At 53.8% G+C, this 57671-nt stretch carries 49 protein-coding genes and 1 pseudogene (1 of these 50 running past the window's edge); 28 read left to right on the plus strand and 22 right to left on the minus strand.

Going from position 1 to position 57671, the window contains the following annotated elements; all coding sequences use genetic code 11:
* Nucleotides 1–52 precede the first annotated feature (52 nt).
* Entirely contained in the window at nt 53–964 is a 912-nt protein-coding gene (locus ROR01S_RS22495; RefSeq protein ID WP_015584488.1) for a LysR family transcriptional regulator, read from the minus strand.
* A 99-nt stretch (nt 965–1063) separates the two neighbouring features.
* Here ROR01S_RS22495 and ROR01S_RS22500 point away from each other — a divergent pair, with 99 nt between their 5' ends.
* The 3 genes from ROR01S_RS22500 to ROR01S_RS22510 all read left to right on the plus strand — a co-directional run bounded on the left by ROR01S_RS22500 (nt 1064) and on the right by ROR01S_RS22510 (nt 3513).
* The gene (locus ROR01S_RS22500; RefSeq protein WP_064359893.1) at nt 1064–2173 is read left to right on the plus strand and encodes an alkene reductase; all 1110 of its coding nucleotides are present in this window, start codon (nt 1064–1066) and stop codon (nt 2171–2173) included.
* A gap of 4 nt (nt 2174–2177) precedes the next feature.
* A complete protein-coding gene (locus ROR01S_RS22505) occupies nt 2178–2897 on the plus strand; it encodes an SDR family oxidoreductase (protein ID WP_048757098.1) in 720 nt (239 codons plus the stop codon).
* Between the two features lie 76 nt (nt 2898–2973).
* Nucleotides 2974–3513 (plus strand): ester cyclase, encoded by a 540-nt coding sequence (locus ROR01S_RS22510; RefSeq protein WP_015584485.1) that lies wholly within the window; start codon nt 2974–2976, stop codon nt 3511–3513.
* 356 nt (nt 3514–3869) lie between these two features.
* On the opposite strand, the pseudogene ROR01S_RS27715 reads toward ROR01S_RS22510, so the two are convergent.
* A pseudogene (locus ROR01S_RS27715) lies at nt 3870–3962 on the minus strand (hypothetical protein); the annotation flags it as partial.
* A gap of 501 nt (nt 3963–4463) precedes the next feature.
* On the opposite strand from ROR01S_RS27715, the gene ROR01S_RS22515 reads away from it, so the two are divergent.
* Both ROR01S_RS22515 and ROR01S_RS22520 read left to right on the plus strand, forming a co-directional pair.
* Nucleotides 4464–4688, plus strand: a complete 225-nt coding sequence (locus tag ROR01S_RS22515) for a hypothetical protein (protein WP_064359894.1) — start codon at nt 4464–4466, stop codon at nt 4686–4688.
* Between the two features lies 1 nt (nt 4689).
* Nucleotides 4690–9801, plus strand: coding sequence for a hypothetical protein (locus ROR01S_RS22520; RefSeq protein ID WP_064359895.1), 5112 nt, complete (start codon nt 4690–4692; stop codon nt 9799–9801).
* Nucleotides 9802–10389: 588 nt separating this feature from the next.
* On the opposite strand, the gene ROR01S_RS26575 is transcribed toward ROR01S_RS22520, so the two are convergent.
* The 3 genes from ROR01S_RS26575 to ROR01S_RS22530 all read right to left on the minus strand — a co-directional run bounded on the left by ROR01S_RS26575 (nt 10390) and on the right by ROR01S_RS22530 (nt 11846).
* Nucleotides 10390–10590: a dihydrofolate reductase family protein gene (locus tag ROR01S_RS26575; protein WP_227540851.1), complete on the minus strand. Its 201-nt coding sequence runs from the start codon at nt 10588–10590 to the stop codon at nt 10390–10392.
* A gap of 164 nt (nt 10591–10754) precedes the next feature.
* The gene (locus tag ROR01S_RS22525; RefSeq protein ID WP_015584483.1) at nt 10755–11390 is read right to left on the minus strand and encodes a DUF421 domain-containing protein; all 636 of its coding nucleotides are present in this window, start codon (nt 11388–11390) and stop codon (nt 10755–10757) included.
* Nucleotides 11391–11399: 9 nt separating this feature from the next.
* Nucleotides 11400–11846 carry a DUF3290 domain-containing protein gene (locus ROR01S_RS22530; protein ID WP_015584482.1) on the minus strand — a complete coding sequence of 149 codons (447 nt, stop codon included), beginning with the start codon at nt 11844–11846 and terminating at the stop codon, nt 11400–11402.
* Between the two features lie 477 nt (nt 11847–12323).
* Here ROR01S_RS22530 and ROR01S_RS22535 point away from each other — a divergent pair, with 477 nt between their 5' ends.
* Entirely contained in the window at nt 12324–12701 is a 378-nt protein-coding gene (locus tag ROR01S_RS22535) for a RidA family protein (RefSeq protein ID WP_048756131.1), read from the plus strand.
* Nucleotides 12702–12707: 6 nt separating this feature from the next.
* Here ROR01S_RS22535 and ROR01S_RS22540 read toward each other — a convergent pair whose 3' ends face one another.
* On the minus strand, nt 12708–13628 hold the full coding sequence (locus tag ROR01S_RS22540) for an AraC family transcriptional regulator (RefSeq protein WP_064359896.1): 921 nt from the start codon (nt 13626–13628) through the stop codon (nt 12708–12710).
* Nucleotides 13629–13734: 106 nt separating this feature from the next.
* Between ROR01S_RS22540 and ROR01S_RS22545 the strand changes: the two genes are divergently transcribed.
* Nucleotides 13735–14580, plus strand: a complete 846-nt coding sequence (locus ROR01S_RS22545) for an oxidoreductase (protein WP_054828862.1) — start codon at nt 13735–13737, stop codon at nt 14578–14580.
* 369 nt (nt 14581–14949) lie between these two features.
* Here ROR01S_RS22545 and ROR01S_RS22550 read toward each other — a convergent pair whose 3' ends face one another.
* From ROR01S_RS22550 to ROR01S_RS22565, 4 genes are all read right to left on the minus strand, one after another.
* Nucleotides 14950–15696: an SDR family NAD(P)-dependent oxidoreductase gene (locus ROR01S_RS22550; RefSeq protein ID WP_004861200.1), complete on the minus strand. Its 747-nt coding sequence runs from the start codon at nt 15694–15696 to the stop codon at nt 14950–14952.
* 70 nt (nt 15697–15766) lie between these two features.
* Nucleotides 15767–16456 (minus strand): helix-turn-helix transcriptional regulator, encoded by a 690-nt coding sequence (locus ROR01S_RS22555; RefSeq protein WP_064359897.1) that lies wholly within the window; start codon nt 16454–16456, stop codon nt 15767–15769.
* 406 nt (nt 16457–16862) lie between these two features.
* Nucleotides 16863–17945, minus strand: a complete 1083-nt coding sequence (locus ROR01S_RS22560) for an oxidoreductase (protein ID WP_064359898.1) — start codon at nt 17943–17945, stop codon at nt 16863–16865.
* Nucleotides 17946–17958: 13 nt separating this feature from the next.
* A complete protein-coding gene (locus ROR01S_RS22565) occupies nt 17959–18705 on the minus strand; it encodes a DeoR/GlpR family DNA-binding transcription regulator (RefSeq protein ID WP_004861208.1) in 747 nt (248 codons plus the stop codon).
* Between the two features lie 612 nt (nt 18706–19317).
* Between ROR01S_RS22565 and zntB the strand changes: the two genes are divergently transcribed.
* The 3 genes from zntB to dbpA all read left to right on the plus strand — a co-directional run bounded on the left by zntB (nt 19318) and on the right by dbpA (nt 22154).
* Complete coding sequence (zntB, locus tag ROR01S_RS22570; protein WP_004861213.1) at nt 19318–20301, plus strand: zinc transporter ZntB; 984 nt, start codon at nt 19318–19320, stop codon at nt 20299–20301.
* 279 nt (nt 20302–20580) lie between these two features.
* Nucleotides 20581–20766, plus strand: a complete 186-nt coding sequence (ynaL, locus tag ROR01S_RS27665; RefSeq protein WP_071824622.1) for a proline-rich small protein YnaL — start codon at nt 20581–20583, stop codon at nt 20764–20766.
* A 14-nt stretch (nt 20767–20780) separates the two neighbouring features.
* Nucleotides 20781–22154: an ATP-dependent RNA helicase DbpA gene (dbpA, locus tag ROR01S_RS22575; protein WP_064359911.1), complete on the plus strand. Its 1374-nt coding sequence runs from the start codon at nt 20781–20783 to the stop codon at nt 22152–22154.
* A 44-nt stretch (nt 22155–22198) separates the two neighbouring features.
* On the opposite strand, the gene ttcA is transcribed toward dbpA, so the two are convergent.
* The 4 genes from ttcA to nifJ all read right to left on the minus strand — a co-directional run bounded on the left by ttcA (nt 22199) and on the right by nifJ (nt 28377).
* A complete protein-coding gene (gene ttcA / locus ROR01S_RS22580) occupies nt 22199–23134 on the minus strand; it encodes a tRNA 2-thiocytidine(32) synthetase TtcA (protein WP_004861225.1) in 936 nt (311 codons plus the stop codon).
* A gap of 194 nt (nt 23135–23328) precedes the next feature.
* The gene (gene uspF, locus ROR01S_RS22585) at nt 23329–23763 is read right to left on the minus strand and encodes a universal stress protein UspF (protein WP_004861228.1); all 435 of its coding nucleotides are present in this window, start codon (nt 23761–23763) and stop codon (nt 23329–23331) included.
* Between the two features lie 73 nt (nt 23764–23836).
* The gene (locus ROR01S_RS22590) at nt 23837–24055 is read right to left on the minus strand and encodes a KTSC domain-containing protein (RefSeq protein WP_004861230.1); all 219 of its coding nucleotides are present in this window, start codon (nt 24053–24055) and stop codon (nt 23837–23839) included.
* Between the two features lie 794 nt (nt 24056–24849).
* Complete coding sequence (gene nifJ / locus ROR01S_RS22595; RefSeq protein WP_064359899.1) at nt 24850–28377, minus strand: pyruvate:ferredoxin (flavodoxin) oxidoreductase; 3528 nt, start codon at nt 28375–28377, stop codon at nt 24850–24852.
* Nucleotides 28378–29766: 1389 nt separating this feature from the next.
* Here nifJ and ROR01S_RS22600 point away from each other — a divergent pair.
* Complete coding sequence (locus tag ROR01S_RS22600; protein WP_004861238.1) at nt 29767–30033, plus strand: putative hemolysin; 267 nt, start codon at nt 29767–29769, stop codon at nt 30031–30033.
* Here ROR01S_RS22600 and hslJ read toward each other — a convergent pair.
* The 3 genes from hslJ to ROR01S_RS22615 form a co-directional block, all read right to left on the minus strand.
* Nucleotides 30030–30452, minus strand: coding sequence for a heat shock protein HslJ (gene hslJ / locus ROR01S_RS22605; protein WP_004861241.1), 423 nt, complete (start codon nt 30450–30452; stop codon nt 30030–30032). The genes ROR01S_RS22600 and hslJ overlap by 4 nt on opposite strands.
* A 125-nt stretch (nt 30453–30577) precedes the next feature.
* Nucleotides 30578–31567 (minus strand): 2-hydroxyacid dehydrogenase, encoded by a 990-nt coding sequence (locus ROR01S_RS22610; RefSeq protein ID WP_004861243.1) that lies wholly within the window; start codon nt 31565–31567, stop codon nt 30578–30580.
* Between the two features lie 145 nt (nt 31568–31712).
* Nucleotides 31713–32213, minus strand: a complete 501-nt coding sequence (locus tag ROR01S_RS22615) for a DedA family protein (protein ID WP_015584476.1) — start codon at nt 32211–32213, stop codon at nt 31713–31715.
* A 415-nt stretch (nt 32214–32628) separates the two neighbouring features.
* Between ROR01S_RS22615 and ROR01S_RS22620 the strand changes: the two genes are divergently transcribed.
* From ROR01S_RS22620 to ROR01S_RS22630, 3 genes are read left to right on the plus strand one after another with little or no spacing between them, the layout of a single operon-like run.
* Complete coding sequence (locus ROR01S_RS22620) at nt 32629–35268, plus strand: YdbH family protein (RefSeq protein WP_032724707.1); 2640 nt, start codon at nt 32629–32631, stop codon at nt 35266–35268.
* On the plus strand, nt 35265–35450 hold the full coding sequence (locus ROR01S_RS22625) for a YnbE family lipoprotein (protein WP_004861256.1): 186 nt from the start codon (nt 35265–35267) through the stop codon (nt 35448–35450). The genes ROR01S_RS22620 and ROR01S_RS22625 overlap by 4 nt, the downstream gene beginning before the upstream one ends.
* Before the next feature lie 7 nt (nt 35451–35457).
* Entirely contained in the window at nt 35458–35781 is a 324-nt protein-coding gene (locus tag ROR01S_RS22630; protein WP_004861259.1) for a YdbL family probable chaperone protein, read from the plus strand.
* Between the two features lie 91 nt (nt 35782–35872).
* Here ROR01S_RS22630 and ROR01S_RS22635 read toward each other — a convergent pair whose 3' ends face one another.
* The 3 genes from ROR01S_RS22635 to feaR form a co-directional block, all read right to left on the minus strand.
* The gene (locus ROR01S_RS22635; RefSeq protein ID WP_004861262.1) at nt 35873–36307 is read right to left on the minus strand and encodes a PTS mannitol transporter subunit IIA; all 435 of its coding nucleotides are present in this window, start codon (nt 36305–36307) and stop codon (nt 35873–35875) included.
* Nucleotides 36297–37742, minus strand: coding sequence for a sugar porter family MFS transporter (locus ROR01S_RS22640; RefSeq protein ID WP_032717562.1), 1446 nt, complete (start codon nt 37740–37742; stop codon nt 36297–36299). The genes ROR01S_RS22635 and ROR01S_RS22640 overlap by 11 nt, the downstream gene beginning before the upstream one ends.
* 1034 nt (nt 37743–38776) lie before the next feature.
* Entirely contained in the window at nt 38777–39685 is a 909-nt protein-coding gene (feaR, locus tag ROR01S_RS22645) for a transcriptional regulator FeaR (RefSeq protein ID WP_004861269.1), read from the minus strand.
* Nucleotides 39686–39919: 234 nt separating this feature from the next.
* On the opposite strand from feaR, the gene ROR01S_RS22650 reads away from it, so the two are divergent.
* The 4 genes from ROR01S_RS22650 to ROR01S_RS22665 all read left to right on the plus strand — a co-directional run bounded on the left by ROR01S_RS22650 (nt 39920) and on the right by ROR01S_RS22665 (nt 45301).
* Complete coding sequence (locus ROR01S_RS22650; protein WP_004861276.1) at nt 39920–41419, plus strand: aldehyde dehydrogenase family protein; 1500 nt, start codon at nt 39920–39922, stop codon at nt 41417–41419.
* 324 nt (nt 41420–41743) lie between these two features.
* Complete coding sequence (locus ROR01S_RS22655) at nt 41744–43273, plus strand: T6SS phospholipase effector Tle1-like catalytic domain-containing protein (RefSeq protein ID WP_032717348.1); 1530 nt, start codon at nt 41744–41746, stop codon at nt 43271–43273.
* A gap of 122 nt (nt 43274–43395) precedes the next feature.
* Nucleotides 43396–44286, plus strand: coding sequence for an oxidoreductase (locus ROR01S_RS22660; RefSeq protein WP_064359912.1), 891 nt, complete (start codon nt 43396–43398; stop codon nt 44284–44286).
* Nucleotides 44287–44347: 61 nt separating this feature from the next.
* Nucleotides 44348–45301, plus strand: coding sequence for a zinc-dependent alcohol dehydrogenase family protein (locus ROR01S_RS22665; protein ID WP_064359900.1), 954 nt, complete (start codon nt 44348–44350; stop codon nt 45299–45301).
* Between the two features lie 48 nt (nt 45302–45349).
* On the opposite strand, the gene tynA is transcribed toward ROR01S_RS22665, so the two are convergent.
* On the minus strand, nt 45350–47617 hold the full coding sequence (tynA, locus tag ROR01S_RS22670) for a primary-amine oxidase (RefSeq protein ID WP_064359901.1): 2268 nt from the start codon (nt 47615–47617) through the stop codon (nt 45350–45352).
* A 325-nt stretch (nt 47618–47942) separates the two neighbouring features.
* Nucleotides 47943–49988 carry a phenylacetic acid degradation bifunctional protein PaaZ gene (paaZ, locus tag ROR01S_RS22675; RefSeq protein WP_064359902.1) on the minus strand — a complete coding sequence of 682 codons (2046 nt, stop codon included), beginning with the start codon at nt 49986–49988 and terminating at the stop codon, nt 47943–47945.
* A 286-nt stretch (nt 49989–50274) separates the two neighbouring features.
* On the opposite strand from paaZ, the gene paaA reads away from it, so the two are divergent.
* The 10 genes in view from paaA to pcaF are tightly spaced (at most 12 nt apart) and all read left to right on the plus strand, a layout consistent with a single transcriptional unit that may run on beyond the window.
* Nucleotides 50275–51204 carry a 1,2-phenylacetyl-CoA epoxidase subunit PaaA gene (gene paaA / locus ROR01S_RS22680; protein ID WP_064359903.1) on the plus strand — a complete coding sequence of 310 codons (930 nt, stop codon included), beginning with the start codon at nt 50275–50277 and terminating at the stop codon, nt 51202–51204.
* Nucleotides 51205–51215: 11 nt separating this feature from the next.
* Complete coding sequence (paaB, locus tag ROR01S_RS22685) at nt 51216–51503, plus strand: 1,2-phenylacetyl-CoA epoxidase subunit PaaB (RefSeq protein ID WP_004861295.1); 288 nt, start codon at nt 51216–51218, stop codon at nt 51501–51503.
* Nucleotides 51504–51510: 7 nt separating this feature from the next.
* Complete coding sequence (gene paaC / locus ROR01S_RS22690; RefSeq protein ID WP_032717349.1) at nt 51511–52266, plus strand: 1,2-phenylacetyl-CoA epoxidase subunit PaaC; 756 nt, start codon at nt 51511–51513, stop codon at nt 52264–52266.
* Between the two features lie 12 nt (nt 52267–52278).
* A complete protein-coding gene (gene paaD, locus ROR01S_RS22695; RefSeq protein WP_004861301.1) occupies nt 52279–52776 on the plus strand; it encodes a 1,2-phenylacetyl-CoA epoxidase subunit PaaD in 498 nt (165 codons plus the stop codon).
* Between the two features lie 7 nt (nt 52777–52783).
* On the plus strand, nt 52784–53854 hold the full coding sequence (paaE, locus tag ROR01S_RS22700) for a 1,2-phenylacetyl-CoA epoxidase subunit PaaE (protein WP_032717351.1): 1071 nt from the start codon (nt 52784–52786) through the stop codon (nt 53852–53854).
* Complete coding sequence (gene paaF / locus ROR01S_RS22705) at nt 53851–54618, plus strand: 2,3-dehydroadipyl-CoA hydratase PaaF (protein ID WP_004861307.1); 768 nt, start codon at nt 53851–53853, stop codon at nt 54616–54618. The genes paaE and paaF overlap by 4 nt, the downstream gene beginning before the upstream one ends.
* Before the next feature lie 2 nt (nt 54619–54620).
* Complete coding sequence (gene paaG / locus ROR01S_RS22710) at nt 54621–55409, plus strand: 2-(1,2-epoxy-1,2-dihydrophenyl)acetyl-CoA isomerase PaaG (protein WP_044350230.1); 789 nt, start codon at nt 54621–54623, stop codon at nt 55407–55409.
* Between the two features lie 3 nt (nt 55410–55412).
* A complete protein-coding gene (gene paaH, locus ROR01S_RS22715; RefSeq protein WP_015584466.1) occupies nt 55413–56855 on the plus strand; it encodes a 3-hydroxyacyl-CoA dehydrogenase PaaH in 1443 nt (480 codons plus the stop codon).
* The gene (gene paaI / locus ROR01S_RS22720; RefSeq protein WP_004861316.1) at nt 56845–57267 is read left to right on the plus strand and encodes a hydroxyphenylacetyl-CoA thioesterase PaaI; all 423 of its coding nucleotides are present in this window, start codon (nt 56845–56847) and stop codon (nt 57265–57267) included. Before paaH ends, paaI begins: the two co-directional genes overlap by 11 nt.
* Nucleotides 57267–57671 carry the 5' portion of a 3-oxoadipyl-CoA thiolase gene (gene pcaF / locus ROR01S_RS22725; protein ID WP_004861318.1) on the plus strand. It continues 801 nt past the right edge of the window, so only the first 405 of its 1206 coding nucleotides appear in the window; the start codon lies at nt 57267–57269; the stop codon falls past the right edge of the window. The genes paaI and pcaF overlap by 1 nt, the downstream gene beginning before the upstream one ends.

A 57671-nucleotide genomic window follows, 5' to 3' on the forward strand; every position in this document is an offset into this window, starting at 1 on the left:
GAGCCAGGTCACGTAACGGTGAGTGAAAAAACGGGGAACAGGTCATCGATTTCTATTCATTTTCCAGCCAGTCAATGAAGAACCGGGTGAAAGCGGTAACCGGTAGCGGCTGCAGCCGTCGCTGCGGATAGACAAATTGCAGCCCGACATTTTTTTTATCAAAGCGGCTAAACCCAATAAAACTTTCAGCAAACAGCAGTTGTAGCCTGCCTTGTTCCACATCTCGCTTGACATCCCACCATGATTTGCTGGCGATACCCGCATCAGCCAGCACCCACTGGCGGAGTAGCGCGCCATCGTCGCATACCATGGCTGGGGTAAAGCGTAATGTGCTCTGTTGACCGTCGTGCTCAAAACGCCATTCGTTCATGACCATTCCGCGCAGCTCCAGCGCCAGGCATCGGTGGTGGTGTAAATCCTCAATGGCGCCCGGAGTGCCTGCCGCCCGAAGATAGTTAGCCGAGGCGACCAGAACCCGATGATTCGGGCGGATATTTCTGACGACCAGGCTGCTGTCTGGCAGGTTTCCGAAACGAATGCTCATGTCCAGACGATTGGCGACCAGATCTTTGACACTTTCGCCCAGGTATACCGAGGTTTTCACTGCCGGATGCAGCCGGGAAAAATCGAGCAGCGCCGGGCTGAGATACTGTCGGCCAAAATCGGAGGGGGCCGAAATACGGATATTACCGCTGAGCACCCCTTCTTTTTGCGTAAGTAGCGACTCAGCATGGTTCATTTCATCCAGTACGCGCAGCGCAGCGTGGTAGAACTCCTCACCGGCACGCGTCATGGTAATGGCGCGAGTGGAGCGGTGGAACAGACGGGTCTGATAACGCTCTTCAATCGCCTTCAGCCTGGCGGTCATGGTGGCCGGCGAGAGTCCCATATGGCGACCGGCGGCTGAAAGCCCGCCGGCCTCCACCACGGCAACCAGCAGTGCCATATCTTCAAGCTTTCCCATTATTCAGTAATCCTGAAAAGACAATCATATTTTAATGCCATTATCAAAATATCGCTCACCCCGTAAAGTATTTTCAACAATTCATTACGGGGACAGAAAATGGAAAATCGTACGCTTTTTGATAGCTACTACCTGAAGGCGCTCAGCCTGAAAAACCGGATTGTGATGGCGCCAATGACCCGGGCACGGGCGTTACAGCCGGGAAACGTGCCCTCAGCACTTATGGCGGCGTACTACCAGCAGCGCGCCAGCGCGGGGTTGATCATTACAGAAGCCACGCAGATTTCACCTCAGGGGCAGGGATACTCCTGGACACCAGGTCTGCACTCCGCAGAACAGGTTGAAGGATGGCGGCTGAGCACAGAAGCCGTTCACCGTGCGGGGGGAATTATCTTTTCCCAGCTCTGGCATGTGGGGCGCATGTCATATGCGGGTTTCCAGGAAGATGGCAAACCTGTCGCGCCGTCTGCGCTCGCGCCCGATGCCCAGGTCTGGGTTGTTGATGAGCAGGGGGAAGGGCATATGGTCGATTGTCCGGAGCCGCGGGCACTTGAGCCTGCCGATATTCAGCAGATTATTGCTGATTACCGGCAGGCCGCACTAAATGCGATTAACGCCGGTTTTGATGGTATTGAGGTGCACGGTGGTAATGGTTATCTGATCGATCAGTTTCTTCGCCGGACATCGAACAAACGTACCGATGAGTATGGCGGTAGCCTGGCTAACCGGATCCGTTTTGCGCAGGAGGTGCTGGAGGCTATCAGCGACGCCATCGGCACTACGCGCACGGGCATACGCCTTTCCCCATTCATCACCCAGCGCGGAATGAACGACCCGCAGGTGATTGAAGCGATCCTCGCGCTGGCTGCATGGTGTGAAAAGAAAGGTATCGCTTATATCCATCTGGCAGAGGCTGACTGGGACGATGCCCCGCAGGTACCTGCTGAATTTCGTCAACGATTACGCGCCACCTTCAGCGGCACGCTTATTGTCGCCGGCAATTATACCCAGGACAAAGTGGACAAGCTCCTTAAGGCGGGGCTGGCCGACCTGTTTGCCTTTGGCCGCCCGTTCATTGCCAACCCTGACCTGCCGTACCGGCTCAGGAATAGCCTTCCATTAGCGACGGTAAGCAATCCCGCCACGCTTTTTGGCGGCAGCAGCGCAGGCTATACCGATTATCCGTTCTACACAATCGACGAGGCGTAAAGTGATGGCGAAAAAAACATTAATCATCGGCGGGAGTTCCGGCATTGGCTTTGCTGTGGCTGGCGCTCTGGCTGAACAGGGAGAAAGCCTGATCCTTGCCGGACGGGACGGAGAAAAGCTGGCGCGGGCCAGACAGTTACTGAGTCAGGAAAGTGCATCTGTGGATACTGTCGTCCTTGATATCAGCAAAGAGGCGGAGGTGATCCAGCTTAGCCAGACGCTCGGAGAGGTCGATAACATTATTGTGACGGCGGGATCGCATGCGCCCGGCGGGGCGCTCACTTCACTGGATCTGAACGAGGCCCGGCTGGCTTTCGACAGCAAATTCTGGGGCAGTATCCATGTCGCCAGGCATCTGAGTAAAAATATTAGTGCCCGCGGCACTCTGACGCTGACCAGCGGCTTTGTTTCCCGCCGCACTGTCGCGGGCGCTATCGTCAAAACCACCATGAACGCGGCCCTGGAGTCCGCCGTTAAGGTTCTGGCGAAGGAGCTTTCTCCGCTGCGGGTAAACGCGGTGAGCCCGGGGCTGACAGATACCGAGGCTTACGCCGGTATGGATCCTGCTGCCCGCGAAAAATGGCTTGCGTCTGCCGCTGAAACTCTACCGGCAAAAGCTTTCGGGCGGGCAGAGGATATCGCAAAAGGCTATCTGTTCGTGATGGACAATCCCTTTGTCACCGGATCCCTGCTGGATATCGAAGGCGGCGCGCTGATTAACTAATCCTCACATTTTACCCGCAAGCGGCTGAAATACGCCCGGGTTACCTGTTTCTTTGAGGCAACACAAAGGACCTTTTATGCAAAAGTTGACGATTTATCCTACCCGGCTGGCGGCGCTTATGCTGCTACCCGTGGCCAGCGCTGCCTTTTCTGCACCGCCTGCGCTGGTGAAACCCCATCAATTGATTGCGGAAAATAGCCGGTTATCCGCCCGCGAGGCCGCGCTTGAAACCGTCGCGAGACGTTACGCAACATTCTGGAATACAGGTGATGAAGCCCTGGCCCGTGAGGCGCTGGCCGATAATTTTGTCGATAAGACGCCGCCTGAGGGCCGCAAACAGGGACCGGAAGGCGCACTTCTGGCCTCCCGTGCCTTCCGTACCGCCGTCCCGGATCTGAGTTGCGAGATTGAGCAGATGATCGTTGCAGGCGATCGAGTCGTATCGCACCTTCATTTCCGCGGACATTTCACCGGAACCTTCGGCAAACTGAAAGGTAAGGGCCAGCAGGTTGATTTTATCGCGACGGATATCTATCAGGTCAGGAATAATAAAATCATCGCGAACTGGCATCTTGAAGATAACCTGACCCTGATGAAACAACTGGGTGGGTCATAAAATGACGGCTTAGGGAAGAGGGCGTATTGCCAGGCAGTATGCCGAGAGACGGGCATCAACATCAGCATTTATCCTCAAGCCTGTCTGGAGCGGCAGGCGAAAACGAAAAGGTGTGAGGTCGCGCGTAATCTACGAAGAGAAATGCCTCCGGGATTAGAGACAATCCGCGTTCAGCGCTCTTTCTTGTCCGCCTTTGGCATCTCTGTCCGCTGGTACCGCAGCGGGTGGCTATTTAATCAGGAGGGGGGTAACCACACGCTGGTTTTTTAAAAGGGTCTCAGCAGGCACGACTCGTTGCGCCATTTATGCAGAAAGAACGCGATTTCGTCAATTTGACGCCCGCTGCTATTGGCTTCTCAGGCTATCTCTTTTTGTGCATGTTCACTGGTTTCGTCGTGACTGACTAAGCGGGCAATCAGCAACCGGGAGTAGGCTGGCAGAAGTTCACGTTCTGCTTCCTCACTTAAACATCAGTCCAGGCAACAGGCCCAGATAATCTATCGAGTCTCGACTCTCCTCTGGTAAATAGCGTTCATGCCGCAGAGACGAATGATTCCTGAATAATGTGATTGCCCTGCTTCCGATGTCTTAGGTCACGAAGGTATAAGTTAGCCTCGTTCCTCGCTCACAGTGGACCTTCCGCTCAGTCAGTTCGTCCGCTTCGTGCCAGGAGCGGACCTTTTTAGACCGTCATTCAATCTTTCAGAGAGCTCAATTCTTCAGAGAGCCATTGTCTTAGAATGCTTATTTTAAATATCAGAACGGTAGACTAAATCGTATCCTCGCTAAGCCTTAAGTTTGTACTGTGGAAACGGAACAACAAACCTTCCTGCAGCCACATCATCCGCAATCCGAGATCAAAAGCGCTTATGACAACGCCAAACGAGCACTGTCGGGCGGATTGGTGAAAACCAAAGAGCAGATAAACAAAGAGGCCTGAAGAGCTTCAGGTGGAGGTAGATCGCCTCAAGGCCGAGCTAGAGGCCTACAAGCGAAAGGAAGAACAATGGCTACGCCGCTGGCAGCAAATCGCCTTTCATGTGCGGCTGAAAGGCATACAGATGGCTAGTGTGGATAAAACCTCTACAGAAAGGGCTGATCTGCCCTATAATACTGAAACCGCGCAGATACTCCCATCGTTTGATAAAGAAATTCCACCTTCAGGGAGATTATAAAATGAGTTTAGAAATAAAAAAACAAAGTAACCCGTTTTCTACTGGTGGTGGAGGAGTTAATTTCGAAACAAGAGTTCAAGCAGCTTTCGCACTATCCTTATTGACTAAATCCTGTGTTCCTTGTTTGAGTAACTATATGAGGGCTAAAGAGTTAAAGTTTCAGAACAAATATGATGGTGTAAACACTGATGATTTTGTATTGACTGCCACAGATAACTCAAATAATGAAAGTAAGATCTATGCTCAGATTAAGCATGAAATAACTATTAGCGGCTCATCAAACTCAGTATTTGCAGAAGTTATAAATAGTGCTTGGGCGGATTTTAAAAGTGTGGGCTTTAAGTCAGAAAGAGATTCTATCGCGTTAATAACAGGTAATTTAGCCAAAACTGACATAAATAATACTTTGCCGTTACTTGAATGGGCTAAGTTTTCATCGAATTCAAAGGATTTTATAAAGAAATCACAAACCCAAGGATTTACAAGTGAAGCAAAGCTCGAAAAGTTAGAAGTATTTAGAGATCAACTTACTTATGCGAATAATGGGGTAGCTATCTCAGAAGAAGAATTGTGGTCTTTCTTGAAATCGTTTCAGATATTACCTTTTGACTTAGATGCAGAACATTCCATCGTAGCAAACTTACTTTGTTCATTGATTCAGTGTTACTCAGACATATTACCTTCTCTAGTCTTAGCTAGACTTGTTTCCTGCGTTCAAAGTTTCAACCAGAATGCGGGGGTTTTAACTCAAGATAATATACCAGAAGACGTTAAAGGATTATTTAATAAATCAAGCTGCTTACATTTTGAGAATGACTTGATAAAGCTTTATGAGCGCAGCCAGCATATTTTTGAAGGTATTTCTACAAATATAAACGGACTCCATGTTGATAGATCAGAACAACTGGTAGCACTATCTAGTTGCTATAGAGATAGTGAGTTTTTATTTGTTACCGGTGCAAGAGGGGCTGGAAAGTCGGGCGTTGTTAAAGATTTTATCACAACAAAAAATATAGATGTTCCAGTCTTCTACTTAAGAGCTGAAGATTTAGATAAAAGTCACTTAAATGAAGTTTTCACTTCCATGGGAATTACATCTTCTTTGGGAGAAATTGAAAGTCATTTCTCATTGCTTCACGAAAAAGTACTCGTAATAGAGTCCCTAGAAAAAGTTTTAGAACTAAATTATCCAAATACTTTTGTTGAGTTATTGCAATACATTAGAAAACAGTCTGGTTGGACTATCATTGCAACTGGCCGGGACTATGCTTATCAACAACTGTCATTTAATTTCCTACAGCCTTGCTCTATAAATTTTAGCAGCGTGAATATTGAAGGGCTTGAAGATAATCAAGTCGAGCAAGTTTGCGAGCATATTCCAGAGCTAAAATCTTTAGTATCTAATAACTCATTAGCAGAACTACTAAGAATACCGTTTTTTATTGAGATTGCTGTAAGAGCAATAAAAAATGGGGCTCAATTTGGGGTTGGAGATACTGAAGAAGACTTTAGGGATATAGTGTGGCGGACTGTTGTTGCAAAAGAAGCTGATAGAAAGTCAGGGATGCCAGATAGAAGAAGAGAAACCTTTATTAAAATAGCAATAGAGAGAGCTAAAAAGATGCTTTTTGGTGTCAGAGCAAGCAGTTTTGACCCGGAAGTAATCGCAAAGTTGGAAGAAGACCATTTGATCTACAGAGATCAAAAATCATCTTGTGTAAGTCCTATGCATGATGTTTTAGAAGATTGGGCTTTAGAGGAGTTCATCGATAGAGAGCATTTTGATAATTCTCATAATGTTGCAAGCTTTTTGTTAAATATAGGAAATGAACCTGCGATAAGTAGGGCATTCAGGTTATGGCTATATAGGAAGCTAAAATTTGATGATACAACTAATGAATTCGTAGAAGGTTTATTATCTTCTGATGAGATAGATAGTTATTGGAAGGACGAGGCAATTTCTGCAATCATGCAGCATGACTCCCCTGGAATATTTCTTAATTCACTTAAGCACCAGCTTCTTAAAGATGATTGTGCTCTTTTGACACGGTTTTGTTTTATTCTCAGAATAACGTGTCAAAGACCAATATCTTTATACAACGGACTACTGATAAAAGATAAAAAATCGGGATTGCTAAAATCCCTTTTCCTAAAGCCATATGGAGAAGGTTGGGAAGCACTATTCAATTTTATTTATGAGGAAAAAGATAATTTGAGTAGCCCTGTGCGTACTCAAATTATTGAATTGATAGATGAATGGTCTGGTCTCATTAATATACATGATGAGTTGCCAAGAGCGTCTGAAAAGGTTGGTTTTTTAAGTTTATGGCTCCTTGAAAAGGTTAAAGACTCATATCGTGGTGAGGGGCAAAGAAAAAAAATATTAAATGTTTTATTAAAAGTTTCAACAGCCATTAAAGATGATTTTGATGAATTGATGAAACAGGACGTTTTCATCTCAAAGATAAAACCTAGACGATTAAGTTATGTTGATGAACTGAGTAGTTTGGCACTTATAGGCTTTAATGTTCCTATGTTGTGTAAGTTTTATCCTGACTTCGTAGTTAAACTTTCAATGCATGAGTGGCTGCTGGAAAAAGCCGAAGAGAATGATTATGGCTACGTGTCATATCGAATAGACGTAGAGGAATCATTTGGGCTAGATACAGAACGAGGTTTTTTCCCTGCGAGCGGTGCCAAAGGCCCTTTCAAATATCTTCTTCAATTCAAGCCAAGGCTAGGCTTAGATTTTATTATTAGATTGTGCAATTTGACAGCACAAAAATATTCAGAATCGGAATTTTCTAAACCTCAAGACAATGAAGAAGACACTATTTACGCCTTCGAAACAGTAGCTAAACAAGTCGATATAACTCTAAATGATGGCACAGTAGTTAAACAGTATTCATCTCCTCACCTCTGGAAGGGATATAGAGGACAGTCTACGTTGCCCTACTTATTACAGAGTGCTCTTATGGCGTTGGAGAACTGGTTAGTTGAGTACGTTGAAAATTGTGGTGAGAATAATGAAATAGATTGGGTTTTTGATTATGTTCTTCGCTCTAGTAATTCAGTAATGCCTACATCTGTTTTATCTTCTGTGGCCACAGGTTTCCCTAATAAAGTAGGTAAAGCCGCCTTTCCTTTACTTAAAAAAGCTGATTTATACCATTTAGACTTGATTCGAATGACTCAAGAAATGGGTGAAAATGAGATGCATTTCTTTGGTCTTAATAGGGATGCATTGTCGAAAATATACATGGAAGAGAGAAGAGAAGCAGCACTTAGACCATGGAGAAAAGAGTCATTAGAAACCTTATTAACAAGGCTTCAGTTCGTAAATGACCTAAGGGATGATGTTTTAAAAATTGTTGATGAACTGAAAAATGAAGCTATTGCAAGTAATGAAAAAAGCCTTCGGTATATGGTGCATAGAGTCGATACAAGGACTTGGGAAGTAATTGAAGACAAAAAAAATGACAGAGTATTGTTTCAAAGCTCATCAGAGCTTCCGGAAGATTTAAAGCTGGATCAACAAGAGTTTAATGAAAAGCATGCAATGGATAACACCGTAACTAGTTTAAACTTATGGGGTAGAAAACTATTCGATGAGCAATTACTAGAAGAAAAATACTTCTCTTCATATCAGGATGCGTTAATAGCTACTAAGGGGTTGCTCAGCGCCCTCCAAAAAGGTGAAGTTCACAACTTTGCCGATATGGCGGTTGGTACAATCACAACTGTTGCAGCGGTTTGTGTCCGTGATATCCTTTTAGAATTGAGCTATGAAGATAAAAAGTGGTGCTTAGGAATTATCCTGGAATCAATATTCATGCACGCAGACAATATGAATGGGACAGCTGCACATGATAAGACTGATTATTATGGCTCTGGAGCATGTGCATTTGTCTTACCTAAGTTATTTGATTTAGATCTAGATTCAGAACAAATAGAACAGTTGAAGTTTGCTTTAGCTACAGCATTAACGCATGAGAACCTGAACGTTAGTGCTTGTGCTGCAAAGGGAGTAAGAGAGTTTCTTTGGTCTAGAGACGCTGAATTAGCATCCCGTTGTATAGGTGGAATGGTTGAGTATGCCAGATTACGAAGGAAAGATAGTGATGTGCGTAGGTTTTATTATTTACAAGGTGCTGAATTGCAAGCCGCACTCGAAAAATGGAATGATCTTTTAACAACTTTTCGTAACGACTTGGTTGAGGGAAAGTTTAAGCTTTCAGTTAACGATATATCTTTGGAAAGCCACTGTTCGTGGTTTATTCATTTACCAATGCTAATGGTTCCTTACTGTACTAAGGATGAGATACAAATTCAGTTGGTCAATAGGTTAATGAGTTTTGTATTTGATACGGAGTATCAAAACCATCGTTCGAGTGGTGATGAAAAAATAAATCATGAAATTAAAAAGCAGATTCAAGACTGTCTCTCTGAACATGTTGTTTCCTCAAGAAACAATAACTTCATGCCCTTTAAAGATCTATTGGTATTAGGGTGTTCAAAAGCTCCCGGCTTCATTTATTCGTTAACACTCTCCTATCATGTCTCTGTAGAAAAAGAAGGTGATTATGATGCTATATGGGCACTTTGGTGCCTGTTAGCACCAGAAGCACACAAGATAGCTTTGAATGATGTTAATGACCATTATATCGGTTTACAGAATGACCTAAATCAGCTACTGCGTGGAATGATGTATGCGGATTGCCCATGGCAAGGACATGAGAATGAAGAGAAAGATATGAAGCAAGGTGCTAAATATTTGCTCGGTTTTGCAAAGCAATCTGCACATAATAGCCATGTATTTGAAGCCTTGTCTTCATTGATTTATAACTTCTACAACGTATTCTTCGAAGAAGGTATTCTTATTTTAGCTGAGCATTACAGTGCCAATCGATATATTATCGGGAAGCAAGTGAATACAGCATTCTATATAGAAATGGTGGTTGGAAGATTTTTGCAGATAGAAAATCGAGGAACTCTTAGTAGAAGAATGTACGATATATGTCTGCTTCTCTTAACAGGAATAGTAGAAACTAGCTCTGCTAGAGCTTATTATTTACGTGAAGAATTGATTCGTTCTCGAAAGATTTCAGCCTAGAGGGTAATAGTGACAACTTTTTGTACAATGGTGATGGCTCATCTGATTATAAAGAGGCGATTCCTCGATCTTTTATTAGTCTATGACTAGACCAAAAGTTCAGTATGCTCAGACTGATAACTTAATTGAGTTTTGATGGATTTGCACTGGAAAAGAGGCTAGTTCATCACATCAATGCCCAATGGTATCTCAATAACCACCAAACTGTGTCGAGATTAAGGTGATGAGCGAAATTCTGACCTTCGGTATGATGGTTGGCTAACCGGTCAAGTGGGGAATCCTTCAGAGCGCTGGTCTTCCTGGAAACAACGCCAGCTTAACTTTCACATGTGAAATTTAGCGAGTCACGGCTTAAAACCGTGATTTGGACCATCCGGCAGCTTGACAGCGAGCTTCCGCACCTCGCTCAAAGCAGACCTTCCGCTCAGTCAGTTCGTCCGCTTCATGCCAGGAGCGGATGTTGCGGCCCCTTAGGTGCTATTGTCAATCAGGGTAGACACATACCGCAAAACATCGATTGGCGACACTTTCGCAGAAATGCAGCCGCCCGGAGTTTTATTCCTGTTGCTGAACTATCGGAACCTGGCATTATTGATTTCGTTTCACCTCGTATTGCAGACACACTACGCCCGACGACAAAACGTTACTCTTCACCAGCATGAGTGAGGTTCTGTCTTTTATATTTTGGAACAAGGGAATGCCTTGCCCCAGCAGAATCGGATTGACGAATAGCCAATACTCATCAATAAGGTTTTCCGCCATTAGCGAGTGAGTGCGTGATCTGGGCATTGAAGTAGATGATGCGTTAGAGATCTCTGAGCCGATTGAAGACTAAGGTTGTCAGAGCTGCAACAGCAGCCCTGTGCCAGGATCGAACGTTGATTTCAGTGTTCTCAGACAGAGGCACACCTAAAATGGCTGCCTCTTGATAAATGGGCATTAATTTTTGGATGTTATTTTTCATATCCGTATAAATTAATCCTACCCGATAAGTACTCACCTAAATATACTTCACTAATTTTATTAAAGCCTTTCTTCGTAACTTCATGTTCTAACCATTCATTGTCTTTATTAAGGATTTCTAGCAGATCATGGTTGGCTAAACCGTCCACTATAATAGGGTAGCGTATATTTTCATCGCCACTTTGTATGATGGTTAATTGCCCATTTTGTTCGAGAACTACGCGTTTTAGTTGTTCTATTTCATAAATGCCATTTGCTCTTAATTTGAACATTAAATCATTTGCAGAAACACCATTCCGTAAACACTCCTTGACATTAATGCTGCCATTGTGTACTAAAGTAATAGGTTTTCCATCAATAATTCTTTTAACTAACCGATTGTTTTCTTTAAAAAACTTAAGAGAAAAGACCAAAAAAGTCCATATGATTAGGACCAGGACAAACTGGAGTACTGTTATAGATTCGTTGTAAATTACGCCTCCTATAATCCCCCCCAGCACATAGTTTTGAACCTGGTCCATTGCGGATGAGGGGGCCAGATTCCCTTTTCCCATAAGATTTATTTGAACAATTAAACACAGTATCCCCAGCCCCAACTTTATAATGATAGGTAAATAAATTATCATTTCTACACCTCAGTTTTTTATGATTTCTATTTCTGGGTTTACTAACGAAACCTCTACTAAATTGTATGTTTTTTGATCCGGACTTAAGTTGACGCGATAAAAAAGATCGTTAACTTTAACGATAATGCCATCAGAGAGTTGTACTGAACTGGAAAATATAGCATTCACATCCACATCTTTTTTTTGTGATAAGGACCTGACAAAATTAACCATTTGTGATGATTGGGAATGTATATTTTTACTATCAGTATAATCAGCATATTGCACACCGGAAATGAAGAGCAAAAATAAGAAGGCTATGATTGTTAAGTCACGATATTTAGTTTGCAAACGATGGCGCATGTACAGACTAAAAACAACGATCAGGATAAATAAAGTACTAAATATAACGATGTATTTTAAATAATCATTGATGCTAGACTGTGTTTGTAGATAATCTATGCTATAAAATCTCATATATGTATAATCCCTAACCCCTCAAGACCCCATTTTTATTATAGTAACACATAGCCATTATCCGTTCTGGTGTTACTTAACAGCTAATAATTATCAGTTATCAGCTGAGATTTGTCATTATCCTTTTAGTCAACTGCAGTGATCTGCTTACGATGACCCAAGGCACCTCGATGTAAGTAAACATTCAGAACTTCTGTTTTTCGCTCACAGCGGCCACTGACCGTTGGCGAAGAGTGCTTTGCACCACAAGAGGATATCTCGGACATTACGACACGTTAGGTTAGATATCTAAAAGTGCATGGTTCGCCTGGGTGGGATACTTACAATGAGGCTAAGTGAGGTTGAATTTTTCAAGACTAACTGAATGGCCAAAACTGAGCAAACGGAGTAAGCAGTGTTCGCTATGCTGATGAATATTGAGCCGTAACAAGACAATGATAAGATTGATTTCTGTCTGGTCCCATTAAGGAACCCATTATGAACAGGCTGATTCGCAAAAATTATCCTGAGTTAGGTGAGGTAAAGGCCCCCTACGTTCACTCCGTGAGACATGGCGATACGCTCTATATCTCGGGGCTTACCGCATTTGGCACACCCGCACAACAATCAGGCATCGTTGAACAGGCTGAGGAGATATTCAGTCAGATTTGTAAAATCGTCACCGCAGAGGGTGCTGATTTCTCGTCCCTCATTAAAGTCACTATTTTCATTACCTCTTTTGACGAGATCAACGCGCTGCGCGAGGTACTCTACCGCTATTACGGCGATCACTTGCCTGCCAGTTCGCTGGTGGAAGTCAGCCGTCTCTTTGCACCCGATCTCAAGATTGAAATTGAAACGCTATTTGCCCTCTGATTAAGCTTAATGCGATGAAATAAATACCGAGGCTTGCTGGGGTGGCGGAACGGCGAAATTACGCTGCATACGTTTTATCTCCTCCGCCGGTGGCAGGCCAAACAGGCGTTTGAACTCGCGATTAAACTGCGACGGGCTTTCATAGCCTACGGCGTAACTCGCGGCGCTGGCGGTGATCTGCTGGCGCACCATCAGCATGCGCGCCTGGTGCAGGCGGACCGATTTCACATACTGCATCGGCGGCATCCGGGTTATCGCTTTGAAATGGCTATGAAACGTCGGCACACTCATTCCTGCTTCCAGCGCCAGCTGCGTCAGCGTGAACGGCTCAGCGTAGAGAGCATGGATGCGCTGTAGCACTTTACCGATTTTGCCGAATTGCCCTTGCAAGGCCAGCGCGGCGCGCATTGCGTTGCCTTGCTCGCCTGTCAGAACACGGAAATAGAGCTCACGCACCCGCGCAGGGCCAAGGATCGCCGCCTCAAGCGGATTGTTCAGAACTTCTAGCAAACGCAGCACCGCTGTTTTTACCGCGTCATCCATCGGACTCGACATCATGCTTTGCGGCACGGCGGGGGGATGCGGGGCACCATGCTGTTCAATCTGTAACATCAGTTCAGCGGCAAGCTGAAAATTCAGATGCATATAAATCGCCAGCAACGGATGTTCTGCCGAGGCGTCGGTTTCCATCACAAACGGCACTGGCACCGAAACCGCCAGGTAGTGCTGCTCATCATATAAATAGGTCTGCTGGCCGAAATAGCCGCATTTGCTGCCCTGGCAGACAATCACGATCCCCGGATCGTACAGCACAGGTGTTCTGGCAAGCGGCCGGTCGGCACGCAAGATTCGCACATCAGGCAGCGCGGTCAGGTTGTACCCCTCCTGCGCGGCCAGTGTTTTCATCATGCTAATCATCCCGGACATCACGGCACCTCATAAAATCAGGCAATAAAAAGAGAAGATTCGGCCTAAAAATAGGACAGTACAGAGAATACCATGCAACCTTCACTGTTCATGGGAGTTCTTTTTTATGACATCGGTAAAAACGATTTTAATCACTGGCGTCAGCAGCGGCTTTGGTCGTGCGCTGGCGCAGGAAGCACTCACCGCAGGTCATCGGGTTATCGGGACCGTGCGTAATCACCACGCAAAGCAGGCTTTCGAGGCCCTTGATGCACAGCGGGCTTTCGGCCGCTTGCTGGATGTTACGGACGCCGGGCGTATTGCTGAGGTGGTAGCGGAGGTTGAATCGACCGTCGGTCCGGTTGATGTGCTGGTGAACAATGCCGGTTACGGCCATGAAGGCATCATGGAAGAAGCCTCGCTCGCAGAGATGCGCCACCAGTTTGAGGTGAATGTGTTTGGCGCAGTGGCAATGATGAAAGCCGTGCTAGCGGGCATGCGCCAGCGCCGTCGTGGCCATATTATTAATATCACCTCAATGGGCAGTTTTATTACTCTGCCCGGCATCAGCTATTACTGTGGCAGCAAATTTGCGCTGGAAGGCATATCAGAAACGTTAAGCAAAGAGCTTATCCCGTTCAATATACACGTGACCGCCGTGGCGCCAGGGTCGTTTCGCACCGACTGGGCCGGGCGTTCAATGGTACGCAGCGCGCGTAGCATCCCGGACTATGATGCTCTTTTCGAACCCATTCGGCAGGCGCGTATGGAAAAAAGCGGCAAGCAACCCGGCGATCCCGTGATGGCTGCCCGCGCCATACTGACAATCATTGAGAGCCAGAACCCACCCACGCATTTATTGTTGGGCAGCGATGCATTGAGTTTAGTGCGGCAAAAACTCGCTGCATTAGATAAGGAAATCGAGCAATGGGAAACACTAACACGTTCAACGGATAGCGACTTACCGGCTTAGACGGGAGTGCATTGGATAACCCATAATGGCCGCTTGCCCATACGGCCATTTTGTATCGGGCATCGTGCTGATGCCCTGCACATGAGTGATGTTGACTTTGCGGACGTGCGGTGAAGTCAACGTCTCCTCTAACTTAACGCCACCCTGGCGCCACTGGCCAGAGTGCTAAGTGCCAGGAGCGGACGTTGTTAATGGCATGATGTATGAACCCCTGGAGAGTCGAACATCTGTACTCCTGTTAATCCATACGGGAAATATTGTTATCAATAGCCCTACAGCGGAAGCGTTAACTGTATATTTGCACGCTCTCATTGAGCCTGCCACTTTGTTAAAGCAACTCTTACAGTTTAAAAGAATTTTCGCGGGATGTTACTCGGCTAAATAACCACCATCGATTGGATAAACGCCTCCGGTACAGAACGCTGATTTGTCTGAAAGCAAAAACAATATGAAGTCTGCTATTTCTTGCATTGTTGCCATCCTTTTCATAGGGTGGCTATTTGCGAAACTACGTACGATATTTTCAGGAAATTCAGTCATTCGTGGGGTTTGGACATAGCCCGGAGCGACTGCGTTGATTCGAATGTCCTGGCTTGCAAATTCTAACGCTGCGGTTTGGGTTAAACCGATTATACCGTGTTTAGCCACGGTGTAAGGTGCTAATCCAGGAATGCCAACCAGGCCATTTACTGCAGATAAATTAACGATAGAACCACCAAATTTCATCATCTCAGGTATTTCATATTTCAGACAGTAAAAAACGCCGCTCAAGGAGGTGGCAATAACCTTATCCCAGTTTTCAACCGTTTGCTCTGTTATGTTTTTACCATGTTCACCGGTTAAGCCTGCATTATTTACAGCGTAATCAAGTCTGCCGAACTGTTGGATAACCTGAGCGATCATTTTCTGTACTTGTTCCGGTTGTGAGACATCACAGCCGATCCCCAGCGCTTGTGGTCCCTGTGAAGTTAATCGTTTCGCTTTTTGTTTAGCCTGCGCTGAGGAACGGGATACAATAACGACCTTCGCGCCATATTTGTGTAATTGCTCTGCAACTGCCTCACCGATACCTGCAGTACTTCCTGTTATGACAGCAACTTTATTCTGGAAATTCATAATTCCCCCTATGAAGTAGAATGGAGTCTTTCATCGGGGTGAGTATACAAATTAGCTGTGACAGTTTTTGTCAGTACTCTTTCCCCTCGCAGATCCCTTCTTTGAATCTCCATTTTTTCAATAAAACCGTTCTGCTTTCACTATATGTAGAATCCAGTTGTACCAGCTCTTTAATTTTGTCAGTTCTAAAATGACGAAAATCATTTCTCATCTCACACCAGGCCACCAAAAGCCAGCATGACTCCATATATACCAATCCGATGGGCCATATGACTCGAGAAGAGTAAGTGTCTTTCTTGTCACAATACTTTATTTCGATTTTCTTTCGCTTTTTAATAGCATTGCGGATATCTTCAAAAAACAGTTCATTATTTTCTGAAGGACCGATCAGATAGGATTGACTTTCAATAAGATTTTTTAATTCACCAGGAATGACGGCGTGTATTTTGGCAAGGGCATTCCTTGCGGTATTCTTGAAATCATAATCCGTATTATGAGATACCCAATTTAACCCAAGCGTAATAGCATTGATTTCTTCATGAGAAAGGTTTAAGGGTGGCAAATGAAAGTCAGACTTAATGATATAACCAATTCCAGCACCGCCTTCAATGCACACGCCTTGATGTTGTAGCGTTTTTATATCTCTGTAAAGGGAGCGTACACTTACTCCTAATCTTATCGAGAGAGTGGATGCGGTGATCGGGTATCTTTGCGCCCTTAATATCTGTAGTAATTCGAGAAGCCTTTCTGTTCTGGTCATGCTGATCAATCCATCCTGATCCTGAGACGATATCTTAACGCATCTGTTGGATAAGCATCTTAGTACAAAGTAAGCGTACACGCTTAAGTTGAACTGTTCCCTTTGATTAATACAGCGCTATATTCGTCATTATTTTATTTAATAATATTAAGCGCTGCAGGCGAGGGCATAACTACCTGAAAAGGTACCGCTGGTTTCAGGGCGCGCCGTCAGCCGGAGCCAACCGATAAGAATGTAGCCGAAAACCATACCTGGCTGCGGGCGAGGATATCCGCCTGGTATCAACGTCGCTGAACGGCGGACAATCTGCGCGATCGGCTGAATGGGCTGGCACGGTGAGTACCGCGACCAGCCACGAGCGGCGGGGCATGACCTGTGGAAACCGCAGGTCATGGGAGCCCCCTGATTATTGCAATGCCGCCAGCTCATCCGCGGTCAGCGCAACGCTTTGCACCGTACCTGATTCCGCCGACTGTACCGCCGCTTCTAATACCGCCATTACCGCCAGCGCCTGCAGCGGATGGACCGGGTTCTCGATCTTTCCGGTTAACGCATCGCGCACGTTAATATAGTACTGGCGCTGGTCGCCCTGCGGAGTAGGGATCTCGCGCGACTGCGAGCTGGCATCAAACACCACGAGGCTGTCGTCGTCATGCCCCCAGCTTTCGCTGCCGGGAACCACCCCGGCCAGCAGCTGGCTTTCCTGGCAATCGGCTTTCTGTTTCACCACGCTGCCTTTATCTCCGTGGACGGTAAAGCGCGATACGCCACCGGCCACCAGCATGCTGCAGTGCAAAATCACCTTATGCTGCGCGTAGTTTAAGACCACATGCGCCCAGTCATTAATCTCCGCGCCCTGGCGCAGGGTGGCGATATTGGCCTGCACCGACTGCGGCAGGCCGAACAGCTGTAGCGCCTGATCGATCAGGTGCGGCCCCAAATCGAACCATAATCCGCTGCCGGGGACATTTTGTTCTCTCCAGCGCACGCGAACCTCCGGGCGGAAACGGTCAAAATGCGACTCAAAGTGCTTAACATTGCCGATAAGTCCTTGTTCGATAACCTGTTTAATGCCGAGGAAATCGCTGTCCCAGCGGCGGTTATGGAAGACCGAAAGCAGCAGCTGCTTCTCTTCCGCCAGCGCAATCAGCTCGCGGGCTTCCTGCATATCCAGCGTAAAGGGCTTATCCACTACCACATGTTTCCCGGCATTCAGCGCCAGTTTGGCTAACGGGGCGTGCGTGGCGTTGGGGGAGGCGATCACCACCAGGTCAATATCCGGGTGTTGAATGGCCTGTTCTGGCGAGCCGATGACGGTGACATCCGGCAGATCGCGCTTCACCTTCTCTTCATCGCCGGACGCAACGACCGCCAGCGTGAGGCCTTCCACCGACTGAATCAGCGGGGCGTGAAACGTTTTGCCGACGAACCCATAGCCGATCAGCGCAATATTAATGTTTTTACCTTCACGAGCGATGACTTTTTTCATTACCCTCTCCACGTTATTGAGCGTCAGCAATGTTGACCTGCAGCGCGCTAGTATCCCCGAGCTCTTCCCAGGGCTTGTCTAAAAATAACTGATGTATGTCTGTTAATTCGGCCACCAGATGCGGCTCGCAGTGGTTCAACTTCATATGATCGGCGACCAGCCAGTGCTCGGTGCTTGCCGCCAGCATGGCGCGTTTGATTTCAGCATCGGCCTCCTGGCTGGCGCTTAAACCGAGTTGCGCATGGATGGCGCAGGCGCCGAGGATGGCGATATCGGCACGATAGCGCGCCAGCAATGCCAGGGTGGCGCTGCCGGCAAACAGCCGCTGCTGCACATCCCATGTTCCCCCCAGCATGATCAGCTGGATATCCGGGCGGGTGCTGAAATGCGAGGCAATATCTAATGAGGTGGTGATAACCGTCATCGGGCCTTGAATCTGGGTCGCGACGGCCAGAACGGTACTGCCGGCATCTAAAAAGAGGGTCGAACCGGCGGGTATTTTGCTGGCGACCAGGCGGCCTAAACGCTGTTTAGTCTGCGGCAGCAGGGCATTTCGGCCCTGGCGATTCATTGCGGAAATGTCGAGCGCGATTGCGCCGCCGTGGTTCTTCTGCGCCAGCCCCTGCTTTTCAAGATCGGCCAGATCGCGGCGCAGGGTGTCTGCAGAAACCTGCAGCTTTTCAACCAGGTCACTGATACTGACTTGCCCGTTTTCACTAATAAGGTCGACCAGGTACTTTTGTCTGGCGGTTTTATGCATGGTGATGAAATCCTGCAAAATGCTGCAATAACTCGCATAATACAGCATTTCGCAGGAAAAGAAATCGTCCTTGCATCACCTTCTGGAGTGGAGCAGCGATGGGGTGAGGAAAGGGTGGCCGCCCGCTCTACGGAGGAGGTATCGGGCGGTATGGCGCAACGTTCTGCAGGCCCCCCAACCGCTCATCGTTACCGGTCAATATATCCGCGACGGCGCTTCATCAGGGCGTCGGGGCGGGGCGAGACTTTTTTGAGGGGCGGGTTTGCAAAACGGCAACTCCGGTCTACTCTTACTCCTGCTCATAACAATGAAGGAGATAAAAACATGTGTACCAATTTGCACGATAACGCTCGTCAGTACGCAGAAGAGAAAAAATGAACGGCTCCTGCTAGCCTGCCGTCCCGCCGGTATTCATTCTGGCGGTGGTTCATTCAGCGGGCTGGACATATTCTTATGAAACGCACTCATAACCCGCCGTCGGCGGGTTCTTTTTTTATGTTTCTCCTCGTCCGCTTTTCATCAGCGAATTCAGCACCCTGCTGACTTTACCCCTTGATTAACCGATGTGTCAGGCTAGACTAGCAAAAATAAGAACTGACTGACGGAGGTCTGGTGGACGCCATTAAGGGATCGGAATTGAACGTGCCGGATGCGGTTTTTGCCTGGCAATTCGACGGGCAGGGCGGCGTGAAGCCGCTGACTGACAGTGACGCTATCGATAAGGAGCATCCCTGTTGGTTGCATCTGAACTATACCCACGCCGATAGCGCCGAATGGCTGGCATCCACTCCGCTGTTACCCAACAGCGTCCGCGATGCCTTAGCCGGGGAAAGTACCCGTCCCCGGGTCACCCGGGTGGGGGACGGAACGTTAATTACGCTGCGCTGCATTAACGGCAGTACCGATGAGCGGCCTGACCAGCTGGTGGCGATGCGCCTGTATATGGACGAGCGCTTAATCGTCTCTACCCGCCAGCGTCGGGTGCTGGCGCTGGATGATGTGCTCGGCGATCTGCGCGAGGGAACCGGGCCGGTGGACTGCGGCGGCTGGCTGGTGGATATTTGCGATGCGCTGACCGATCACGCCAGCGAATTTATCGAGCAGCTGCATGACCGGATTATCGACCTCGAAGATAACCTGCTGGATCAGCAGGTGCCGCCGCGTGGTTTTCTGGCGCTGCTGCGCAAACAGCTGATCGTGATGCGCCGCTATATGTCTCCGCAGCGCGATGTCTACTCCCGCCTTGCCAGCGAGCGTCTGCCGTGGATGAATGACGATCACCGCCGCAGAATGCAGGATATCGCCGACCGGCTGGGGCGGGGCCTCGATGAGATTGACAGCTGTATTTCCCGGACGGCGATTATGAGCGATGAGATTGCTCAGATTATGCAGGAGGCGCTGTCGCGTCGTACCTATACCATGTCGCTGATGGCGATGGTGTTTCTGCCCAGCACCTTTTTGACCGGTCTGTTTGGCGTCAACCTGGGCGGGATCCCCGGCAATGAGTGGCATTTAGGCTTTTCTATCTTCTGCATAATGTTAGTCGTTCTCATTGGCGGTGTTACATGGTGGTTACATCGTAGTAAATGGCTGTAAATAATCGCTTTTTATCGCCGTCCATCGCGTGAAAATCCGGGAATGTTTGAGCGAAATCAATAAACCGTCTACCCATTCGGGGCAATATCTCTCTCGCAGGTGAATGCAACGTCAAGCGATGGGCGTTGCGCTCCATATTGTCTTACTTCCTTTTTTGAATTACTGCATAGCACAATTGATTCGTACGACGCCGACTTGATTAAGTCGGCTTTTTTTTGCTCTCTGGTTAGCAGCTTCTACGCTTAATGGGTATACCCGCTCATTCCCGGGAGAATCACCATGCGCTATCAGCCCCTGACATCGATCCCTGTCTCGCCAGAACCTAACGATCCCATACCGGTGCCCGATCCCCGGCCGCGCCCGCATCCGCTGCCCGACCCGCCGCCGGACGATGAGCCGATTAAATTGTCGCATCGCAGGCGCAGATCTGCGAGGATACGCGCCTGCCCTTTGTGTGCCTGTTAATTCGAGAAAAAATTGTGACCGCTTTTTCAACACTGAACGTTTTACCCGCTGCCCAGCTCGCCAATCTCAATGAGCTGGGTTATCTCACGATGACCCCTGTGCAGGCCGCCGCCTTGCCCGCGATTCTGGCGGGTAAAGATGTGCGCGTGCAGGCCAAAACCGGTAGCGGTAAAACAGCGGCATTTGGTCTGGGGCTGTTTCAACATGTTGATGCTACCCTGTTCCAGACACAATCTCTGGTACTGTGCCCGACCCGCGAACTGGCCGATCAGGTCGCGGGTGAGCTGCGTCGTCTGGCGCGCTTTTTACCGAATATTAAAATTTTGACCCTTTGCGGCGGGCAGCCTTTCGGCGCGCAGCGCGATTCGCTGCAGCATGCGCCGCATATCATCGTCGCCACACCGGGCCGTTTGTTAGATCACCTGCAAAAGGGCACCGTGTCGCTGGATGCGCTGCAGACGCTGGTGATGGATGAAGCCGATCGGATGCTGGATATGGGCTTCAGCGAGGCCATCGATGAGGTGATCCGCTTTGCCCCGGCCGAACGTCAGACGCTGCTGTTCTCCGCCACCTGGCCGGAAGCGATCGCGGCGATCAGCGGGCGGGTACAAAACCATCCGCTGACCATTGAGACCGATTCCGTCGACGCGCTGCCGGCAATCGAGCAGCAGTTTTTCGAAACCTCCCAGCGCGGAAAAATCCCGCTGCTGCAAACGCTGCTCAGCCAGCATCAGCCGGCCTCTTGCGTGGTGTTTTGCAACACCAAAAAAGATTGTCAGGCGGTTTGCGATTCGCTGAATGCCGCGGGGCAGAGCGCGCTGTCGCTGCACGGCGATCTTGAACAACGCGATCGCGATCAGACGCTGGTGCGATTTGCCAACGGGAGTTCTCGTGTGCTGGTCGCCACCGACGTTGCCGCGCGCGGCCTCGATATTAAATCGCTGGAGCTGGTGGTTAACTATGAGCTGGCCTGGGATCCGGAAGTTCACGTGCACCGTATCGGGCGTACCGCCCGCGCGGGTGAGAGCGGTCTGGCTATCAGCCTCTGCGCGCCGGAAGAGGCGCAGCGCGCCAATATCCTGGCAGAGATGCTGCAGCTGAAGCTGAACTGGGTGAGCGCGCCGACCAACGGCAATATCAAACCGCTTCACGCAGAGATGGCGACGCTGTGTATCGATGGCGGGAAGAAAGCGAAAATGCGCGCCGGCGATGTGCTCGGCGCGTTGACCGGCGATATGGGCTTTGACGGCGCCGACATCGGCAAGATTAACGTCCATCCTGCGCATGTCTATGTGGCCATTCGCCAGAGCGTGGCGCAGAAGGCCTATAAGCAGCTGCAGAACGGTAAGATTAAAGGCAAAAACTGCCGCGTTCGCCTGCTGAAATAAGCGATGACAAGGCGTCTCAGAGGTGACTCTGAGACGCCGGTGGGTTACTTCACTTCGACCACGTTCAGGCGCAGTTCATCCAGCTGCGCGGCATCGTCTTCCGGCTGCCAGCCGGCAGGCTGCAGCGGAATCTCTTCCCGGTCAAACGCCAGATCGCCGCCATCAACCACTTCTGAGTTGTGGTTAATCCCTTTAAAGTCAAACAGGTTAATGTCGCTCAGATGCGACGGCACCACGTTCTGCATGGCGCTGAACATGGTTTCTATACGGCCAGGATAGCGCTTATCCCAGTCGCGCAGCATATCGGCGATCACCTGGCGCTGCAGGTTAGGCTGCGAACCGCACAGGTTGCACGGAATGATCGGGAAACCTTTCGCCTGCGAAAAACGCTCAATATCTTTTTCACGGCAGTATGCCAGCGGGCGAATCACGATGTGTTTACCGTCATCGCTCATCAGCTTCGGCGGCATGCCTTTCATTTTGCCGCCGTAGAACATGTTCAGGAACAGCGTCTGTAAAATATCGTCGCGGTGATGGCCGAGGGCAATCTTAGTCGCGCCCAGTTCACTGGCGGTACGGTACAGGATACCGCGACGCAGACGCGAACAGAGCGAGCAGGTGGTTTTGCCTTCAGGAATCTTCTCTTTGACGATCCCGTAGGTGTTTTCTTCGACAATTTTGTACTCGACGCCAAGCTGCTCGAGATATTCCGGCAGAATGTGGGCGGGAAAACCCGGCTGCTTCTGATCGAGGTTGACCGCGACCAGCGAGAATGAAATCGGCGCGCTTTTCTGCAGGCTGCGCAGGATTTCCAGCATGGTGTAGCTATCTTTACCGCCGGACAGGCAAACCATAATCCGGTCGCCGTCTTCGATCATGTTGAAATCGGCAATGGCTTCGCCGACGTTACGGCGCAGGCGCTTTTGCAATTTATCGAGGTTGTACTTTTCTTTTTTGCTAATTTCTTGATTTTGCAGCATTTAATAATAGCTCAATTCATGGTGTGGCACACGCACTCTGCCCACGGCACGGCGGGTGGTCGCAATTAATGACGTCAGTCTAAGTCTGTGGCGTGTATGGTACGGATTCGCGGTGGGGATGTCAGCACATTTCCGGTAGTTTAACCTGACAGATGTTGAGATAAAAAGCCCGCCGTGAGGGCGGGCTGAAGGGGTTAACGCACAACCAGTACGGAACAGTCGGCATGACGAACGACGGCCGCGGCGTTTGAGCCGAGCAGATAGGTCGTTATGTCCGGGCGGTGAGAGGCGATAATCACCAGATCGGCCGGCAGCGTTTTCGCCAGCTCCAGAATGTTATCCTTCGGCGAACCTTCCTTAACATGGAAATGCACCCGGTCTTCAGGAATGGCGAACTGAGCGACGAACTCTTTCAGACGCGTTTCCGATTCCGCTTTAAACTCATCCATCGGCGGTAGTTCGGTGGTATAGGCCATCCCCAGCGAGGCGTAGTAGGGAAGGGATGGAATCACGGTCAGAAAGTGTACTTCGGCATCGTCAATACGCGCTTCCGCCTCAACGTGACAGACAACGCGTTGAGTTAATTCTTTTTCAGATATATCAATAGGTACAAGAATTATTCTGGCCATAAAACCTCCTGTTTAAGTAACCGCTTAAAGTGTACGCCATTTGGCGGCATGATGTACCATGACGGGTCACATTTTAGCGTGAGCTACCCCGATGTTCGGTAAATTTCCCTTTGATGACGCCATCATAAAAACGTCCCTTGGAGACCACCTGCAAAAAAAGGCGATAGATGCGTTCGGGCACCTTCTCATAGCGGAGCGTGGTGGCGTCGTGAAACCGGATTTCGAGGATGCCAGAGGCTTCGTCATAGGCGATGGAGGCGATTCGGGATGATTTTACGGGTTGATGATCCATGGCTGGCGTCCTTTACGGCAGGCTTTACCGGCAATATATCATTTATCGGGTAACGGTTTTAATACACCAGGGATATTGTTTTGATTTGATTGATGTTCCCGGCACGACGCGATAAAACAGCGTTGCTGTGGGCGGGACTTTGCATCACCGCGGATACAGTGGCACCGGTGCGACGATGCAGGCGCCAGAGGAGCGTTATGCGATAAGGCGTTGTCATCTGTGCCCTATAGACTGGCTATAGAATAAACACCGGCAAAGTATTTCGCTTGAAGTCGTACATCGTCGCAATACCCGCATATGGAACGAGACTTTTTATGGACATTGCTCATGCCGGATATAATGTGTTTTAAATATCAGGCCAATATTATGTTGATTCCTTTATAAATCTGCAGGCGATGAATAACGTATTTGATAAGCGTTATACATAATGATGACTTCAATTGGATGTTTCTGAAGTGTTTTTATTTTAAATTTAGAGTGGTGCTGAGGGTGTTATAAATAACAAAGAGGTGTAAGGGTGAAAAATGATCTGAGCGGTAATAGAACCTGTAGGCTAAAAAATACACCTGTTATGATAATGGTTTGGTGAATGTATAAACTGAATATATACAAAATAAAAATTATACAGAACGGGATTATTCGCTTATTATCCGTGCGTTATTGCCTTCTATTGTCGCCAGTTTCTTTATTATGTTCGTCACATATTCACGCACGATATTATTTTGACGATAAAAATGACAAGCCCGAATGAATATTCGGGCTTTTTTTATGCTGAGGCTTAAAAACAGAGCGGGTTAACTCTCGGTTGCCGGTTTCTCCGCTTTGCCGGCCATCTGGGCCAGGAAGTCATAGCGTTTTTGCAAATCCGCCGCCGCATCCTTCCACAGCTGCTCCGCCACTTCGGGTTGCTGGGAGTTGAGGCGACGGAAACGTTGCTCGTTAAGCAGCGTTTCGGCCAGCGCATCTGACGGTGGGCGAGAGTCCAGCGCCAGCGGCAGTTTGCCTTCATCCGCACGACGAGGGTCGAAGCGGTACAGCGGCCAGAAGCCGGTGGCGGTCAGCTGACGCATCTGATCGTGGCTGAGCGCCAGATCGTAACCGTGCTCTTCGCAGGGGCTGTAGGCGATAATCAGCGACGGGCCAGGGTAGGCCTCCGCTTCCTGAATCGCTTTCACCGTCTGATTCAGCTGCGCCCCCAGCGAAATTTGCGCGACGTAAACATGTCCGTACATCATCATGCTGACGCCGAGGTCCTTACGCGCCTTGCGCTTGCCATGCTCACCAAATTTGGTGACCGCGCCGAGCGGAGTCGCCTTCGATGCCTGGCCGCCGGTATTGGAATAACACTGGGTATCGAGAACCAGAATGTTGACGTTTTCGGTCAGGCTCAGGACGTGGTCGAGACCGCCGAAGCCAATGTCATAGGCCCAGCCATCGCCGCCGATAAGCCAGATGGATTTCTCAACCAGCGCATCGGCATCGGTTAAGAGCTCCTTCGCACCGGCTTCATTAGCCAGAACCTGGCGTAGCTCGGCCACCTGTTCGCGGCGCACCTCCGGGGTGGCGTCGGCCTGCAGCGCCTCATACAACGCTGGCGGCAGTTTATCGGCAAACGTTGCCAGCAGGCGCATGACGCGCTGACGGTGCTGGTCGACGGTTAAGCGGAAGCCGAGGCCAAATTCGGCGTTGTCTTCGAACAGCGAGTTTGCCCACGCCGGGCCACGGCCGTTGGCGTCGGTGGTATACGGTGTGGATGGCAGATTACCGCCGTAAATCGACGAGCAGCCGGTGGCGTTAGCGATCAGCATCCGATCCCCGTACAGCTGGGTCAGCAGTTTGATATACGGCGTTTCGCCGCAGCCGGAACAGGCCCCGGAATATTCAAACAGCGGGCTGATCAGTTGCGAGGTGCGGATATCAATCCGCTCCAGAGTGCTGCGGTCGATTTCCGGCAGGTTGAGGAAGAAGTCGTAGTTCACTTTCTCTTCTTCCACATGCTCAAGGCGCGACATCATGTTGATGGCCTTGATTTCAGGATTCTGCCGGTCTTTTGCCGGACACACTTCCACGCACAGGTTACAGCCGGTGCAATCTTCCGGCGCCACCTGCAGGACATATTTCTGCCCGCGCATATCGCGCGATTTGACATCCAGGGAGTGCAGACTGGCCGGGGCCGCCTCCATGGCCTGCGGAGGGACCACTTTGGCGCGAATCGCTGAATGCGGGCAGGCGGCGACGCAGTGGTTACACTGAGTGCACAGCTCCTCCTTCCAGATGGGGATCTCTTCGGCGATATTGCGTTTTTCCCAGCGCGTGGTGCCCATTGGCCAGGTGCCATCCGGCGGCAGCGCGGAGACCGGTAGCGCATCGCCGAGCCCGGCCAGCATCGCGGCGGTGACGGTTTTCACAAAATCCGGCGCGGCATCGGAGACCACCGGCGGACGGTTCGGGCTGGAGGCATCGACCGGGCGCAACGGCACTTCGGCCAACGATTCGCGCGCCAGCGCCAGCGCCTGCCAGTTGCGCTCAACCAGATCCTGGCCTTTGCTGCTGTAGCTTTTCGCAATGGCGCCCTGCAGTTCGGCCAGCGCGCTGTCGCCCGGCAGAATTTGCGTTAAGTGGAAGAATGCCATCTGCATGACGGTATTGATACGCGCGCCAAGGCTGCATTCTCGGGCAATTTTCGCAGCGTTGACGATATAAAAGCGCGCTTTTTTCTGATTCAGCGTTGCCTGCACTTCCTGCGGCAGGCGCGACCAGACGTCATCCACACCATAAGGTGTATTGAGCAAGAAAATCCCGCCGGGTTTTAACCGCTCAACCATTTGATATTTGTCGATAAACTGTAGCTGATGGCAGCCAACGAAATCGGCCTGCGAGATCAAATAGGAGGAGCGAATCGGTTTCTCACTGACGCGTAAATGCGAAACGGTCAACCCGCCGGCTTTTTTCGAGTCATAGACAAAATAGCCCTGCGAGAACCACGGCGTGGAGTTACCGATAATTTTGATATTGTTTTTAGTGGCCGATACGCTGCCATCGCTGCCGAGGCCGTAGAACAGCGCCTCCAGTTTGGCTTCTGACGGCAGGGTGTTCTCCCCGAGCGGCAGGGAGAGATTGGTCACATCATCATAAATGCCGACGGTGAATCGCGGTTTGGGCCGGGCTTCGCGCAATTCATTGAAGATAGCCAGCACGCACTCCGGGCCGAACTCTTTCGATGAAAGGCCGTAGCGGCCGCCGACGGTGCGGGGAAGAGTTTCACGTTCGCCGCGGTTAAAGGCTTCCGCCAGCGCGGTCATGATATCCAGGTACAGCGGCTCGGCATGGGCGCCCGGTTCTTTGGTGCGATCCAGAACGGCGATAGCGCGGGTGCTTTCCGGCAGTGCCTCCAGCAGATGGGCGGCTGAGAAGGGGCGATAGAGGCGAACTTTCAGGACACCGACTTTTTCGCCACGGCTCAGCAGTTCGTCAACGACCTCTTCACAGGTGCCGATCGCCGAGCCCATAATCACAATCACCCGTTCTGCCTGCGGATGGCCATAAAACTCGAACGGTTTGTACTGACGCCCGGTCGCGGCGGCGAAATCGTTCATCGCCGTTTCAACGTGGTCATAGACCGCGTCGTACCAGGGGTTCGTGGCTTCGCGGGACTGGAAATAAGTATCCGGGTTCGCCGAAGTGCCGCGGATCACCGGATGTTCCGGATTCAGCGCGCGCAGACGGTGCGCGTCAATCTCGTCCTGAGGCAGCAGGTTGCGAATGGTGTCATCCGCAAGCGGGGCGATTTTATTGATTTCATGCGAAGTGCGGAAGCCGTCGAAGAAATGGATAAACGGCACCCGGCTCTTAAGCGTGGCGATATGGGAAATCAGCGCAAAGTCCTGGGCTTCCTGGACGCTGCTGGCGCACAGCATGGCGCAGCCGGTCTGGCGTACGGCCATGACGTCGGAATGGTCGCCGAAGATCGAGAGTGCGTGGGTGGCGACGGTACGAGCGGCAACGTGCAGGACAAACGGCATCAGCTGACCGGCCAGTTTGTACAGCGTGGGGATCATCAGCAGTAAACCCTGCGATGAGGTAAAGGAGGTCGAGAGCGCCCCGGTTTGCAGCGCGCCGTGTACGGCACCGATGGCCCCGGCTTCCGACTGCATTTCGACGACGCGAGGTACGTCTCCCCACACGTTTTTAAGCCCGTTACCCGCCCAGGCATCCGCCTGTTCCGCCATCGTTGAACTGGGCGTAATCGGGTAGATGGCGATAACCTCACTTGTGCGAAACGCGACTGAAGCGGCCGCGCCATTACCGTCGATAGTAATCATAAGAAGACACCCTAACATTGCGCAAAAGAAGAGACCTGACAAACGGCTACAGGTCTTGTAATTATAGTGGCTAGTATAAGGGCATTATCTATACCCTTGAAGTTGTGAGGCTTTCGAGTGCACAAATTGATCCACGAATTCTTCCCCGGAAGGGCAAAAGATACCGACGGCTTTGTATCTATCTTTATGATTATTATGCATTTATGTTGACAGGCGGCGTAACGGGCAGGTTTCCCCGTGGTGAGAGCCGTGCTGTCGAAGATATCGCCGTTGACGTATCAATCTGCCTGTGGGTCTGAATCAGGGGGCATTATTTATCTGCGAATTCGCGATACCCGATTTTCTAATCCTGACGTTGTGGAATAGCCATTCACGATTAACATTGGCAATGATGGGACATATTGTAGGCGGATGTTAGCGGACTGCGAATGTGAGAACTCCGCTATTTGTGATTTTTACATTCTGCCTTTACAAAGATAAACAAAGGTTGAAATAAACTCTCTTTTGCGGGTGTTAATATCAGCTCAACATTGCTGGATTAACTACGGAATGGTTAGCAAAAGTCAACCTGGAGAGTTTTTATGCAAAAATCTACCCGAAAAACCCTTTGTACAAAGCGATGGTCACGGACGCCTGAATCACAGGACCTGCAAAAAGATCGGTTTGATCCACTTTGGTCAGAGCATAAAGACAGCGGTTGCCGTAAAAAAGAGTGGAAAAAAGCGGGCTTAACGTTGTGCAGTAAAAATTCCCCCCTGAGATCTGATTGATATTTTTATTAGATTTTGCCTCCTGTATAAAAATCAGGAGGCGGTCTGCCTGGGGATTTTAATTTTAAGGACCATTGGCTGGTTGAGATTATATTTTAGGGTATATCTAAAAATGCCGAACTTTAATGAAAAAAGGTGACCTGGTCGTTGGCTTGCAATTTGATAATAGCATTAACGCTATGATGTCGCCGGCTGGTGGATAAATAGCTGAGCGGGATAACCTTCCTGGCACGATCCGAGCTCCGTAGAGAAGGGGCGGGAGAAGGGCGTCATGACAACCCTGCCATCTGGCGGGGTTTTATCGTTATGGGCGGCGGCATCCTGGTCGCGAGAGTGACTGGCGTGTGAGCAAACGCTCTTTTTTCATCACAAGTACAGCCGTTTTGACGGCGATAGCCACAGCCCGCCGGGAAGACCGCGGCCAGCGGCGTGCATCGCGGGTATAGATGATCCACAGCATTCCTGTCATTTTCCCTGACAAGATCAACGATCGGCGGAAAATTTGCTAAGAAATGTTAATGGGGCGCATAAATACGTATTTCGCCTCTCGACGTCAGGCGCTGCGCTGCCTATTATTCTTGGGTTTGTTTATTTTGGGAAGTTTCTGAGGGGAGAGACGATGCGAGCAGCGTTTTTAGTAGGGTGTGCCGCGTTATTATTGTCGGCCTGTAGTAGCGAACCTGTTCAGCAGGCAACCGCGGCACACGTGTCGCCGGGAATGCGTGCCGCGATGAGCAGCTCAGGGCAGGCGAACTGCGCGATGATTGGCGGCTCATTGTCCGTGGCACGACAGCTTGATGGTTCGGCGATCGGCATGTGCGCGTTACCCAACGGCAAGCGCTGCAGCGAACAGGCGTTAGCGGGTGGAAGCTGCGGTAACTACTAGTTGACCAGGTCGGCGAGTTTATAGACCAGAGTCTGATCGGCAGTGGCCAGCGTCAGCTGATTTTCCGTCAGGTCAACCTGTGCGCCATCGCGCAGCATTTTGCTCAGCGTATTATCCAGCGTATTCAGCTGAGAATCGGTGCACAGCATACGGGTCATCGCCAGCGTTTTGACCTTCAGCTCGCCGCCGCTGATTTTGCCTTTACCGCTAAAGCGGTTGCACATGTTTCCTGAAACATACATATCTTCGCCAAAACTCAGCTCCAGCGGTTTGGCTCCCGCCGCCAGCGCCTGGCCATTCACGCTGGTCAGGACGAAACGATGGTGCTGAAGTTGCTCCGCGCCGGTGGAAACTTTGCTGTTGTAGACACAGCCAGATAACAGCATTCCTGCCGCCAGCAGTGCAGCAAACTTGTTCATTTTTCCTCCAAAAACATTTATCACATCTATTAAATACGCACAGTTTAACTTTACTGCAGGCAATTTCTGTGGGGGTTATCTGAAAGTGCCCCCCGTGGAAGGAGGGCACAAAAGGGAAAGGACGATCAGACCAGCGCGTTCGGGCAGGTTTCGCCAGCATCGACCTGGCGCAGGTTATCGAGGGTCGTTTGTGAAATGCTGATCAGCGCCTCGGCGGTCAGGAAAGCCTGGTGCCCGGTGAACAACACGTTATGACAGGCAGAAAGGCGACGGAAGACGTCATCCTGAATCACGTCATTGGACTTATCTTCGAAGAACAGATCGCGTTCATTCTCATACACGTCCATGCCCAGCGCCCCGATTTTCTGGTGTTTCAGCGCATCGATCGCCGCCTGAGAATCAATCAGCGCCCCGCGGCTGGTATTGATCACCATCACGCCGTCTTTCATTTGCTCAAACGCCGCATGATTCAGCAGATGGTAGTTCTCTTCCGTCAGCGGACAGTGCAGGGAGATCACGTCGGACTGCGCATACAGCGTCGGCAAATCAACATACTCGACGCCAAGATCCAGCGCCGCGGCGCTTGGATAGGGATCGAACGCCAGCAGGCGCATGCCAAACCCTTTCAGAATACGCAGCGTGGCGACGCCGATTTTGCCCGTCCCGATCACCCCGGCGGTTTTACCGTGCATGGTAAAGCCGGTTAAGCCTTCCAGCGAGAAGTTAGCATCGCGGGTACGCTGGTAGGCGCGGTGGATACGGCGGTTCAACGACATCATCATGCCGATGGCATGTTCAGCCACGGCCTCCGGCGAATAGGCGGGAACGCGGACAACGCGCAGACCCAGCTCTTTTGCCGCATCCAGATCGACGTTGTTAAACCCGGCGCAGCGCAGGGCGATGTACTTCACGCCATGCGCTTTCAGCTCTTCCAGTACCGGACGGCTTCCGTCATCGTTGACAAAAATGCACACGGCTTCACAACCGTTGGCCGTTTTCGCGGTTTTTTCGGTTAACAGGAAGTCGAAAAATTCGAGTTCAAAGCCATATGTATCATTAACATGCTGAAGGTACTTTTTATCGTACTGCTTCGTACTATACACAGCGATTTTCATAAGACTTTTCTCCAGTGATTATACCGTCACGGTAGCATATTTAAAATAATCGTACAAATATTAAAAATTAGTTTGGCATGGCGGGTATATAATAATTCTAGAGCATATCACTGAGTTGAGGTATCTCTTTAAAACACAATGTATTTTACCAAAAACTGAAGCTGAAGGCACCGGGAGCCAGCAGAAGCAGCGGCCAGAGAAGTCCCGAGCTGACATTGGCCAGTTGAAAACGCCAGAACGGCGTGCCGCTGACGCCGCTGGCCAGGGGGAGGGTGGCGCGAAGCGGCGAGAGAAAACGCCCGAAAAACACCGCCCATTCGCCGTGGCGATGGAGAAAGGTCAGGCTACGGGCCAGCCGATCGCCGCGCAGCCAGCGAAGTCGTAGCAGACGATGCTGATAGTACCGTCCCAGCCACCAGGAGATCCAGAATCCACCGATTGCCCCCAGGCTGGCGCTGAGCCACATAAATAAGAAGTGATTCAGGCTGCCGGAGGCGAGCGGGCCGAGCAGCAGCAGCCCGGATGTGCCCGGCACCAGCAGGGAAATCAGGGCACAGGATTTGCTGAACGTCAGCAGGAAGACCAGCAGCAGCAGGAATGAATAGTGGCGCTGGGCATACTCAATAAGCGAAACAAAAAACTCCACGGGATCCGCCCACTTGTTAGATCGATTCCCGCGAGTGTGACAGGGGCTGGCTAAATGGCGGTTAAATAAGCGGATGGCAACAATTCACCATAACGATGATGTCGCAGCAACTATTCTTAGAATCTATCCCGACTGGGCTATCGGCGCAGGCCGTTTGCACGCGGACAGCGCGGAGAAAACGGAGCGTACAGGAAGTTGCTGGCGATTTGCATCGCTTCGCTTACCCTGCGGGCCGCGCTGAAGGGCGTGCAAGAATCGCGCGTTGTGAGCTCTGCCCGGGGCAAAATGACAAGCAAAATAGCCCGGATGAGATAGGCTCTTAAGCGGGATAGAAACTTTAACTCACTGGTCGAACGTGCCACAATACGCGCTACTTTCGGCTTTTACTTTTGTTTAATCAGGATATTAACTGCCCATGAAGGGTAAATATAAAGCCGCCATCGCGCTATTGTTAGCACTTATTCTGCTACCGCTGGCCTTGTTGTCGACGCTTACCCATTGGGTACCTACGCTGGCCGGGATCTGGCTGCCAGAGGGAACCCGCATTTCGCTGCACGACAGTCCGCGCCTGACGCGTTCTGCGCTGCGTATTCCCGATTTACGCTATCTGGTCGGCGATTGCGAACTGGCCCGCATAACCAATGCCCGACTCTCACATCCCAGCCGCTGGCGGCTGCAGGTTGACGAACTTGATATCAATAGCGCCTGCCTGAGCAAACTGCCGGAAAGTGAACCGGCATCCGGCGCCCCGCGTACCCTGGCGGAATGGCAGTCCATGCTTCCCTATAGCTGGTTGACGATTGAAAACCTGCGTCTCTCGCCGTGGGAAAAGTGGCAGGGTCGGCTGGTCATGTCATTGACGCCGCAGCAGCAGGATATCGGCTACAGCGGTAAAGAGATGACGCTACAGGCGCGCCTGCGCGGGCAGGCGCTGACGGTGAGCGACTTTTCCGCGCAGCTGGTTGAAGGACAGGCGCCGGTGAAGCTGGTCGGCGAGTTTCATATGCCGCTGGTGCCGGATGGTTTGCCGGTAGACGGTCATCTGCTCGCCACGCTCGAATTCCCGCAGACGGCAGGACTGGTTGATGCGGAGCTGGAGTGGCAGAAAAACCGTGGGCAGCTGCTGGTTACGCCGCGCGGCGATGTGCAGCCGATGCTCGATTTACCCTGGGAAATCACCCCGGAACGTATTGCCATCAGCGATGGTCGCTGGAGCACCGAGTATGCCGGGTATCCGCTGAGCGGCCGCGTGGCCTTGTCGGTTGGCAACTGGCAACAGGGCACCGAGCAGATGCGGGTCAGCGGTCGTCTCAACGTTCTCACCCACGGGGAAGCCGGGAAGGGGAACGCGGTACTGACGATTGGCCCTGGCAAACTGAGCATGGACAACAGCGACATGCCGTTGCGGTTAACCGGCGAGGCCAAGCTCGGCGACCTGATTGTCTATGCCGTGCTGCCGGCGAACCTGACTGGCCCGCTGACCGCGCCGTCGCTGGCGTTCCATCCCGGCGCGCTGCTGCGTTCCCGCGGGCGGGTCATTGATTCGCTCAACATTGACGAAGTTCGTCTGCCGCTGGCCGGGGTGAAGGTGACTCAGCAGGGCGTGGACGGCCGTCTGCAGGCTATTCTGCGCGCGCACGAACAGCAGATGGGCGACTTTTCGCTGCACCTTGACGGTCAGGCCGACAACTTTATGCCCGACAGCGGCCGCTGGCAGTGGCGTTACTGGGGCGAGGGCCGCTTCACGCCGATGCAGGCCAAGTGGGACGTCAAAGGGGCGGGGGCGTGGATAGACAATTCGATTGTGCTGAACAGCCTGTCGACGGGCTTCGATAAGCTGCAGTACGGCACGATGCTGGTCAGTACGCCGCGGTTAACCCTGGATGAACCGGTGCACTGGCTGCGCGGCGAACAGCACCCCAAACTGACCGGCGCGCTATCGCTGGACGCGGGTAAAACCAGCTTTAGCAGCGGCAGCGAACTTCCCCCCTCCACGTTAAAGTTCAAGATCGACGGACGGGATCCCACCTGGTTTCAGTTTAGCGGGGCGCTCCACGCCAATAAGATAGGTCCCGTGCGGGTCACCGGGCGTTGGGATGGCGAACGTCTGCGGGGCCAGGCCTGGTGGCCAAAACAGTCGTTAACCGTGTTTCAGCCGCTGGTGCCGCCAGACTGGAAAATGAATCTGCGTGAAGGAATGCTGTATGCGCAGGTAGCCTTCTCCGCGGCGGCAGATCAGGGATTTGAAGCCGGCGGCCACGGCGTCTTAAAAGGCGGCAGCGCCTGGATGCCTGACAATCAGATTAATGGCGTAGATTTTGTTCTGCCTTTTCGCTTTAGTCAGGGGACCTGGCAACTGGGAACCCGCCGACCGGTGTCGCTGCGTATTGGCGAAGTCGTCAACCAGGTGACGGCGAAAAACCTCTCGGCGGATCTGCAGGGCTCCTGGCCGTGGAGCGAGCGCGAACCGCTGCAGTTGAGCAACGTCAGCGTGGATGTTCTCGGGGGTAAGGTGACCATGCAGCAGCTGCGTATGCCGCAGCACGACCCGGCGCTACTGCGTCTGCAGCAAATTTCCAGCAGCGAACTGGTAAGCGCGATAAATATCAAGCAATTTGCCATGTCCGGCGCATTTAACGGCGCGCTGCCGCTGTGGCTGAACAATGACAAATGGATCATTAAAGACGGCTGGCTGGGTAACCCGGGGCCGATGACCTTACGTCTTGATAAGGATATGGCGGATGCGATGGTCAATGACAATATTTCCGCCGGTGCGGCGATTAACTGGCTGCGCTATATGGAGATCTCCCGTTCATGGACGCGCATCGATCTCGATAATCTGGGCATGCTGACGCTGAAGGCGACCATCAGCGGAACCAGCCGCGTCGGGGAGCAGAGTAATACGGTGCATTTAAACTATTCTCATCAAGAGAATATTTTTGACCTGTGGCGCAGTTTACGTTTTGGCGACAATTTACAGGCATGGTTTGAGCAAAATGCGGTGCTCCCCGTGCGCAGCTGTACGGACAGTAAAAAGTGTAAGGAACAACAATGATGAAATTGCTAACGCCGGTGCTGATGACGATGCTGCTGGCGGGCTGTACGCCACGAATTGAAATCGCGGCGTCAAAAGAGCCGATCACCATCAATATGAATGTCAAAATTGAGCATGAGATTCATATCAAAGTGGATAAGGATGTTGAAGAGTTACTGAAGTCGCGTAGCGATCTATTCTGAGGTGGCGATGAGAAAACGACTGTTAACGGCGGCGTTGGCGCTTGGCCTTCTCAGCTCATCGGCGCTGGCGCTGACGCTGGGGGAGGCTCGGGAGCAAGGGCGGGTCGGCGAAACGCTGAATGGCTATCTGGCGCCGCTGCGTCAGGATAAGGAAACGCTGGCGCTGGTCAAACAGATCAACGCGGCCAGAAGTGAAAGCTATCAGCAGCTGGCGGATGATAATAACCTGCCGGTGGATGAGGTGGCGAAAATGGCCGGACAAAAACTGGTCTCGCGGGCACAGCCGGGGGAGTATGTTCAGGGACTGAATGGTCAATGGCTGCGGAAATAACGCGCCGGCGCTTTTGCCTGGCAGGAACGGCCGCTGATGAGACTCCCTTTCATCAGCGGCGGCGGGGCCTGACGGCGATTAAGCGTCAGGGTTAGCGGTGTTGTTGTAAAATCGTCAAAAAGTCCTGTTTACTGGAGATCAATGACAGCGCATTTGCAATGATTTCATCGCTGAAAATAGAAGCGATGTCCTTCAGAACATCAATATGCTCTTTCTCTTTGGCAATCACGCCAATGGCGATAAACATGACGTTGCTTCTGTCCCAGATGACGCCGTCCGGGAACTGAAATATTTCTATTCCGGTTTTCAGAATGATATTGGTCGCGGATTTCGGCAGGTGCGGAAGCGTAATGCCATTGCCTAAAAAAGTGGACACCTGACGTTCCCTTTCATCAAGAAAAGCGGTGCAGTTTTCGCTGACGTAGCCTTTCTTTTTAAATTCCTCACCGAGCAGGGTCAACACTTCGGCCTTATTTTTCGCCTTGTAGCCAAGGTGAAGGTTCTCTTGCGTAATATTAGCGATCATTGTGAGCGACCTCCGCGCCGTTATTCACCCGCGCATCATATTTATTAGACGATAACTCTTCTTCTAATTGTTCCAGCGATTTGTTCGAGGTTTCCGGAAGCGCCGTGACCACAAAGATAATCGCGATATAGTTGATGGCCGCGAAAATCAGGAATACCGGACCAAGGCCGAGTTTGGCCTGGAGCAGCGGAAACAGGTAGCTGACAACGGCATTCATGATCCACATGAAAAACACTGAAATCCCCATCGACAGGCCGCGGAATTTCAGCGGGAACAGTTCGGCCAACACCACCCAGGTAATAAAGCCCATTGTCCCCTGCATGACCCCGACAAACAACGCGCCGAGCAGCCAGATCGCCGTCGCTTTGATATCGCCAACCAGCGTGTAATCGACGCCGGCAATGATCAGGTGCAGCGTCGCCATAATGGCAAAGCCATAAATAATGATGGTTTTGCGTTTAAAGCGATCAACGAGGAAGAAGACCCCAACCAGCATTCCCCCCACCGAGAAGACCCCGTTGAGCACGTTGCATATTAAGGAGGTTCTTTCTGAGAAGCCGGCCGTACTCAGGATTTCGGTGCCATAGTACATAATGACATTGACCCCGGTGGTCTGCTGCAACGCGGCCCAAATGATGCCCACCAGCAGTAATTTAAAAATCCACGGCGTGCTGAGAATGGTCAAAAACGCGTTTTGCGTACTGAATTTGCGATCGGCTTCAACTTTGATGAGGGTCGAAATATCGGCAAATTCTTGCGCCGCGCGTTCCGGCGAGCGGATCTGCTTTAATACTTCCAGCGCTTCCTGATGACGGTTTTTGCTCACCAGCCAGCGCGGGCTTTCCGGAGAACGCAACATTCCGACAAATAAACAGATAGCCGGGATGGCCTGCACCATCAACATATATCGCCAGACGTCGGGAAGGTGGCCCCAGATAATACCAATTACGGCGTTGATGGCGAATGCGGCAAGCTGCCCGATAACAATGGCGACCTCATTCAGCCCCGTGAGTTTACCGCGCATTTCCGTGGGGGCAACTTCAGAAATGAACGTCGGTGCCGTGACGGAAGCGCCACCGACGGCATATCCCAGCAGAAAACGGGATAGCAGCAAGACGGTGATATCCGGGGCGAGGGCTGACATTAATGCCCCGACAAGGAAAATAAAGGACAGGCAGAGCAGATATTTGCGTCTGCCAAAATAATCGGCGAGGGTTCCACCAAAAACGCTGCCAATAGCGGCGCCCACCAGCAATACGCTCATGACCAGACCTTCCGTTGTCGGCGTCAGGCTCATATATTGCTTCAGTGAAGAAAATGCACCATTAATAACCCCGGTGTCATAGCCGAATAGCAGGCCGCCAAATGTTGCCACTAGCGTTATTTGGTGAAGCCGCTTTCTTTGCTGTACGTTCAGTTTCATGATAGCTGACATTTTCATACCTTTTATTTTCATTAACAGCACCGGTCATTCTGTTTCTCTTCGCTCGCGGCTACAGTTTTATCCTGTCGAACGATGGCGGAGGGAAACGAGATGGGCGGTGCGATTATTCGTCTTCATCGCCATATGCTGAGGAGCAACGGGCGATGAGGCGTGTTTTTGATTGACGGTGTGTTATCAGTGTCTCTGGGTTGTGTGTGGCATCTGCGATGCTTGCTGTCGACATTCACACGATTACCCGACAGCGCTTGTGCACAGAACAGACTGTGCGAATCCGGTACCGCGTCTGGCCCTCGCTCTTGAAGCGATGAAAGCCAACCTGCGGTGCAAGGTGTCTTGCTGACGCCTCGTTGTACTTTGTCACCGGCGTTCCTTTCAGTGGAAAAACCGTCGTGACCGATAGGTAATCGATGACATGACAACGCTCCCTGCCGTCCGACGTGTTCAATCTTCTTTCTGTGTCCTTCATGGTCTCCTCCGTGCTTGCGGGTTTGCGTACCGCCGAGAGTGGACAGATTGCGTTCTATCGAAGGGTAATATGACATCTGCTAATGAAATAAAATCACAAATAGATCACAATTTGAAAATTTCATTTCATTTCATTTTGTTTGAAGCGAAACAAATTTCTCTTTGTGAGAAAAGATAATGTTTTTATCTAATTGATTTTAAAAGATAATATTTGATGGGGTTTATGGGGTTGTCAAAAATAAGCTATTGAATTAAAAGTTAAATTTTTGATACGAGTCACGCTTTTAAATCCATGCAGTTATTAATGAAATTAAAATTCCATTTTATATTTTTTATACGCTTTTGTTTTTTTCACGGCCAGACCCGGATCGGGCGGGAACAGGGGCGAAATGCGCGGGACGAGGCCTGCGGGGGAACAAAGCGGACGTCAGGCGCGGCACCCGGTAACGGACAGAGGAATCAGCAAGCGGCGGTGGCAACAGGAGGCGCAGCGACTGGAAGCGGCAGCTGGACAGCGGCGGGGGGAGGCCGGAAGTCTGCGGCCCATTGCCGTATAAAAATCAGCGGCAGCGCTTGCGGTATTCCCCGGGCGATACGCCAAAACGCTGTTTGAAAGCGGTCGAGAAGTGGCTGTGGTCGCTGAATCCCCAGCTATAGCCAATTCCCGCCAGCTTTTCGTCATCACGGGCATTGTGCAATGCCTGCGCGCAGAGATCGAGACGCCGGTTCTTAATATATTGTGCGACCACCAGCCCCTTGTCGGCAAACAACCGGTACAGACTCCGAACCGACATACCGGTCTCGCTGGCCAGCCACTCCGGACGCAGATGTTCCGCCTGAATGGACTCATCAATTAAATCCATAATCTTCTGAAACTGCTTCTCCCTACGCGACGGTCGGGGGTCGTGATGATGCAGCATCGGACGCAGCAGGCAGACGATGGCCTCCAGCGCCGCGGCACTCTCACTTTCCGACAGCTCCGGGCTACACATGCTCTCCTGCAGCAGCCGCTGACTGAGCTGGACCATCGGCAGCGATTTTTCCAGCCGCGTGGCAATGCTTATTTCACTGCCGCGCAGCTGTTGCTCCAGCAGCTGTCGGGGCAGTAGCAGGGAGGCCTGGCGCGAAGTCTGCTGCCAGAAAATAGAGCAGGGGCGAGATGCGTCAATCAGGGTGATGTCACCGGCGTCGAGGACCACCTGGCGATCGTCCTGCTCGATGGCCGCCTGGCCGGAGAGCTGGAAGACGGTATAAAACCAGTCGTCATTGCTGCGCTTAATTTCGTTGCGGGTGCGGAACAGATTGACGCCGCTGGCGGTGACGGTGCTGACTTTCAGCGTGCCGGCATAGCTGGCGTCAATCTCCCCGTGAAAGCGACCTTCCAGCGGACGAGCGGCAAAATGGCCGCAGACCTGATTGATTTTCGCCAACCAGCGCTGGTAGTCCTGTCCGTGCTCCGCCGTCGCCATAGTCTGTCTCATGTAAACATAATGTTTTTGCATTGTTGCATTTACACAGTGGCATACAAGAGCGAGGCGCGGAGTATATGAAAGAACTATTACCTGAGGCACATTTCTGCGTCCGCAATATGTTGAATTGCGGCGGCTGTCACAGCGGCACAAACGAATGTCACAGAGAAAAAAGCGCGAACGTCAGCCGCGTCGTAGACTGAATTCACGATCCGTGAGCAATAAGGAAGCGATATGTCCACAGCACAGGTAGCGCTGCTTGCCAGCGTTCAACAGTTTTTAGACCGCCAGCATGGCTTATATATCGACGGTACCCAGCAGGCGTCACAGAGCGAACAGCGTCTTACCGTCTGGAACCCGGCAACCGGGCAGGCCATCGCCAGTACCGCGGATGCTAACGCGGCCGATGTCGATCGCGCGGTAATGTCGGCGTGGCGCGCCTTCGTCGCCCGCAGCTGGGCTGGGCGCACGCCGGCCGACCGCGAACGTATCCTGCTGCGTTTTGCCGATCTGGTCGAACAGCACGGCGAAGAACTGGCGCAGCTGGAGACGCTGGAGCAGGGGAAATCCATCCAGATTTCTCGCGCATTTGAAGTGGGCTGTACGCTGAACTGGATGCGTTACACCGCCGGGCTGACCACCAAAATCAGCGGGCGCACGCTCGATGTGTCGATTCCGTTCCCGCAGGGCGCACGCTACCAGGCGTGGACGCGCAAAGAGCCGGTGGGCGTTGTCGCCGGTATCGTGCCGTGGAATTTTCCGCTGATGATCGGGATGTGGAAAGTGATGCCGGCGCTGGCGGCAGGATGCTCTATCGTCATCAAACCATCGGAGACCACGCCGCTGACGCTGCTGCGCGTTGCCGAGTTGGCCACCGAGGCTGGGATCCCGGATGGAGTATTTAACGTCGTGACCGGCAGCGGCGCCGGATGCGGCTCGGCGTTAACCTCTCATCCGCAGGTGGCGAAGGTCAGCTTTACCGGCTCCACCGCAACCGGTAAGCATATCGCCAGGGTGGCCGCCGACCGTCTGACCCGCGTGACGCTGGAGCTGGGAGGGAAAAACCCGGCGATCGTGCTGAAAGACGCCAATCCGGAGTGGGTAATCGAAGGGCTGATGACCGGCAGTTTCCTCAATCAGGGGCAGGTCTGCGCCGCCAGCTCACGCATCTATATTGAAGCCCCGCTGTTCGATAACCTGGTGAGCGGTTTTGAACAGGCGGTGAAATCGCTGCAGGTGGGACCGGGGATGCTGGAAACGACGCAGATTAACCCGGTGGTGTCAAAAGGGCACTGCGAGAAAGTGGCGGCTTATCTCGATGAGGCGCGTAAGCAAAATGCCGAGCTGATCTCCGGGCAGGTCGGGCCGGATTCGCAGGGCTATTACATTGCGCCAACGCTGGTGATCAACCCGGATGCCGGGCTGCGTCTGAGCCGGGAAGAGGTCTTTGGACCGGTGGTCAATCTGGTACGCGTCGCCGATGGTGAAGAGGCGCTGCGCCTTGCTAACGACAGTGATTTTGGTCTGACCGCCAGCGTCTGGACCGGCGATTTGACACAGGCCCTGAGCTACACCGAGCGTCTGCAGGCCGGGACGGTATGGGTCAACAGCCATACGCTTATCGATGCCAACCTGCCGTTTGGCGGGATGAAGCAGTCCGGAACCGGGCGCGACTTCGGCCCGGACTGGCTGGACGACTGGTGCGAAACGAAATCGGTCTGCGTGCGCTATTAACTCTCGCCTCAGCGCCTGACGCCCGGAGTTCGAACACCGGGCCGGGCGCTCTCCCACTTCTCTTTCTTCTTTGCTATATGTCTGAGTCAGCCGCGGTTTCTCGTAAAGAGTCCGAAAAAGGGTATCGGTATCATGCCTGGCGATGTCTCCTCGCGGGCAGCCCAGAAATCAAAATTATCTCCCTCTATGCCGACGACTACCTGCCAGTCTCTGCACCGGCGACGGCAGTCACGTTTGACGATTGCTCTCCTGAGGTGATTGCCGTCTGCTATTTTTACTTTGTCAATCCTGACCGCTTTTCACGCAGCCTGCGATGAGGTTCCTATGAACTTACTGGTGTTTTGCGACGGTACCTGGAATACGCCCCAACAGCTTGATGATGGAAAACCCGCGCCGACCAATGTGGTCAAACTCAGGAATGCCGTAGCGGAAAATACGCAGCAGCGAGTCTATTACCACTCCGGCGTCGGTACCGAAGGCGGAGTAGTCGATCGCTATATTGGCGGTGGCATCGGCGAAGGTCTTGATAAGAATATTATCAGCGCCTATTACTGGCTGGCGACCCGCTATCAGCCCGGCGATAAAATATGGTTGTTTGGCTTTAGCCGCGGAGCTTATACCGTCAGGAGTCTTGGCGGGATGATTTCGCGCTGCGGATTATTGAATGCCAGCCAGGCAGGAACCGGCGACGATAAAGTCTGGGAGGATATCAACGATCTCTTCAGCTATTACCGCCAGCCTGCAGGCAGCGCGCCGGCTATCGTGGCCAGCGTGGGTAGACCTTTTTATTCGGTGGCGACGGGACATCCGACCAGGGAGAGCATCCCTGTCTATTTTATTGGCGTCTGGGAAACGGTGGGGGCGCTGGGTATTCCCGATGATATGGCGTTAGCCAATCTGCTCGATGACCCTAAAAAGTATGCCTTCCACGATACGTCACTCAGCCCGATTGTTGAACATGCCCGCCATGCGCTGGCGCTGGACGAGCAGCGACAAAGCTTCATTCCCACGCTATGGGACAATGTGGCGGATAACCCGAAGGTGAAACAGCGTTGGTTTGCCGGCGTGCATGCTGATGTCGGCGGCGGCTACGCACAGTGCGGATTATCGGACATTACTCTGCAATGGATGATGACAGAGGCAGCCGGACTGGGACTTACGCTGCTGCCGGGTATCGACGCCCAGCTGGCTCCCGATCCTCATGGACTGCTGCATGATTCGGTCACCGGCATTTTTAAACTGCTGCATACCTGCCCGCGCAGCGTACCGCGGATTGTCGCCGGAAGTCCCGATGTCGATGCCAGCGTGATACAGCGGCAAAGTCAGCCGATGCTTCTCCACGGTCGCTACCGACCGCTCACCGATGTGACGGCAGAACACCCGGCGACCTTTGACGTTTTTGCGCGTGAGCGCTGGAATGCCACGGGGATCTGGCTGGAGGCGGGAGTGGAGTATCGCTTTATGGCTACGGGAAAATGGGTGGATGGCTCGGTGCCCTGCGATGCGGGTGGGACCGATGACGGTAAGTTTTATCCCGGCGAGGCCGCGCAGATTATGGCCTCCGTTTCCGACAAACTGGAAGCGTTGTGGAAAGGGGGAACCAAAAACCAGGATGTGGACTTTTGGCTGAGCAGACGCGTCGGCACGGCGCCGTGGTTTGCGCTGATTGGCGTGGTTGCCAATCAGGCAGATCCTGCGACCGACGCCCCTGAGTCGCGGCATGAGATCGTTGTTATCGGCAGCGGATGTCGGTTCACACCGGCTAAAAGCGGCTATTTTTACGCCTACGCCAACGATGCGTGGCAAATGTATGATAACAATCGCGGCAGCGTCTCCCTGACGATTTCCCGCTAAGCGCCGCCGGGCGCCGTGCCCATCGTTAGCCGTGAACAGGACTTGCTGAATCACCATATTTATCGCTACTGTTAATGCCTTCCCGCCATCGTGGCGGAGCTTATCATCAGGAGGCGGATATGATGTCGGAGGAGCCTGCCGTTGCCCTTATTGGGCCAGGCGCGATTGGGACCACGATAGCCGCGGCGCTGCATGAAGTGGGGCGTACGCCGGTGGTATGCGGGCGTACGTCTCATGCACAGCTGTTGCTCAGATTCGATGGCGGAGAGATTACGCTTCCCGGACCGGTGCTGACCGACCCGGCGGCCATTGCGCGGCCATTTTCGCTGGTTTTCGTTGCGGTCAAGGCGACCCAGAACTCCGCTATTTCCGCGTGGTTGACCGCGTTGTGTGATGAAAAAACGGTGGTGTGCGTATTGCAGAACGGCGTCGAACAGCAGGCGCAGTTTGCCGACCGCGTTGCGGGGGCGACGGTGCTACCTGCGGTGGTGTGGTTTCCGGCGCAGCGCCAACCCGATGCCTCCGTCTGGCTGCGCGCGACGCCCCGGCTGACCTTGCCGGATCTACCGCAGGCCCGGCTGGTACAGCAAACGCTGCAAGGGACCCGCTGCGCCGTCGATCTTGCCGCTGATTTCACCACCGTAGCCTGGCGCAAGCTGCTGCAAAATGCGGTGGCTGGCCTGATGGTGCTGACGGGACGTCGGGCCGGTATGTTCGCCCGTGGCGATATCAGCGACATCGCGCTGGCCTATTTACGTGAAGGCCTGCTTGTCGCGCGCGCGGAAGGCGCAAGGCTGAGCGACAGCGTAGCGCAGGAAATTATCGACGGATTTCATCGCGCGCCACCCGATCTCAGTACCTCGATTCAGATTGACCGTGAAAACGGGCGGCCGCTGGAATGGGAGATTCGTAACGGCGTGATACAGCGCCGCGGACGTCGGCACGGCATTCCGACGCCGCTGAGCGATCTTATCGTTCCGCTGCTGGCGGCCGCCAGCGACGGACCGGGCTGACGGAATAAAACGGCGGCCCAACTCTGCTATTATCTCGCTTTTACTGTCCTGAACGCCGAATATGCTGAAACATGCGCTTTGCTATGACCACTATGGGCCGCCATCATCGGCGCTGGCGCTGCGCCGCGAGCCTTTACCGCCGCTGGCGGCGGGAGCCGTACGTGTCAAAATGCGCTACGCTCCGATCAACCCTTCCGATCTTATTCCTGTTACCGGCGCCTATCGCCACCGTACCCGGCTTCCGGCGACGGCGGGTTATGAAGGGGTTGGCGTGGTGGTTGACGCGCCATCCGGCGCCTGCGTGGTGCCCGGCCAGCGGGTGCTGCCTCTGCGCGGAGAAGGCACCTGGCAGAGCCATCTGGATATCGCCGAACGTTGGCTGGTACCGGTCCCTGATGAGATTGACGATCGCCTGGCCGCCCGGGCCTATATTAATCCGTTGACCGCGCTGCTGATGCTCAGGCGCTGGCCGGTGGCGGGCCAGAATATCGTCCTGACCGCGGCGGGCTCCTCCTGCGCCAACCTGCTGGCGCAGTGGGCGCTGCAAAAAGGGGCGCGTTCAGTGAGCGGGGTGATCCGTTCGGAGCGGCATATTCACCGTCTGGCGCAGCAGGGCGTTTATCCTGTCCTGGAGACCGACCGGTTGATGCTGGAGCAGGTGAGTCAGAACGCCGATCGGGTATTTGATGCCGTCGGCGGCGGCCTGGCGAATGCGATGCTGTCGGTGCTGCCGGAGCATGCGGCGCTGGTGTCCTACGGGTTATTGTCCGGGCAGGCGTTGAGTCAGACCCGAACGACCCCCCGGGTGTATAAATTCCATCTGCGCGAGGCGCTGGCGGATCTGTCAACTGCCACGTGGCAGGCGGCATTTCGCGAGATCTGGTCGCGACTGCCGGCAACGTCGTTGCCGGCGGTGGAGGTGATTCCCGTGAGCCGCTGGCAAGAGGCGATAAGCGCCAGCGCTCAGGGAGGCGGTCACGCTAAAATGCTGCTCGATTTTACCGCTGAAGATTAGCCGGAAGCGGCGTGCAGACGGCATCCGTGCCGTCATTGTGGGGAGAACCTACTTTTTCTTTTCGCCCAGCGTCGGGGTTTCGTCAAAGAAGTTCCACGGTTTCAACAGCGCATGCGCCCATTCGGTCGGCATAATCGGCCACTCCTCCGCGCGCGCCACGTGGGTGGTGCCAGTGGTTATCCAGACCACGTCATCGTGGTTGGTCAGCGACTCGTTATCCTTCGCATAGGCGCCAAGGCCGGTATCATGGATCGACCGGTTCGGGTATTTCCCTTCCGGATAACGCTCCTGCGGGTGATAGCGGGTAACCCACAGCTGTTTATCCATAAAGCTCAGACGGTGATAAATCCACTCATCCGGCGCGAATTTGGCACCGGTCGCCACCGGGTGGGTTCCGCCCGCGTACGGGATAATTTGATACGATACCGGATTACCCATCCGGTTCTCTTTGGTGGTATTGCTCAGCAGGCGAATAGTACCCGGATCGAACTTCTGCGCCGCTTTTTGTTCGCTGTCGATGGTGTACTGGTTAATCTGCATGGAGCTGGTGCGCGGGCCTCCGGCGGTATTGGGCTTCACTTCCGGGTCCATGGCCACCAGCGTGTTGTTCTCACCATCAACGTCAAGGTCAAGACGGAAGTTGTAGATATGCTGGTGCGTGGTGCCGACGATGTTATGGTCGATCAGCGTCCCGTAACGGGTATCCTCTTTGGCGCTCGGATCGTGCATGGTCTTCGCCATGACGCCTTTGACCGCTTCGATTCCGGTGGCGCCGGCATCAATGCCGATGGTGCCGTTCTCGTGGAACACCCAGTCAAAGATATAGTCGTAGTTGCCGACGGTGCTGATCCAGCGCACCACCAGCTCGCGGCGCTCGGTGCTGACGTTCGGTTGTCCCATCTCCTGATGTTTATATTCCGGGCCGGCATAGCGCTCGAAGATCGCAATCGCGTGCGGAATAGTGGTTGGCGCACCGGTATAATCAGCAATGGTTTCATCCAGCAGTACCGAGTTCGCCGGCGCATCTTTACCGCGGACGATTGGCGAGGTCAGGGTACCCATGCCGTAGTCGCCGGAGTCGAGATAGGCTTTGAAGTACCAGCCCACGTCCGGGTCACCATATGGCACGATCATTCCGCCCAGCGAGCCTTCATACATCACCTGACGTTTCTGTCCGTTGTCGTTGTAGGTCACGGTGGAGAGAATCGGCCCGACGCGAGAGTTCAGCCGCAGGTGGAAATCCCAGTTCTGCCAGTGAATCGTGTCGCCGGTAATGGTGTAGTTTTTGCCTTCCGGCTCGGTGATATCCAGCGGTTTAACGGCGGCAGCTACGCGGTCGCGGCCATCATAAGGGCGCGACTCCATCGGCACCGGGATCACCGGACCTTCTTCAATTTTGATGATTTTCTTCTGCTCAAGATCCACCACCGCGACCAGGTTTTCGATCGGGTGCGCCCAGTAGTTGCCGTCGCCGGTATCCAGATAGCTCACCACTTTCAGCAGGCGTGAATCCTGCTTCAGACCATCTTTGCCGTCAAAGTAACCGACGGTCAGCGGCGTGGTGATGACTTTTTTGGTGTCGGTGATGCCGTGTTTTTTGAGTACTGCGGCGAATTCGTCACTGGCGTTAATAATGTTCTGCACGCTGACGAAATCATCCAGCAGGACCATGCCGTGGGCGTCTTTAATTGGCTGCCAGGAGATGATTTTCTTATTCTGTAAATCCACCACGCTTTCGATGACGTGTTTGCCATCGAGCATCACCACGTCAGCGGTGCGCGGCGCATCAACCGCGGTTCCTTTAAGCGCGAAGGCCCACACCGCGGCTTTATCCGGCTCGTGCAGCGAGATTTCGGTAAAACGGGTGTTGGGGCGGAATTGCGGCGAGGCTTTGACAATCGTCACCGCTTCGCTGATTTCTGCCGCGGATAACGAGTTGAGCGGATGCGGGCGTTTCTCGACCTGGAAGGTCTGATCAAGACCGGACTGGAAGACATCGTTGATAAAGGTATCGGAGACCCACGCCTTACCGTCTTTCATCACCACCGGAACCTGTAAATCCAGCGACTTGCCGTTGACGATGGCCGTTTTGGCGCCGGGCTTCACTTTGACGTAGGCGCCATCCTTCATCAGGGTAAACATCTGGGCATAATCATCCCACTGCACGTCGGCGCCAAACGCCTGCAGCGTTTTATCCAGCGGGACCATATGCGCTTCGTCGCCGTGCGCGAACACCGGTGATTGCCAGGCACAAAACAGCGCAACGGCCAGAGCTAAGGCTGTTTTACGCGGGGAACGAATTGAGTTATTTGCCATTGTGACCTCATCTTATATTTATATTCCCGTCATGCTTTGGGTTGCATCTACGGTGACCACGCGTCCCTGCTGACTGTCTGCAACGCCAATGATTCCGGCGAGTTGTGTTGTCGCTTGCCGCTGCGAAATGCCGGCTTTACTCGCTTTAACCTACCAGCGGTTGGCCGGTTGGCGTTTGTTTGCTCTTGCCAGGTTGTTTGTCAGATTTGCCAGTTATGCCCGGAACAGGCCGGGCGGGGCACAAAAAATGCCTCCGCAGAGGCATCGGAAACCGACCCTGCACGTCCGGCGTTAGCCGGCGCGGCAGGGGACGGACAGGCATTGGTTAATCCGCAAAGTCGCCGTGCTGACGGGCCACCAGCGTCAGGATGGAATAGAGCGCCACCGGCTGCTGGTGCTGGTTGAATATCTCTACCGCCCACTCCACCACCCCGGTGGCTTTCTCCTCGGCGCTACGCTGGCGCTTCACCGTTTTACGTTTGCAGGTCAGGCGAACCTGAATGGTATCGCCCGGCTTCACCGGTTCGATAAAGCGCAGGTTTTCCATGCCATAGTTAGCGATGACCGGCCCGACGCCGGCATCGACAAACAGCCCGGCTGCCGCGGAGATCAGGAAGTAACCGTGGACCACGCGCTCGCCGAAAATGGAGTCCGCGGCGGCAATCTTGTCCATGTGGGCATAGAAGTGATCGCCGCTGAGGCAGGCAAAATTGACGATATCCGCTTCGGTCAGCGTGCGGCGCGGCGTCAGCAGGCTATCGCCAGGCTGGATCTCTTCAAAATATTTACGGAACGGATGAATGCGGTCCTCGCTGACTTCGGCGCCGCGCACCCACTGCTGACCGATGGCGGCCAGCATCGTCGGGCTGCCCTGAATCGCGGTGCGCTGCATATAGTGTTTTACCGCGCGTAAACCGCCGAGTTCTTCGCCGCCGCCGGCCCGACCCGGCCCGCCATGCACCAGCTGCGGCAGCGGCGAGCCGTGACCGGTGGACTCGACGGAAGAGGTCTGGTTGAGGATCTGAATACGGCCATGTGAACGAGCGGCGCCGAGGATAAATTCACGCGCCAGCTCGCCGCTGGCGGTTACCAGCGTGCCGACCAGACTCCCTTCACCGGCGCGCGCCAGCGACAGCGCGTGCTCGCGATGCTGATACGGCATCAGGGTGGCAACCGGACCGAAGGCTTCGATGGCATGCACCGCCGGTGTTTCATCCGGCTGCGGGCAGAACAGCAGCGTCGGCGGAAAGAAGGCGCCGGCGGCGTTAAGATCGGCCTGGCCGCCGAGCAGAACCTCGCATCCGGCCTGAATCAGCGCGTTGACGTTGTCCTGTACATCCTGGCGCTGATCCTCGCTGACCAGCGCGCCCATTTTTACCCCTTCTTGCGCCGGGTCGCCGACGGTCACTTTTTGCAGACGGGCAATCAGCGCTTCGCTGACCGCATGAACCTGGGCCTGCGGAACGATGATGCGGCGGATAGCGGTACATTTCTGCCCGGCTTTGGTCGTCATCTCGCGCACCACTTCGCGGATAAACAGGGCAAATTCCGGCTGTTCGGGAGTGATGTCCTCTCCGAGTACGCAGCAGTTCAGCGAATCGGCCTCCATGGTGAAGGGGATCGATTTCGCCACCAGGTTAGGGTGAACGCGTAGCTGCTGGCCGGTATGGGCGGAGCCGGTAAAGGTCACCACATCCTGGCTATCCAGATGATCGAGCAGATCGCCCGCGCCGCCGCAAATCAGGCTGATGGCCCCGTCCGGTACCAGCCCGCTCTCGACGATGGATTTGACCATCGCCTGAGTCAGCTGGGCGGTGGCGGTGGCCGGCTTGATAATGACCGGCATGCCGGCAAGCCAGGTTGGCGCCAGCTTTTCCAGCATGCCCCAGCAGGGGAAGTTAAAGGCGTTGATATGCACCGCGACGCCGGATTTTGAAGTCAGAACGTGGCGGGCGGCAAAGCCTCCCTGTTTCGACAGCGGGATCAGTTCATCTTCCGGCCACAGCGTATCGTCCGGTAGCTCGCGACTGCCGAGGCTGGCGTAGGTGAACAGCGTGCCGATCCCACCTTCAATATCGACCCAGCTATCGGCGCGGGTCGCCCCGGTTTGCGCTGAAATTGCATAAAACGCATCTTTTTCTGCCAGCAGGTGTTTCGCTACCGCTTTCAGCATCGCGCTGCGTTCGATAAAGGTCATGGCCTGTAACGCCTTAGCGCCGCGGTCGATGGCAAAACGGCGCGCCTGTGCCATATCCAGCCCTTCGCTGGTGACTTCCCATAATGTCTCACCGCTGATGGCGTGGCGAATCGGGCGGGCGCGACCCCATCCGCTCTGCCAGACGCCGGATAAATAGCTGGCTAACTGCTGCATGGTGAATCTCCAATATGTTACGTTAAATCTTTATAAATAGTTATTTTATGAATCATGAAATGCAAGCGACTATTTAATAATTTATTAACATTGTGATCGTGGGCGCGTCGTGTCTCGCCGCGGATGGCCTGTGTTGTCGCGGTCGACAGGCGATTTTTTGTAGTCATCATCACAAAAAACACAAACAAAATTTGTGGTTTTATTTAACCTGAGTGTAACTTTTATAAAACAAAGTGATTCACAAATACGCATTTGTTGAATTTATTGGAATCATAAAGGTGATGACGTGACAGAAGAACAACGCTTTGACCAGCGTATCGCGCAGGATACGGCCATCGAACCGCAGGACTGGATGCCGGATGCCTACCGCAAGACGCTGATCCGTCAGATTGGCCAGCACGCGCACTCGGAAATTGTCGGCATGCTGCCGGAAGGCAACTGGATTACCCGCGCGCCGACGCTGCGCCGGAAGGCAATTCTGCTGGCGAAGGTGCAGGATGAGGCCGGACACGGCCTGTATCTGTATAGCGCGGCGGAGACGCTCGGCTGCGCCCGGGAAGATCTGTATCAGAAGATGCTCGACGGGCAGATGAAATACTCCTCGATCTTTAACTACCCGACGCTGAGCTGGGCTGATATCGGCGTGATCGGCTGGCTGGTCGACGGCGCCGCTATCGTCAACCAGGTGGCGCTGTGCCGCACATCTTACGGCCCCTATGCCCGGGCGATGGTCAAAATCTGCAAAGAGGAGAGCTTTCACCAGCGTCAGGGGTTCGAAGCCTGCATGGCGCTGGCCGAAGGCAGCGAAGCCCAGCGTCAGATGTTGCAGGATGCGATTAACCGCTTCTGGTGGCCGGCCCTGATGATGTTTGGCCCGAGCGACGATAACTCGCCGAACAGCGCGCGCAGTATGGCGTGGAAAATCAAACTGCACTCCAACGACGAACTGCGTCAGCGCTTTGTCGATAACACCGTACCGCAGGTCGCGATCCTCGGCATGACCGTGCCGGACGCCGATTTGCAGCTGGATGAAACGACCGGGCACTACCGTTTTGGCGCAATCAACTGGCAGGAACTGAATGAAGTGATTAACGGGCGCGGCATTTGTAACCACGAACGCCTGGCCGCCAAGCGTAAAGCCTGGGAAGAGGGGGCATGGGTGCGGGAAGCCGCGCTGGTGCATGCGCAAAAACAACACGCCCGCGACGCGGCATAAGGAGAAGCATGATGAGCAACGTTTACTGGCCGTTATATGAAGTATTTGTTCGCAGCAAGCAGGGGTTATCCCATCGTCACGTCGGCAGTCTGCATGCCGCCGATGACCAGATGGCGTTAGAAAATGCCCGCGATGTCTACACCCGTCGCAGCGAAGGCTGCTCCCTGTGGGTGGTGAAAGCCAGCCAGATCGTCGCATCCCAGCCGGAAGAACGCGGCGAGTTTTTTGATCCGGCGGAGAGCAAAGTCTATCGCCATCCGACTTTCTACAGCGTGCCTGACGGCATGGAACATATGTGAGGCAACGATGAACAACCTGAATCCCGTTGCAACCTATGCGCTACGTCTCGGCGATAACGGCCTGGTGCTGGCCCAGCGCTTAGGCGCGTGGTGCGGCCATGCCCCGGAGCTGGAAATTGACCTCGCGCTGGCCAATATCGGCCTCGATCTGCTGGGCCAGGCGCGCAACTTCCTCAGCTATGCGGCTGAGCTGGCGGGGAGCGGCGATGAAGATACCCTGGCCTACGGTCGGGATGAACGTCAGTACGGCAATCTCCTGCTGGTGGAACAGCCGAACGGCAACTTTGCCGACACCATCGCCCGTCAGTTCTTTATCGATGCCTGGCACGTGGCGCTGTTTACCCGGCTGGTTAACAGTCGTGATGCGCAAATTGCCGCCATCGCCGCCAAGGGGCTTAAAGAAGTGCGCTACCACCTGCGCTTCAGCCGCGGCTGGCTGGAGCGTCTGGGCAACGGCACCGAGGTGTCGGCGCAGAAAATGCAGCAGGCGGTCGATGGTCTGTGGCGCTTTACCGGGGAGCTGTTCCTCGCCGACGCGCTGGAGCTTGCCCTTGTCGAGCAGGGTATCGCCGTTGACCCCCGCGACCTGCAGGCGGAGTGGCAGAGTACGGTTCACACCGCGCTGCTTGACGCCGGGCTGCAGATCCCGCAAGAGGCGGCGTTTCGCCACGGCGGTAAACAGGGACTGCACAGTGAACATCTCGGGCCGTTGCTGGCGGAAATGCAGTATCTGCAACGCGCTTATCCCGGTCAGCAGTGGTAACAGGAGGTGGCTATGCAACGTCTCGCCGATATCGCACCCGCAGAAGTCCATGCTATCTGGGCGCTGTTAAGTGAGATCCCCGATCCGGAAGTGCCGGTGCTGACCATTACCGATCTTGGCATGGTGCGCAGCGTGGCGCCGCATGGCGAAGGCTGGGTGATTGGCTTTACGCCGACCTACTCGGGCTGCCCGGCGACCGAGCATCTGCTGGGGGAGATTCGCGCGACGATGGCTCGCCACGGCTATACGCCGGTGCATGTTGTCCTGCAGCTTGACCCGCCGTGGACCACCGACTGGATGAACCAGGATGCCCGCGAGCGTCTGCGCCAGTACGGCATCAGCCCGCCGCAGGGGCACGCCTGCCATGCCGGTCTTCCGCAGGAGGTGGTATGCCCGCGCTGCGGCAGCGTTCACACCACGCCGATCAGTGAATTCGGTTCGACGGCCTGTAAAGCGCTTTATCGCTGCGACAGCTGCCGTGAACCCTTTGATTACTTTAAATGTATTTGAGGTTGCCATGACGACGTTTCATTCGCTTACCGTCGCGAAAGTGGAGCCGGAAACCCGCGATGCGGTAACCATTACCTTTGCGATTCCCGACGCGCTACAGGCGGAGTATGCCTTCCGCCCGGGCCAGCACCTGACCGTGAAAGCCCGCCTCGGCGGGGAAGAGCTTCGCCGCTGCTACTCCATCTGTCGCAGCCGCTCGCCGGCAGAAATCAGCGTGGCGGTCAAAGCCATCGACGGCGGGCGTTTCTCCCGCTATGCGCAGAGCGATATCTGCCAGGGGATGGTGCTGGACGTGATGGTGCCGCAGGGGCACTTCGGCTACCAGCCGCAGGCCGGGCGCGAGGCTGACTATCTGGCGATTGCCGCCGGATCCGGTATCACGCCGATGATGGCGATTATTGGCGCCACGCTGGCCACCGAAGCGAATAGTCGCTTCACCCTGATTTATGGCAACCGCAGCAGCAGCAGCATGATGTTCCGTCAGGCGCTGGCGGATTTAAAAGACCGCTACCCGCAGCGGCTGCAGGTGGTGCATCTGTTCAGCCAGGAGTCGATGGACAGCGATTTGCTGCAGGGGCGCATTGATGGCGAAAAACTGCACGCGCTCTCCGCCAGACTGCTCGATTTTAGCCGCTTCGACGAGGCCTTTATTTGCGGTCCGGCGGTGATGATGGATGAAGCCGAAACGGCGCTGCGCGAGCTGGGGATGGCGGAAAACCGGATTCATCTCGAGCGCTTTAATACGCCCGGAAGCAGCGTTAAACGCGCCACCGGCGTGCAGGCTGAAGGCCGCACCGTCACGATTCGTCAGGACGGCCGCGATCGGCAGATTGCCCTCACCGCGGAAGATGACAGCATTCTGGATGCGGCGCTGCGCCAGGGGGCGGATTTGCCCTTCGCCTGTAAAGGCGGCGTCTGCGCCACCTGCAAATGTAAAGTGCTGCGCGGTGAAGTGGCGATGGCGGCCAACTACAGCCTGGAAGCGGACGAACTGGCTGCCGGATATGTCCTGAGCTGCCAGGCGCTGCCGACCAGCGGCGATGTGGTGGTGGACTTTGACGCAAGGGGAATGGCATGAGCGATCTGCTGATAACCCGTCACCAGCGGGTCCTGCTGCTGACCCTCAATCGCCCGCAGGCGCGAAATGCCTTGAATAACGCGCTGCTGACGCAGATTGCCGACGCCCTGGACGCGGCGGCGTCTGACCCGGATATCCGTGCCTGCGTGATCGGCGGCAACCGCCGTTTCTTTGCCGCCGGCGCCGACCTGAACGAAATGGCGGAAAAAGACCTGCCTGCCACGATGGATGATATTCGCCCACGTCTGTGGGCGCGGATTGATGCTTTTCCGAAGCCGCTGATCGCCGCTGTCAACGGCTACGCCCTTGGCGCGGGCTGCGAGCTGGCGCTGCTCTGCGACCTGGTGGTGGCGGGCGATAACGCGCGCTTCGGCCTGCCGGAAATCACTCTCGGTATTATGCCCGGCGCCGGAGGCACCCAGCGTCTGATCCGCTGCGTAGGGAAAGCGCTGGCCAGCCGGATGGTGCTGAGCGGTGAAAGTATTGATGCGCAGCGGGCGCAACAGGCCGGTCTGGTGAGCGAGATCGCCCCGGCGCTGTTGACCGACGAATATGCCCTGAAGCTGGCGGCGACCATCGCCGGCCATTCGCCGCTGGCGCTGCGTGCGGCGAAACAGTCGCTGCGCCAGGCGCAGGAAGTGAGCCTTCAGGCCGGTCTTCAACAGGAACGCCAGCTGTTTACGCTGCTGAGCGCCACCGACGATCGCCGCGAAGGTATTGCCGCCTTCTTACAAAAACGAACCCCGGAATTTAAAGGACGCTAATCGTGGACGCTTTTATTCTCAACGAAGTAGAACAGGGTGTGATGACGATTACCCTTAACCGCCCGGATCGTCTTAACAGCTTTAACGACCTTATGCATCAGCAGCTGGCGGCCTGTCTGACTCAGGCCGAGCGCGATGAGAACGTGCGCTGTCTGCTGATTACCGGTGCCGGCCGCGGTTTTTGCGCCGGCCAGGATTTAAATGATCGAAACGTCGACCCCAGCGGCCCGGCGCCGGATCTGGGCCTGTCCGTTGAGCGTTTCTATAACCCGCTGGTGCGCCGTCTGGCGGCGCTGCCGAAGCCGGTCATTGCCGCGGTGAACGGCGTGGCGGCAGGCGCGGGCGCCACCCTCGCGCTGGGCTGCGATATTGTCCTCGCCGCGCGGTCGGCGAATTTTGTGATGGCCTTCAGCAAGCTGGGGCTGGTCCCAGACTGCGGCGGTAGCTGGTTCCTGCCGCGGGTGGCCGGGCGCGCCCGGGCAATGGGGCTGGCGCTGCTGGGTGAGAAGCTCAGCGCCGAACAGGCCGCTCAGTGGGGGATGATCTGGCAACTGGTGGAGGACGCCGAACTGGCCGATACCAGTCGTCAGCTGGCCCGCCATCTGGCGACGCAGCCGACCTTCGGTCTGGGGCTTATCAAAAAAGCGCTCCAGGCCTCGGAGACCAACGGCCTCGATGCGCAGCTGGATCTTGAGCGCGATTATCAGCGTCTGGCCGGACGCAGCGATGACTATCGGGAAGGCGTCAGTGCCTTCCTGGCGAAGCGTCCTCCACAGTTCAGCGGGAAATAGACCATGAGCCAAACACTGCAAACCGTCGCCGTGATCGGCGCGGGCACCATGGGGGCCGGCATTGCGGAAGTGGCCGCTGCGGCCGGACATCCGGTTCTGCTCTACGATATCGCCGCCGAGGCGCTGACCCGCGCCGTGGAAGGTATTCGTCAGCGTCTGGCCGCCCGCGTGGCGCGCGGCAAGCTGACGGCGGATCAGGCGGATGCGCTTGTCGCCCGCCTTGTGCCGGTCACCGAGTTAGCCGCGCTGTCCGACGCCTGGCTGGTGATTGAAGCGGCGTCAGAGCGCCCGGATGTCAAAAAAGCGCTTTTCAACCAGCTGGCGGCGATCTGCTCCCCGTCAACGCTGCTGACCAGCAATACCTCATCGATCTCGATTACCGCCATTGCCGCCGATGTCAGGCACCCTGAGCGGGTGGCCGGGCTGCACTTCTTTAACCCCGCGCCGGTGATGAAACTGGTCGAGGTGGTGAGCGGCCTGGCGACATCGCCGGAAGTGGTTGAACAGCTGTGCCGGTGCGTGACGGCATGGGGAAAACAGCCGGTACGCTGCCGTTCGACGCCGGGGTTTATCGTTAACCGCGTGGCGCGGCCGTTCTATGCCGAAGCGTGGCGGGCGCTGGAGGAGCAGGTGGCTCCCCCGGCGGTGATTGATGCCGCGCTGCGCGACGGCGGCGGTTTCCCGATGGGGCCGCTGGCGTTGACCGACCTGATTGGTCAGGACGTCAACTTCGCCGTGACCTGTTCGGTCTTTAACGCGTTCTGGCAGGACCGCCGTTTTCTGCCGTCGCTGGTGCAGCAGGAGCTGGCGCTGGCCGGGCGTTTAGGCAAGAAGAGTGGACAGGGCGTCTATCGCTGGCCCATTGAGAGCGCATCGGTGCCGGCGCTGGCCGCCGTGGCTGAGACTCGCGGGGCCAAAACCGTCTGCACGACAGGTGACAGTGTCACCGGAAGGGTAGCGATCGCGCTGGACGATGTGCGACTGCTGGAAACGGAAGGTGAAACCGCCCAGGCGCTGAGCGTGCGGTATGGCTGTCCGGTAGTGGTGTATGACTATTGCGCGGGTGACACCGTGGTTCTGGCAACGGCGGCGACGAACCCGGCGTCGGCGACCGACAAAGCGGTGCGCTATTTCCAGCAGCAGGGCAAGAAAGTGCTGCTGATTGCCGATTATCCTGGTCTGCTGGTCTGGCGTACCCTCGCCATGCTGATTAATGAAGCCCTCGACGCGGTGCAAAAAGGGGTCGCCAGCCCGGAAGATATCGATACCGCGATGCGCCTGGGCGTCAACTACCCGCATGGCCCGCTGGCGTGGGGCGAATCTCTGGGCTGGCAGCGCGTGCTGCGCCTGCTGGAGAACCTGCAACAGCACTATGGCGAAGAGCGTTATCGCCCCGGTTCCTTACTGCGCCAGAAGGCGCTTGTGGAGAAGCGTAATGAGCAATGAGGCCTGGCGCAACGCGCGCGCGATGTACGAAAAAGATACCTGCGCCAGAACCCTGGGCATCGAGATTATTGAAATGGATGACGGCTATGCGCAGATGAGCATGACCGTCTCGTCAGCCATGCTTAACGGCCATCAGACCTGTCACGGCGGGCAGCTGTTTTCGCTGGCCGACACCGCATTTGCCTATGCCTGCAACAGCCAGGGGCTGGCGGCGGTGGCTTCTGCCGCCAGTATCGACTTCCTGCGTCCGGCCTTTGCCGGCGACCGGCTGGTCGCCACGGCACGGGTGAAGCAGCAGGGGAAACTGACCGGCGTCTACGACATTGAAATCGTTAATCAACAACAAAAGATTGTGGCCCTGTTTCGCGGCAAATCGCACCGCATCGGCGGCACAATTACGGGAGAAGTCTGATGCGTGACGCCTTTATCTGTGATGGGATTCGTACGCCGATTGGTCGTTACGGCGGGGCGCTGGCCAGCGTCCGCGCCGATGATTTAGCCGCCATTCCGCTGCGAGAGTTGCTGAGCCGTAATCCGGGTCTCGATCCATCGGCTATCGATGATGTGATTTTCGGCTGCGCGAACCAGGCCGGGGAAGATAACCGCAACGTGGCGCATATGGCGACGCTGTTGGCGGGCTACCCGCAGAGCGTCTCCGGCACCACCATCAACCGGCTGTGTGGTTCCGGCCTGGATGCGATCGGCTTTGCCGCACGCGCCATCAAAGCCGGGGATGCGGATCTGATGATTGCCGGCGGCGTGGAATCGATGTCGCGGGCGCCGTTTGTGATGGGCAAAGCCAGCGCGCCGTTCCAG

It is taken from the genome of Klebsiella ornithinolytica NBRC 105727 = ATCC 31898 (assembly GCF_001598295.1).
Classification (GTDB): domain Bacteria; phylum Pseudomonadota; class Gammaproteobacteria; order Enterobacterales; family Enterobacteriaceae; genus Klebsiella; species Klebsiella ornithinolytica.

Excerpts from the sequence above, each read along its gene's own strand:
- ROR01S_RS22495 (WP_015584488.1), bottom strand. The coding sequence starts at position 964 with ATGGGAAAGCTTGAAGATATGGCACTGCTGGTTGCCGTGGTGGAGGCC.
- ROR01S_RS22500 (WP_064359893.1), top strand. The coding sequence starts at position 1,064 with ATGGAAAATCGTACGCTTTTTGATAGCTACTACCTGAAGGCGCTCAGC.
- ROR01S_RS22505 (WP_048757098.1), top strand. The coding sequence starts at position 2,178 with ATGGCGAAAAAAACATTAATCATCGGCGGGAGTTCCGGCATTGGCTTT.
- ROR01S_RS22510 (WP_015584485.1), top strand. The coding sequence starts at position 2,974 with ATGCAAAAGTTGACGATTTATCCTACCCGGCTGGCGGCGCTTATGCTG.
- ROR01S_RS22520 (WP_064359895.1), top strand. The coding sequence starts at position 4,690 with ATGAGTTTAGAAATAAAAAAACAAAGTAACCCGTTTTCTACTGGTGGT.
- ROR01S_RS26575 (WP_227540851.1), bottom strand. The coding sequence starts at position 10,590 with ATGCCCAGATCACGCACTCACTCGCTAATGGCGGAAAACCTTATTGAT.
- ROR01S_RS22525 (WP_015584483.1), bottom strand. The coding sequence starts at position 11,390 with ATGATAATTTATTTACCTATCATTATAAAGTTGGGGCTGGGGATACTG.
- ROR01S_RS22530 (WP_015584482.1), bottom strand. The coding sequence starts at position 11,846 with ATGAGATTTTATAGCATAGATTATCTACAAACACAGTCTAGCATCAAT.
- ROR01S_RS22535 (WP_048756131.1), top strand. The coding sequence starts at position 12,324 with ATGAACAGGCTGATTCGCAAAAATTATCCTGAGTTAGGTGAGGTAAAG.
- ROR01S_RS22540 (WP_064359896.1), bottom strand. The coding sequence starts at position 13,628 with ATGTCCGGGATGATTAGCATGATGAAAACACTGGCCGCGCAGGAGGGG.
- ROR01S_RS22545 (WP_054828862.1), top strand. The coding sequence starts at position 13,735 with ATGACATCGGTAAAAACGATTTTAATCACTGGCGTCAGCAGCGGCTTT.
- ROR01S_RS22550 (WP_004861200.1), bottom strand. The coding sequence starts at position 15,696 with ATGAATTTCCAGAATAAAGTTGCTGTCATAACAGGAAGTACTGCAGGT.
- ROR01S_RS22555 (WP_064359897.1), bottom strand. The coding sequence starts at position 16,456 with ATGACCAGAACAGAAAGGCTTCTCGAATTACTACAGATATTAAGGGCG.
- ROR01S_RS22560 (WP_064359898.1), bottom strand. The coding sequence starts at position 17,945 with ATGAAAAAAGTCATCGCTCGTGAAGGTAAAAACATTAATATTGCGCTG.
- ROR01S_RS22565 (WP_004861208.1), bottom strand. The coding sequence starts at position 18,705 with ATGCATAAAACCGCCAGACAAAAGTACCTGGTCGACCTTATTAGTGAA.
- ynaL (WP_071824622.1), top strand. The coding sequence starts at position 20,581 with ATGCGCTATCAGCCCCTGACATCGATCCCTGTCTCGCCAGAACCTAAC.
- ttcA (WP_004861225.1), bottom strand. The coding sequence starts at position 23,134 with ATGCTGCAAAATCAAGAAATTAGCAAAAAAGAAAAGTACAACCTCGAT.
- uspF (WP_004861228.1), bottom strand. The coding sequence starts at position 23,763 with ATGGCCAGAATAATTCTTGTACCTATTGATATATCTGAAAAAGAATTA.
- ROR01S_RS22590 (WP_004861230.1), bottom strand. The coding sequence starts at position 24,055 with ATGGATCATCAACCCGTAAAATCATCCCGAATCGCCTCCATCGCCTAT.
- nifJ (WP_064359899.1), bottom strand. The coding sequence starts at position 28,377 with ATGATTACTATCGACGGTAATGGCGCGGCCGCTTCAGTCGCGTTTCGC.
- ROR01S_RS22600 (WP_004861238.1), top strand. The coding sequence starts at position 29,767 with ATGCGAGCAGCGTTTTTAGTAGGGTGTGCCGCGTTATTATTGTCGGCC.
- hslJ (WP_004861241.1), bottom strand. The coding sequence starts at position 30,452 with ATGAACAAGTTTGCTGCACTGCTGGCGGCAGGAATGCTGTTATCTGGC.
- ROR01S_RS22610 (WP_004861243.1), bottom strand. The coding sequence starts at position 31,567 with ATGAAAATCGCTGTGTATAGTACGAAGCAGTACGATAAAAAGTACCTT.
- ROR01S_RS22620 (WP_032724707.1), top strand. The coding sequence starts at position 32,629 with ATGAAGGGTAAATATAAAGCCGCCATCGCGCTATTGTTAGCACTTATT.
- ROR01S_RS22625 (WP_004861256.1), top strand. The coding sequence starts at position 35,265 with ATGATGAAATTGCTAACGCCGGTGCTGATGACGATGCTGCTGGCGGGC.
- ROR01S_RS22630 (WP_004861259.1), top strand. The coding sequence starts at position 35,458 with ATGAGAAAACGACTGTTAACGGCGGCGTTGGCGCTTGGCCTTCTCAGC.
- ROR01S_RS22635 (WP_004861262.1), bottom strand. The coding sequence starts at position 36,307 with ATGATCGCTAATATTACGCAAGAGAACCTTCACCTTGGCTACAAGGCG.
- ROR01S_RS22640 (WP_032717562.1), bottom strand. The coding sequence starts at position 37,742 with ATGTCAGCTATCATGAAACTGAACGTACAGCAAAGAAAGCGGCTTCAC.
- feaR (WP_004861269.1), bottom strand. The coding sequence starts at position 39,685 with ATGGCGACGGCGGAGCACGGACAGGACTACCAGCGCTGGTTGGCGAAA.
- ROR01S_RS22650 (WP_004861276.1), top strand. The coding sequence starts at position 39,920 with ATGTCCACAGCACAGGTAGCGCTGCTTGCCAGCGTTCAACAGTTTTTA.
- ROR01S_RS22655 (WP_032717348.1), top strand. The coding sequence starts at position 41,744 with ATGAACTTACTGGTGTTTTGCGACGGTACCTGGAATACGCCCCAACAG.
- ROR01S_RS22660 (WP_064359912.1), top strand. The coding sequence starts at position 43,396 with ATGTCGGAGGAGCCTGCCGTTGCCCTTATTGGGCCAGGCGCGATTGGG.
- ROR01S_RS22665 (WP_064359900.1), top strand. The coding sequence starts at position 44,348 with ATGCTGAAACATGCGCTTTGCTATGACCACTATGGGCCGCCATCATCG.
- tynA (WP_064359901.1), bottom strand. The coding sequence starts at position 47,617 with ATGGCAAATAACTCAATTCGTTCCCCGCGTAAAACAGCCTTAGCTCTG.
- paaZ (WP_064359902.1), bottom strand. The coding sequence starts at position 49,988 with ATGCAGCAGTTAGCCAGCTATTTATCCGGCGTCTGGCAGAGCGGATGG.
- paaB (WP_004861295.1), top strand. The coding sequence starts at position 51,216 with ATGAGCAACGTTTACTGGCCGTTATATGAAGTATTTGTTCGCAGCAAG.
- paaC (WP_032717349.1), top strand. The coding sequence starts at position 51,511 with ATGAACAACCTGAATCCCGTTGCAACCTATGCGCTACGTCTCGGCGAT.
- paaD (WP_004861301.1), top strand. The coding sequence starts at position 52,279 with ATGCAACGTCTCGCCGATATCGCACCCGCAGAAGTCCATGCTATCTGG.
- paaE (WP_032717351.1), top strand. The coding sequence starts at position 52,784 with ATGACGACGTTTCATTCGCTTACCGTCGCGAAAGTGGAGCCGGAAACC.
- paaF (WP_004861307.1), top strand. The coding sequence starts at position 53,851 with ATGAGCGATCTGCTGATAACCCGTCACCAGCGGGTCCTGCTGCTGACC.
- paaH (WP_015584466.1), top strand. The coding sequence starts at position 55,413 with ATGAGCCAAACACTGCAAACCGTCGCCGTGATCGGCGCGGGCACCATG.
- paaI (WP_004861316.1), top strand. The coding sequence starts at position 56,845 with ATGAGCAATGAGGCCTGGCGCAACGCGCGCGCGATGTACGAAAAAGAT.